Annotated in this window: 48 protein-coding genes (1 of these 48 running past the window's edge); 27 read left to right on the top strand and 21 right to left on the bottom strand. The window is 64.4% G+C overall.

Annotated features, from left to right (window positions below):
- A protein-coding gene (locus tag ACOEQ1_RS07910; protein ID WP_419758723.1) for a carbohydrate-binding domain-containing protein crosses the window boundary here: on the top strand, nt 1–1963 show its 3' portion. It extends 1247 nt beyond the left edge of the window; the window shows 1963 of its 3210 coding nt (coding positions 1248–3210); its start codon lies beyond the left edge, outside the window; its stop codon occupies nt 1961–1963.
- Between the two features lie 51 nt (nt 1964–2014).
- Here the strand turns inward: ACOEQ1_RS07910 and ACOEQ1_RS07905 are convergent, their stop codons facing one another.
- The 4 genes from ACOEQ1_RS07905 to ACOEQ1_RS07890 form a co-directional block, all read right to left on the bottom strand.
- The gene (locus ACOEQ1_RS07905) at nt 2015–4120 is read right to left on the bottom strand and encodes a GumC family protein (protein WP_419758722.1); all 2106 of its coding nucleotides are present in this window, start codon (nt 4118–4120) and stop codon (nt 2015–2017) included.
- Between the two features lie 14 nt (nt 4121–4134).
- Nucleotides 4135–5445 carry an ATP-binding protein gene (locus tag ACOEQ1_RS07900; protein WP_419758721.1) on the bottom strand — a complete coding sequence of 437 codons (1311 nt, stop codon included), beginning with the start codon at nt 5443–5445 and terminating at the stop codon, nt 4135–4137.
- A 423-nt stretch (nt 5446–5868) separates the two neighbouring features.
- Nucleotides 5869–7047 carry an acyltransferase family protein gene (locus ACOEQ1_RS07895; RefSeq protein ID WP_419758720.1) on the bottom strand — a complete coding sequence of 393 codons (1179 nt, stop codon included), beginning with the start codon at nt 7045–7047 and terminating at the stop codon, nt 5869–5871.
- Nucleotides 7048–7053: 6 nt separating this feature from the next.
- Nucleotides 7054–8253: a glycosyltransferase family 4 protein gene (locus ACOEQ1_RS07890; protein WP_419758719.1), complete on the bottom strand. Its 1200-nt coding sequence runs from the start codon at nt 8251–8253 to the stop codon at nt 7054–7056.
- 319 nt (nt 8254–8572) lie between these two features.
- On the opposite strand from ACOEQ1_RS07890, the gene ACOEQ1_RS07885 reads away from it, so the two are divergent.
- On the top strand, nt 8573–9496 hold the full coding sequence (locus ACOEQ1_RS07885; RefSeq protein WP_419758718.1) for a hypothetical protein: 924 nt from the start codon (nt 8573–8575) through the stop codon (nt 9494–9496).
- Here the strand turns inward: ACOEQ1_RS07885 and ACOEQ1_RS07880 are convergent.
- From ACOEQ1_RS07880 to ACOEQ1_RS07870, 3 genes are read right to left on the bottom strand one after another with little or no spacing between them, the layout of a single operon-like run.
- Nucleotides 9436–10446, bottom strand: coding sequence for a hypothetical protein (locus tag ACOEQ1_RS07880; RefSeq protein WP_419758717.1), 1011 nt, complete (start codon nt 10444–10446; stop codon nt 9436–9438). The two genes, ACOEQ1_RS07885 and ACOEQ1_RS07880, sit on opposite strands and share 61 nt — an antisense overlap.
- A gap of 22 nt (nt 10447–10468) precedes the next feature.
- Nucleotides 10469–11926 (bottom strand): lipopolysaccharide biosynthesis protein, encoded by a 1458-nt coding sequence (locus tag ACOEQ1_RS07875; protein ID WP_419758716.1) that lies wholly within the window; start codon nt 11924–11926, stop codon nt 10469–10471.
- A 43-nt stretch (nt 11927–11969) separates the two neighbouring features.
- The gene (locus ACOEQ1_RS07870) at nt 11970–13160 is read right to left on the bottom strand and encodes a glycosyltransferase family 2 protein (RefSeq protein WP_419758715.1); all 1191 of its coding nucleotides are present in this window, start codon (nt 13158–13160) and stop codon (nt 11970–11972) included.
- Nucleotides 13161–13553: 393 nt separating this feature from the next.
- Between ACOEQ1_RS07870 and ACOEQ1_RS07865 the strand changes: the two genes are divergently transcribed.
- Nucleotides 13554–14810, top strand: a complete 1257-nt coding sequence (locus ACOEQ1_RS07865) for a hypothetical protein (RefSeq protein ID WP_419758714.1) — start codon at nt 13554–13556, stop codon at nt 14808–14810.
- Nucleotides 14811–14917: 107 nt separating this feature from the next.
- On the opposite strand, the gene ACOEQ1_RS07860 is transcribed toward ACOEQ1_RS07865, so the two are convergent.
- Nucleotides 14918–16429, bottom strand: a complete 1512-nt coding sequence (locus ACOEQ1_RS07860) for an HAD family hydrolase (protein WP_419758713.1) — start codon at nt 16427–16429, stop codon at nt 14918–14920.
- A 445-nt stretch (nt 16430–16874) separates the two neighbouring features.
- On the opposite strand from ACOEQ1_RS07860, the gene ACOEQ1_RS07855 reads away from it, so the two are divergent.
- A complete protein-coding gene (locus ACOEQ1_RS07855; RefSeq protein ID WP_419758712.1) occupies nt 16875–18272 on the top strand; it encodes an FAD-dependent oxidoreductase in 1398 nt (465 codons plus the stop codon).
- Nucleotides 18273–18274: 2 nt separating this feature from the next.
- Nucleotides 18275–19531, top strand: coding sequence for a DegT/DnrJ/EryC1/StrS family aminotransferase (locus tag ACOEQ1_RS07850; protein ID WP_419758711.1), 1257 nt, complete (start codon nt 18275–18277; stop codon nt 19529–19531).
- A gap of 16 nt (nt 19532–19547) precedes the next feature.
- Here ACOEQ1_RS07850 and ACOEQ1_RS07845 read toward each other — a convergent pair whose 3' ends face one another.
- Together ACOEQ1_RS07845 and ACOEQ1_RS07840 are read right to left on the bottom strand one after the other, a co-directional pair.
- Complete coding sequence (locus ACOEQ1_RS07845) at nt 19548–19742, bottom strand: hypothetical protein (RefSeq protein ID WP_419758710.1); 195 nt, start codon at nt 19740–19742, stop codon at nt 19548–19550.
- 119 nt (nt 19743–19861) lie between these two features.
- Nucleotides 19862–20284, bottom strand: a complete 423-nt coding sequence (locus tag ACOEQ1_RS07840) for a cupin domain-containing protein (protein WP_419758709.1) — start codon at nt 20282–20284, stop codon at nt 19862–19864.
- A gap of 151 nt (nt 20285–20435) precedes the next feature.
- Between ACOEQ1_RS07840 and ACOEQ1_RS07835 the strand changes: the two genes are divergently transcribed.
- From ACOEQ1_RS07835 to ACOEQ1_RS07800, 8 genes are read left to right on the top strand one after another with little or no spacing between them, the layout of a single operon-like run.
- Nucleotides 20436–21143 (top strand): GntR family transcriptional regulator, encoded by a 708-nt coding sequence (locus tag ACOEQ1_RS07835; RefSeq protein ID WP_419758708.1) that lies wholly within the window; start codon nt 20436–20438, stop codon nt 21141–21143.
- Nucleotides 21140–22147, top strand: a complete 1008-nt coding sequence (locus ACOEQ1_RS07830; protein WP_419758706.1) for an ADP-ribosylglycohydrolase family protein — start codon at nt 21140–21142, stop codon at nt 22145–22147. Before ACOEQ1_RS07835 ends, ACOEQ1_RS07830 begins: the two co-directional genes overlap by 4 nt.
- On the top strand, nt 22147–23094 hold the full coding sequence (locus tag ACOEQ1_RS07825; protein WP_419758705.1) for a PfkB family carbohydrate kinase: 948 nt from the start codon (nt 22147–22149) through the stop codon (nt 23092–23094). The genes ACOEQ1_RS07830 and ACOEQ1_RS07825 overlap by 1 nt, the downstream gene beginning before the upstream one ends.
- A 44-nt stretch (nt 23095–23138) precedes the next feature.
- The gene (locus tag ACOEQ1_RS07820; protein ID WP_419758704.1) at nt 23139–24215 is read left to right on the top strand and encodes an ABC transporter substrate-binding protein; all 1077 of its coding nucleotides are present in this window, start codon (nt 23139–23141) and stop codon (nt 24213–24215) included.
- A 4-nt stretch (nt 24216–24219) separates the two neighbouring features.
- Entirely contained in the window at nt 24220–25104 is an 885-nt protein-coding gene (locus ACOEQ1_RS07815; RefSeq protein WP_419758703.1) for an ABC transporter permease, read from the top strand.
- The gene (locus tag ACOEQ1_RS07810) at nt 25088–25921 is read left to right on the top strand and encodes an ABC transporter permease (RefSeq protein ID WP_419758702.1); all 834 of its coding nucleotides are present in this window, start codon (nt 25088–25090) and stop codon (nt 25919–25921) included. Before ACOEQ1_RS07815 ends, ACOEQ1_RS07810 begins: the two co-directional genes overlap by 17 nt.
- A complete protein-coding gene (locus ACOEQ1_RS07805; RefSeq protein ID WP_419758701.1) occupies nt 25918–26994 on the top strand; it encodes an ABC transporter ATP-binding protein in 1077 nt (358 codons plus the stop codon). The genes ACOEQ1_RS07810 and ACOEQ1_RS07805 overlap by 4 nt, the downstream gene beginning before the upstream one ends.
- On the top strand, nt 26991–28913 hold the full coding sequence (locus ACOEQ1_RS07800) for an MGH1-like glycoside hydrolase domain-containing protein (RefSeq protein ID WP_419758700.1): 1923 nt from the start codon (nt 26991–26993) through the stop codon (nt 28911–28913). Before ACOEQ1_RS07805 ends, ACOEQ1_RS07800 begins: the two co-directional genes overlap by 4 nt.
- Here ACOEQ1_RS07800 and ACOEQ1_RS07795 read toward each other — a convergent pair.
- On the bottom strand, nt 28886–29164 hold the full coding sequence (locus tag ACOEQ1_RS07795) for a hypothetical protein (protein ID WP_419758699.1): 279 nt from the start codon (nt 29162–29164) through the stop codon (nt 28886–28888). The genes ACOEQ1_RS07800 and ACOEQ1_RS07795 overlap by 28 nt on opposite strands.
- A gap of 8 nt (nt 29165–29172) precedes the next feature.
- Here ACOEQ1_RS07795 and ACOEQ1_RS07790 point away from each other — a divergent pair, with 8 nt between their 5' ends.
- Nucleotides 29173–29466, top strand: coding sequence for a type II toxin-antitoxin system RelE/ParE family toxin (locus tag ACOEQ1_RS07790; RefSeq protein WP_419758698.1), 294 nt, complete (start codon nt 29173–29175; stop codon nt 29464–29466).
- A 146-nt stretch (nt 29467–29612) separates the two neighbouring features.
- Nucleotides 29613–30908, top strand: coding sequence for a hypothetical protein (locus tag ACOEQ1_RS07785; RefSeq protein WP_419758697.1), 1296 nt, complete (start codon nt 29613–29615; stop codon nt 30906–30908).
- A gap of 2 nt (nt 30909–30910) precedes the next feature.
- Here the strand turns inward: ACOEQ1_RS07785 and ACOEQ1_RS07780 are convergent, their stop codons facing one another.
- From ACOEQ1_RS07780 to ACOEQ1_RS07765, 4 genes are read right to left on the bottom strand one after another with little or no spacing between them, the layout of a single operon-like run.
- Entirely contained in the window at nt 30911–31705 is a 795-nt protein-coding gene (locus ACOEQ1_RS07780; RefSeq protein ID WP_419758696.1) for an ATP-binding cassette domain-containing protein, read from the bottom strand.
- Entirely contained in the window at nt 31705–33654 is a 1950-nt protein-coding gene (locus ACOEQ1_RS07775) for a dipeptide/oligopeptide/nickel ABC transporter permease/ATP-binding protein (RefSeq protein WP_419758695.1), read from the bottom strand. The genes ACOEQ1_RS07780 and ACOEQ1_RS07775 overlap by 1 nt, the downstream gene beginning before the upstream one ends.
- Nucleotides 33651–34601 (bottom strand): ABC transporter permease, encoded by a 951-nt coding sequence (locus tag ACOEQ1_RS07770; RefSeq protein WP_419758694.1) that lies wholly within the window; start codon nt 34599–34601, stop codon nt 33651–33653. Before ACOEQ1_RS07770 ends, ACOEQ1_RS07775 begins: the two co-directional genes overlap by 4 nt.
- Before the next feature lie 6 nt (nt 34602–34607).
- Nucleotides 34608–36173 (bottom strand): ABC transporter substrate-binding protein, encoded by a 1566-nt coding sequence (locus ACOEQ1_RS07765; protein ID WP_419758693.1) that lies wholly within the window; start codon nt 36171–36173, stop codon nt 34608–34610.
- 195 nt (nt 36174–36368) lie between these two features.
- Here ACOEQ1_RS07765 and ACOEQ1_RS07760 point away from each other — a divergent pair, with 195 nt between their 5' ends.
- The 12 genes from ACOEQ1_RS07760 (at nt 36369) to ACOEQ1_RS07705 (ending at nt 49472) form a co-directional block, all read left to right on the top strand.
- Entirely contained in the window at nt 36369–38024 is a 1656-nt protein-coding gene (locus ACOEQ1_RS07760) for an amidase (RefSeq protein ID WP_419758692.1), read from the top strand.
- A 70-nt stretch (nt 38025–38094) separates the two neighbouring features.
- Nucleotides 38095–38796, top strand: a complete 702-nt coding sequence (locus ACOEQ1_RS07755) for a creatininase family protein (RefSeq protein ID WP_419758691.1) — start codon at nt 38095–38097, stop codon at nt 38794–38796.
- A complete protein-coding gene (locus ACOEQ1_RS07750) occupies nt 38793–39821 on the top strand; it encodes a ketopantoate reductase family protein (protein ID WP_419758690.1) in 1029 nt (342 codons plus the stop codon). The genes ACOEQ1_RS07755 and ACOEQ1_RS07750 overlap by 4 nt, the downstream gene beginning before the upstream one ends.
- Nucleotides 39818–40561 (top strand): SDR family NAD(P)-dependent oxidoreductase, encoded by a 744-nt coding sequence (locus tag ACOEQ1_RS07745; RefSeq protein ID WP_419758689.1) that lies wholly within the window; start codon nt 39818–39820, stop codon nt 40559–40561. The genes ACOEQ1_RS07750 and ACOEQ1_RS07745 overlap by 4 nt, the downstream gene beginning before the upstream one ends.
- Nucleotides 40558–41940 (top strand): dipeptidase, encoded by a 1383-nt coding sequence (locus tag ACOEQ1_RS07740; protein ID WP_419758688.1) that lies wholly within the window; start codon nt 40558–40560, stop codon nt 41938–41940. The genes ACOEQ1_RS07745 and ACOEQ1_RS07740 overlap by 4 nt, the downstream gene beginning before the upstream one ends.
- A 172-nt stretch (nt 41941–42112) precedes the next feature.
- Nucleotides 42113–43702 carry an ABC transporter substrate-binding protein gene (locus ACOEQ1_RS07735; protein ID WP_419758687.1) on the top strand — a complete coding sequence of 530 codons (1590 nt, stop codon included), beginning with the start codon at nt 42113–42115 and terminating at the stop codon, nt 43700–43702.
- Between the two features lie 12 nt (nt 43703–43714).
- Nucleotides 43715–44647, top strand: a complete 933-nt coding sequence (locus ACOEQ1_RS07730) for an ABC transporter permease (RefSeq protein WP_419758686.1) — start codon at nt 43715–43717, stop codon at nt 44645–44647.
- Nucleotides 44644–45510 carry an ABC transporter permease gene (locus ACOEQ1_RS07725; RefSeq protein WP_419758685.1) on the top strand — a complete coding sequence of 289 codons (867 nt, stop codon included), beginning with the start codon at nt 44644–44646 and terminating at the stop codon, nt 45508–45510. The genes ACOEQ1_RS07730 and ACOEQ1_RS07725 overlap by 4 nt, the downstream gene beginning before the upstream one ends.
- Nucleotides 45507–46508 (top strand): ABC transporter ATP-binding protein, encoded by a 1002-nt coding sequence (locus tag ACOEQ1_RS07720; RefSeq protein ID WP_419758684.1) that lies wholly within the window; start codon nt 45507–45509, stop codon nt 46506–46508. Before ACOEQ1_RS07725 ends, ACOEQ1_RS07720 begins: the two co-directional genes overlap by 4 nt.
- The gene (locus tag ACOEQ1_RS07715; RefSeq protein ID WP_419758683.1) at nt 46496–47563 is read left to right on the top strand and encodes an ABC transporter ATP-binding protein; all 1068 of its coding nucleotides are present in this window, start codon (nt 46496–46498) and stop codon (nt 47561–47563) included. Before ACOEQ1_RS07720 ends, ACOEQ1_RS07715 begins: the two co-directional genes overlap by 13 nt.
- Before the next feature lie 63 nt (nt 47564–47626).
- On the top strand, nt 47627–48685 hold the full coding sequence (locus ACOEQ1_RS07710; RefSeq protein WP_419758682.1) for a tyrosine-type recombinase/integrase: 1059 nt from the start codon (nt 47627–47629) through the stop codon (nt 48683–48685).
- A gap of 10 nt (nt 48686–48695) precedes the next feature.
- The gene (locus ACOEQ1_RS07705; protein WP_419758681.1) at nt 48696–49472 is read left to right on the top strand and encodes an SDR family oxidoreductase; all 777 of its coding nucleotides are present in this window, start codon (nt 48696–48698) and stop codon (nt 49470–49472) included.
- An 8-nt stretch (nt 49473–49480) separates the two neighbouring features.
- On the opposite strand, the gene ACOEQ1_RS07700 is transcribed toward ACOEQ1_RS07705, so the two are convergent.
- From ACOEQ1_RS07700 to asnB, 6 genes are all read right to left on the bottom strand, one after another.
- A complete protein-coding gene (locus tag ACOEQ1_RS07700; protein WP_419758680.1) occupies nt 49481–50377 on the bottom strand; it encodes a fructose bisphosphate aldolase in 897 nt (298 codons plus the stop codon).
- A 69-nt stretch (nt 50378–50446) separates the two neighbouring features.
- Nucleotides 50447–51847: an inorganic phosphate transporter gene (locus ACOEQ1_RS07695; protein WP_419758679.1), complete on the bottom strand. Its 1401-nt coding sequence runs from the start codon at nt 51845–51847 to the stop codon at nt 50447–50449.
- 56 nt (nt 51848–51903) lie between these two features.
- The gene (locus ACOEQ1_RS07690) at nt 51904–53169 is read right to left on the bottom strand and encodes a DUF763 domain-containing protein (RefSeq protein WP_419758678.1); all 1266 of its coding nucleotides are present in this window, start codon (nt 53167–53169) and stop codon (nt 51904–51906) included.
- Nucleotides 53166–54254, bottom strand: coding sequence for a DNA polymerase IV (gene dinB, locus ACOEQ1_RS07685; protein WP_419758677.1), 1089 nt, complete (start codon nt 54252–54254; stop codon nt 53166–53168). Before dinB ends, ACOEQ1_RS07690 begins: the two co-directional genes overlap by 4 nt.
- A 40-nt stretch (nt 54255–54294) precedes the next feature.
- Entirely contained in the window at nt 54295–55605 is a 1311-nt protein-coding gene (locus ACOEQ1_RS07680; protein WP_419758676.1) for an MFS transporter, read from the bottom strand.
- A gap of 358 nt (nt 55606–55963) precedes the next feature.
- Nucleotides 55964–57671 (bottom strand): asparagine synthase (glutamine-hydrolyzing) (gene asnB, locus ACOEQ1_RS07675; RefSeq protein WP_419758675.1); only part of this gene is annotated, 1708 nt, incomplete at its 5' end.

Below are 57671 nucleotides of genomic sequence, written 5' to 3'. Positions count from 1 at the left end.
TGGAACGTTGGTGGACCCGAATGCGGCGACGGATGGAAGCACCGCCGCATCCGGCGTGTGGTCGATCTCCGGCTCGGCGACGACCGTCGCGGCCGCCCTCGACGCGCTGGAGTTCTCGCCCACGTCGGCGACCGTCGCCGCCACGACGACGGTAACCGCCGCCGTCACCGATACTGCCGGCGAGACCGCATCAATCACCTCCACGATAACGGACTCCCCGGCCGGACCGGCGCATGCCACAAGCGCCGCCAACACTCAGTTCAACGGCACCACCGGCACGATCTATGACACGTCCGGCAATGCCTGGACGATCAACAGCGGCCAGCAAATAGAGGAGAACGGCACCGTCGTTCCATCCTCGGCTGAAGTCGTGACGCTGTTCTGGACCGGGTCGGCACTGGACCAGCTGAACACGAGCGGCGACTGGTGGACCCAGCCGCTCAACGGAACCGCCGGCACTGAGCTGGCGGGTGCGCCCGCGGGTTACGCCGGCTCAAAAACACCGATCACCGTGTCGCCGGCAAGCGCATCGGTCGCGACCACCGATACGGCAAGCGCCAAACCGTTCACCGGCGTCGTGGTTACCGATGCCAATGCCGGGCAGACGGAGACGGCCAAGGTGACACTCAGCGCCACCGCAAACGGCACGCTGTCCGATCCCAACGCCGCCACAGACGGCAGCCAGGTCGTCAACGGCGTCCTGACCATATCCGGGTCGGCAACGGCGGTAGCGACCGCCCTCGATGGGCTGGTATTCAAGCCTACCGCCAATCAGGTGGCGCCCGGTGCTGTGGTCACCACGACGGTGACCGCCGCCATCACCGACACCGCCGGAGAGACAGCCTCGACCACGTCCACGATCAAGGCGACGGATGTGGCACAGGCCATTTCGATTACGCCCGCGACCGCAGCGGTCGCCACAACCGACGCTGCCAGCGCGAAGCCATTCACAGGCGTCACGATCGCCGATGCCAATGCTGGCCAGACTGAAACCGCCACGGTCACCCTAAGCGCCGCCGCGAACGGCACGCTCTCGGATCCCAATGCGGCGACCGACGGCAGCAAGATCGCAAACGGCGCGCTGACCGTCTCCGGATCGGCCACGTCCGTCGCGACGACGCTCAACGGGCTGGTGTTCACGCCCACCGCGAACCAGGTCGCAGCGGGCAAGGCTGTCACCACCACGGTCAGCGCGAGCATCAAGGATACCGCGGGCGAGACGGCTTCGGCTGCGTCCACAATCACGGCGACGCAGCCCGCCGCCGCGCCGCCTACCACTGACACTCTCGCGCTCCAGATATCGGAAGACGCCTGGAAAGGAGATGCGCAGTTCACTGTGTCGGTCGACGGCAAGCAGGTTGGGGGAGACTATACCGCGTCGACACTTCATTCGTCAGGCGATGCGGGGACGTTCCTGCTGACGGGCAATTGGGGTACGGCCGTCAACGATGTCCAGGTGAGCTTCATCAACGATGCGTATGGCGGAACGCCGGACACGGACCGCAATCTCTACGTCAACTCCATTGCCTATGACGGCACCACCTACGCCGGGACGAGCGCGACCATGCTCTCTAGCGGAACGGATACGTTTGCGGTCGGTGGCGCGACACACACTGCGGCGGCCCCTGCCGACACGGTAACGTTGAGCCTGTCGGAGGACGCCTGGCAGGGGAATGCCGACTTCGTTCTCTACATCGATGGGAAGGCTGTCACCACTCCGCAGCCGATCAGCGCTCTGCACAGTGCGAACGCGACCCAAGCGTTCTCCTTCACGGGGAACCTCGGTGCTGGTTCACACACGCTCGGCGTTGCCTTCGTCAACGACGCCTACGGCGGCTCGTCTTCCGAAGATCGCAACCTCTACGTCAACGGGGTGACGGTGAACGGATCGAGCATCTTCAGCGGTGTCAAAGCCCTGGATAGCAACGGCACGTCATCGTTCAGCTTCACGACGACGCACTAGCCACAATACTGGCGGGGCTCCCCCACTGGCGGTGGGAGAGCCCCGCGTCACTTATTTCGTGCTGACAAACACGACCGTCAGTCGGCGGCGCGATGCAAGAGCGAGACGCGAAGCCGCCTCCCGTACTTCCGCCCGGTTGGCTTTCTCCGCATCGATAATGAGCACCGTCGCATCGACTTCCGAGGCAAGCGCCAAAGTATCGGATCCGGCTGCGGCCGCGCCGTTGAACACCGTCAGGTTGTAGGCGTCATGGAGATCCAGCAGAAGGTTCTGGAAATGGGGACCGGTGAGCAGAGCCAGCGGAGCGCCCGCAGGACGCCGCGTGATCAGAACGTCCAGGTGAGTTGCCGCCTCACCCGTCTGCAGAACGTCCCGCCAATCTTCCTCACCGTCGAGCACTGTCAGCAGACCCGTCTGCTGGATGCCGAGGAGCCTTGCGAGACGGGGCTCGCGCAAACTTCCCTCGGTGAGGATAACCTTCTCACCGTCGGCTGACGCGACATGAGCGAAGGCAGAGGCGAGGTCCGCCGCTTCACGGCCGTCATCGAGCGAGACAAACAGAACGCTGCGCGGCGCGATCGGTAGCCCGTTGAAGCGAAGCCGCATCCGCAGAAGGCGCAGGGCCTCCGCCTCCTGGCCGCTTGGGTTTCCGAGGACGCGGGCGAGAAGCGTGCGGTTGCCGCCGCGGATCACGGCGCTCACCGGCAGGCCCGTCGTCGCGATGACATCGTCCGTCGTGCCGAGTGTGTCGGCCGTATGGCTGCGGATCAGGCAGAGCAGCAGGCCGAGGACGAGGCCCCCGATCCCGCCCATCATGGTCGCGAGCTTGGTGTTCGGGCTGGAAGGCACCGCGGGCGGCACCGCCGTGTTCAGCACCCGCACGTTGAGGTCGACGAGCGAGGATGTGGTCTGCCCCGCTGTCGATTGAACTGCCTGCAGAAGGTTCTGGTAGAGAGCCCGTTGCGCGGTCACCTCCTGCTGCAGGTCGTCAAGCTGCGATTGGGCATTCTCGGAGGTGACACTGGCCTCCTGAGCCTTCTGAAGCTGGCGCTCGGCGTCGGCTTCCTGGGCGCGCGCCACGCTGAGCTGCGTCGCGAGAGAGCTCACGATGCGCCGGCCTTCCGCCGCAACCTGACCTTCCGCACTCGCGGCGTCAGCCTCCGCGCTTCGCAGCTCAGGTGAATTCGGCCCGTCCTGCGTCCGCAACGCCGCGACCTGCTGGCTTTCGGCACTCGCCTGCTCGCGGAGCTTCGAGATGGTGGGGGACGAAAGCACGCTGCCGAGATCGTCCCAGGCGCCAGCCTTTATGAGCGCGTTGGCCTGCTCCCACTGCGCCTCGAGCTGCGCACGCTGGAGACTGTCGTTGGAGGCTTCCGTCGCGAGCATCTCCACCTGCTGCTGGGGGATGCTTCCCGCACGCAGTCCGACAAGGCCATCCTTGGTGCGAAGATCGCGCATCTGCTGCTCGAGGTTGTTCAGGTTTGCCCGAACCACATCGACACGCGCAAGCATCTCGGCGTTGGCCTTGCTATTGGCGCCGGCCCGGCTGTTCGCCCGCGTGCTCAGGTAGCTGTCTATCAGGTCATTCAGAAACGACGCGGATAGTTTCGGGTCCTGAGACGTGAACGCCAGGCCAATGACCAAGCTGCGGTTGTCCTGCGATACGACGAGAGATTTGTAGACGTTGGCAAGCACGCCCTGATTGCCGGTGTCCTTCGCAGGTGCCGGCGCCGGCATCATCGGGATGTACGTGCGAAGTTGCGTCATCAGGTTCTGCACCAGGCTCGGCGGTTGCAGTGCGGGGTTGAACTCGGGAAGGCGAGCAAGGCCGAGTTCGGAAACCACTCGTTCCACTACCGGGCGCGAAGAGAGCGCCTGCATCTCGGTCATCACGAGAGGCATCGGGTCCGGGAGACTGTCGTTGTGAATAGCGCCCGCGAGTTCAGATACGCCGATCGACTGAGACTCGATGGCGATCGCGGCGTTCGCGGTGTACAGCTTTGGCTGCAATTTCGAGAAGCCGAAGGCCGCACCCGCCGCGATGAGTGCACAGAGCAGGATGATCCAGAAGTTTCGGCGCATGGTCATCATTATCTGAGACAGCTGCATCTTGCCGCCGGAAGGTTCCGCGGAGCCGCTGAGCGGTATCACTGACATGTCCATTACTGCACCTATGAGGATCGCGTGAGGCTGGCCACGGTCGTGCCGCCGAATGCAATGGGCCGGACGGGGATGTCCATGCCCGTTTCGCGGGTAATTGCGGCGTGCCTCCGCAAAGCTTCCTGCAGCTGAACATGCTGCACCAGGGAACGGTGGATCACCACGACGCTCCCCGCATCACCGAAGACGCGTCTTACGACACCATGCTCGAGCAGTTTCACCCAGCCCGACCAGGACACACGCTGGCCGCCCAGGAGAGCCTTCTCGCCCGGAGTTTCAACGACGCGGATCATCCCCCAAGGGTCCTGAGGGCAGGTCGCAATGACGCGCAAAGCCCAGGCTGCGCCTTCGTCGCGGCCATGCGCCGTGATTTCGTCATAATTCCGAAGGACTTCGGACGGCGCCTGCCGGACCAGACGATCGAGAGCCGAACCGTAGTCGACCGGCTTGACCAGGGTCGTGTTCCGGCGCGCCGCCGCCTGCGCGACACGCAGACCCAGGACATGAGCAAGATAAGGCATCCCGCGCGAGACGGTGACGATCGCGGACACAAGATCGCCAGGGAAGTTCAGCCCGGCATCCTTCGCACCCTTCTCGACGATGTTGCTGATCTCCTCGTCGGAGAGGAGCGGCAGCGGAAGTGCGACCAGGGCACGCTGGATTGAAGGATGCTGGCCCAGCAACTGCTCGAGGTTGTCGGAGACGCCGATCAACATGAAGAGCAGCGGGATGCCCCGGTCCGAGAGCTGCTTGATTGTGTCGGCAAGCATCGTCCGCGTTTCGGGATCGACGATGCGATCCAGCTCATCTATGACGCAGATGAGTGACGTGAGCCTGAGCCTCGACAGCAGGGTGACGACATCGTCGGGGCGGAGCGGGCCCGCAGGCAAAGCGGCCTCGCAACCCTCTAGCGCTTCCATGCGCACGGGCGACGCCAGGAGCGACTCTGGCAACCTACGCACCAAACCGCGCATGAAGCTGTCGAACGTGGTGCTTGCCTCGCACTGGTAGCGAACGACGATAAGTCCCTTACGCTTCAGCCTGTCGACGACAACGTTCGAAAGGGAAGTCTTGCCGCGCCCGCGCTCTGAATAAAGCACGACGTGCGCCTTGTCTTCGAGGAGACCTTGCAGGATCGTCTCGATCTCCTGCTGGCGTCCGATCAGCCCGGCGCGGCCCGTCCGGGGCTGTGTCGGCGTGAATGCCTCGTTCGCAAGCACCGGCGCTGGTGGCCGTGCAGCGGGGATTACCGCGTCCGGCCGTCTGGCCGGCCGGCGTGGAGGACGGCCGTACAGCATGCGGCGCCAAAAATTCTTCATCATGATGCGTCTTGCCCCAAAAAGCCTGAGAAGGCCGGGTGCTGGTCCAATGAAAAAGCGGCTTGTCTCGAACAGGCCAAGACCACCGGGTGCCTCATATACAATGGATTATGTTCTCAATGTGAACGGTGGAGTTGAGCTCACGGCAGATAGTCAGGCGGCTGGTCTGGCCTGATATGGCCGGACTGGTTTCGTTGACCGACAGTGGCATCCGCTCGCTACCGAGCCTATACCACCAAATAGACAGTACATCCTAAGGCTTAAGGACTAGGTCGATCCTTGGCTGTTGTAGCTAAGGGCTTGTTCTGCTTGAGAATTACTGCTCGCGGGATAGCGCTTCCATTGTCAACCATGGCGCTGGAAGCATTGTGTCATGGCGGTAGGGGCAAGCCTGTGATTAACGTGGCCAACGAGCCAACCAGTTGATCAGGTCGGTTGATTGACCGCATGAGAAGGGCGTCTCGCAAGATTTCTGAGCCATCCGCAGACGCCTTGTTCGATCAATCGCTGGCTGATCCATGCCACGAAGACGGTGATAGGGAAAGCGAGGATGAAGAACGTCACCTGAGACCACACACCCAGGACCAGTGGAAGACCTGATGTCTCGATCACGCGCTTGACGACAGCCATCGTGATGAACTCCCACATGTAGAGGCTGTAGCTAATCAGCCCCAGAAACTGCATCACGCGCGATGTCAGCAACGCCCCGATCCAGCCGTCGCCGTCGACTATGCCTTTGAAGGCGATCGTCGCGGCAGCCAGAGCAATGAAAAGGAAAACGAAGCTCGACGCGCCCCATCCCGACATGGTCTGGTTCGTATCGAGACCGATCACCTCCCACCACGCTCCCAGAAACAGCGCCAGGAACGGTGCGGGATGCCGCGTGAACCGCCGTAGAAACGGGTGCGAGAGCAGGCCTGACGCCACCAGCACCCCTGGAACGAAGAACCACGCTCTGGGATGGAGGTAGAGAAACATCGCGATGGGAAACGCCAGAAGATAGGCCATCCAGCTGTGATAGCGCCGCCACCAGATCGAAACGGCTGCGAACAAGTAGAAGCTGAATTCGAAACTCAAAGACCAAGCTGCTTGATGAAGCAGCGGAAGCGGGACCACAGGGGGAAGGCAAAGGAGATTTGCCAGTAGTATCGGGAACAGGTCGAAAAGAGGTATGTCATTGACGCCAAATCGATGCCCGAGATACTCCAGCGTCAGCACGAACGGCATCGTTGCCCAAAGAACAGGCAGAATCCTGATCGCCCTATCGCGCAGAAACTTCCAGGGGCTGCTGGATTTGCGGATCACGCCGACGATCACGTAGCCGCTGATCAGGAAGAAAAGCTCAACTCCGTACTGCAACGACAGTAGAAAGTGATTGGCGACGCCAGCAGAGAGGAAGCCGAAACTCGGGAGGCCCGAATTGGCAACGTGAAAAACGAAGAGCAGCAGACAGAACGCTCCCCGCGCTCCCTGGACGTAAGGGTTGAATGCCGAGCGGGAGCCAGTCGGCGTCTGTGCTATCTTACCCTCGTTGGATACCGGTCGTGTCGACCCGCGGCAGGTTACCGCCGGGTCTATTACGCGCGCCTCAGGTGTGTTTGACATCGGCTCTTATCGAGAAGTGCTGGTCAGTGGATGTACTGTCAGAGCGGGCTTTTCGACAACGGACGCTGCGCGCGCGCGATCCGCATCGCGGTAGACGCCGACGGTGCGGTCGGCGATCGTATCCCAATCCGGGATGCTGCCAGCCAGTTCCTGCACCGAGGCCGCACAGGCTGCGGCAAACGCACGATCGCTGAGCATGTGCTGCAACGCCTTGGTCAAAGCGGGGACATCTTCGACAGGCACGAGTGCGCCGTGCTGGCCGTCCGTCAGCAACTCGCCAAAGGCGCCAAGGCGGGAGGCGATGATGGGGCGACCGTGCGCCAGAGCGAGGAACAGCACGCCGCTTGCCTCGATCTCCCGATACGGAAAAGTTGCGACCGTGCTGTGAGAGAAGAGGCTCGCAATCTCCTCATCCTCCACAAAGCCGGTTTCAATCTCGACAATCACACCAGCTGCCGCGGCTTGCGCCTGCAGGGCAGAGACATCCATGTAGGGTTTTCCCACGATTCGCACGCGGGCTTGCGCGCGCAGCGAAGGCGGCAGCCCCGCCAATGCCTTGATCAAGAGATCGGCGCCCTTATAGGGCTTGATTTTTCCGAAGAGCAGGAACGTCAGGCGTCCCTCCATGGCATCAGGGGCGGTAGGAACGGGGTCGACCAGCATTCCATGCGGAAGTACGGTTATACGCTCCTTCGGCATTCCAAGTTTCTGTAGCCGTTCCTCGCCCTGCTTCGTGTGCACGATGAGGCGGTCGAACTGGAACAGGCACGCGCCTACACCTTGGCGCTGGATCGCAGCAGAGGCCTCGCCATTGAATGGGTTTGTGTCGTGAACCGTGAGCACAATCGGCGCCACTTGGCGGAGTGCCTTCAGAAATGCCCGGTCAAGGAGAGGAAGCGGAAGCCATTGAAAATGGATGACGTCCGGAGCCTCACGCCTGAGCTGCTTGAGGAGCCGCCACATCGACCAGGCGTGATCGACCCCTTTGATGCCAAGACGCAGAGGCCCTGGGAGGCTCTGGCAAACCGGACCTTCCGAGATGGGATAAAATGACTTGTGGATGGCGATCGTTCCCGGAGACCCATCCCCCGACCGGAGCGCGCGCCCGTGCAGCGCCACCGTGTGGCCGATCCGGCCCAGGCCCGATGCCAAAGCACGATCATACGGCAATGAAAAAAGCGAGGGATCAATCAAAGCGATGCGCATGCGCCTGCCGTTTGAATGGTGCAAATCATGAAGTCCCTAAACTCTCACTGGAAGGCCAGGAGCGGCCCGGTGCGCATTAGATAACCGAGGCGGCTCGATTGCTTGAGGAACTCATACCACCGCTTCTTACCGCATCCGCCGGCTTAACCGACCATTGAACAATAGACTTAGCTTCGACCGCCACTTAGGAATGATGCCATCTCGGCGCTTGGGCGGAAGAAGGTATTCCACCGGCCGTGCTCACTGGCTAAGACCGCGCGAGAAGCCCAACATCTGCTGCATGATGCTTCGGGCGGTGTCGTTTTTGGAGCTAAACTGCGTGCTTCATATAATCAGTCGATCCTATGCCGGAGAGAACAAGAAGGGGCGACCTGACTACTACAGCAAGCGCCTTTCGCTCATCTCTCTGATCCAGGCTTTTCAGCAACTGAAGCCTGGAACGGCAGAGCTTATCTTCATGAATGACGGTCCCATCCCTGACAATCGCCTGGAACTTATGAAAGCCTCAGGCGAGGTGGTGATGCGGTCGCGCTTGGGTATGAGAGGATCGCTGAAGGCAATTCTGGAACTTCCGATCGTGCGATCCTGGCCGAAGGATGATTTGGTCTGGTTTGCGGAAGATGACTATCTTTACCAGCCGCACGCTTTCGTGGATCTTCTTGCTGCAACAGAAGCGTTTCCAGAAGCCGCTTATTTTGGTCTCTACGCCCTGATTGGAATGCGCGAGCCGAACGGAACCGCGTTCGAGGATGTTCACCGCAAACCGCGTGGATGGTCAGACTCCGAGGTGACGCTCATCAACGGTCATCCTTGGCGCCGTGCCCTGAGCACTACGTCGACTTTCGGCGTCCGCGTGCAGGCTCTCGTCGAAGACCACGCGATGATGATGCGTGCGATGTACACGGGTGGCGCCTACGACCACACGACGTGTCTCATGTATCAGGGGTTCACGCCCTATCCCATGAAATCGCTGGTTCAGACGCTGCTTAATAGCGAGACATCCGGCGGATTTGCTCGTCGGGCGGCGATCTGCGGCGTGCGAATGGGCATCAATCTGTACAGCCTGATGCGCATCCTGAAGCCCTCCAGGCATCGGATCCTTATGGCGCCGGAGCCGGCTCTGATCACGCATCTTGAAACAAAGCATATGGCGGTCGGTACGGATTGGGAGAAGGTGGCTTCTCAATGCTCCGTCGCGCCAGCAGGGATCGGGAGAATGGAACTCCAGAAGGTTCCGGCATAGGGGCGGTGTCCGAAGGCCTTGACATAGGCCTTCTGATTGGTTGGTAGGTCGAGCAGGCTTCCCGGCCTGCCCAGGTCGTCTCCACTGTCCCAGTAGGACTGTAGGACGACGTTATTTTGATCCATCCATTCCTGCATCTGCTTGATAAAGAAGCCGTCACCGAAGAGGTCGGCCCATTCCGGAATCGCGAGCGCCTTGTGATGTGTTAGCGCAAAGCTCGCAATGGCATTCAGATTGACCCCGTTTGCGTGGCCGAGGAAGTCCTTCCAGCAGGCGGCGGCCGATCCGTAGTGAGCGGGATTGCAGTAGACATCTGGACCGATGAGGTCGACGACATCGTCCCCGGGGTAATAGGGAAACGGGTCGTGCTGGCCGATGTTGGGATTCCAGATGATCTTGGCGTTTGGCAACTCCTGTCGCACGGCGAGCACCAGGCGCCTGAAGCCGGCGATCCAGGTTGACCTGGATACTGGAAACCAACCTGTGAATGGCGTGCTGACCGCCCAGGACCCGTTGAATTCACTGTCGATGCGGACCGCGTATATCTCGTGGGCATAGGGAGCTAGCGCCGCCGCCGTCTGGCGGTAGTAGGTGTCGTAGCGCCCCTCCGCCGCCGCTTTGAAATCCGGGTAGCTCGGCTGCACATGCTGTATGTCGATCACGACGGGGTAGCCGTGGAGATAGCTGAGGCCGGAAACGCCGCAGCCCGCGCAGGTGTCCTGGTAGGACCGGCCGATCGTGTAGTCCCAGCGATAGCCCATGAGCGTGGGCGTGCTGTCATCGGTAGGGCCGGCATATACCCCGCTGAGATAGTGCCGTGTTGATGCCGGCGGCATGTCGGGGGCAGGACCGGCGCTTCCCGCCGAACCGGCCAATGCGGGGATGGTCAAGGCGGTCGTCAGGCACAACGCAAGCACAATACCGCACAAGCCGGTTCTAATGCGGTTCATGGGCGAGTTCCTCCGAGAGCGGTCAGCCGCTGACTTTTAAGAACCCGGACCTGATGAAGTCAAAAAAGGTAGGAATGAGCTTACGGTTGAGCAACACAAGCGAGAGAAAGTAGGCCGCAACGCCAGCCAGGATGAGCATCGCCAGCCGAGGCTCCACGCCGAGGTCTGGGGGCAGCAGCCTGCGCAACGCCACCACGACGCAGGCCATGGCCATCGAGGCAAGCAGCGGCGTCACCGCACCGCCAAATTGATCAGCCAAGCTGAACCCGGTGGCGCGGCGAAGTATCCAGGTCGAAACCGGTATCTGCATGCATTCGCTGGCGATCCATAGCCCGGTCGCCCACATGAGGCTGTGGAGTCCGAACACGCCGATCATCGTCAGCATGAACACGAGTTCGATGGCCACGGCAAAGAGAGGATCTCGTGGGCGTCCCACGGCCGTCAGCACAGGGGTGGTGAACAGGCGCGGCGCTTGCACCAGCACCAATACCGCGAGCGCGGCAACACATGGTACAACCGGGGCCCAGTGCTTGCCAAAGATGATCGCGACCAGCTCCGGTGCCGTGACGGCGATGCCGACGAAACACGGGTAGAGCAGGAGACAAGCATATTCCACCGAGCGTCGGTATGCGCGCTTCAACCGGATGGAGTCTGTCTGCAGTCCCGCAAGCATCGGCAGAGACACCTGTCCCACGGCGGTCGCCGAAATCGACCAGAAGACGTCGACCACGCGAAACCCAAGATTAAGGTATCCCGCCGTGGCCACGCCAAGGAAAAGGCCTGCGAAGATCGTGAACAGTCGCTTGATGGAGAAAGCGACGAACAGTCCGCCGACCGCAAAAACTCCAAATGTAAGGAGCTGGCGGAACTCGACGCCACGGAACCGGAACCGCGGCAGGCGATCACAGGTCAACCATAGTGCGAGTGAACCGATGAGCGCCGTCACGACTTGCTGGAACACGAGACTCCAGACGCCGGCGCCCCACAAGGCTGCGGCAATGCCGATGACGCCGCCCAGAACGCGCCCGGCCAGCGAACGGATCGCAAGAGCCTTGAACCCGAACTCCCGGCGCTGCCTCGCCACGATCGTCGCGCTGACTGCAAGGCAGGGAAAGACAAATCCCATACAGCCCAGAACTTTGCCCGCACCGGGCATATGAACGAGGTGCTCGAACGGCACGGCAAAGCCCCAGCAGGCGACCAGCATGACGAGACTCATCGCGCAGCCCACCGTGAACGCGGTGTCGAAATGGTAGTCGTTGACCTCGACACGCTGCACCAGCGCGTCGTGGAACAGCATGGTCACCACCATCCCGAGCAACTCCGCGATCGCCGAGACGATCGAGAACAACCCGAAGTCCGACGCGGAAAGCAGCCGCGAAAAAACGATCAGAGAGCCGAAGGATATGATGGCAAGGCTGCCATTCTCGACGGCGCTCCAAAGCAGCGAATTCGCTGTCCGGCCGCTGGTTACTGGCATTGTGGGTCAATCGCTTTCCGCATCAGGCCAAGGGATCCACCTGTCACAGCGGCCGCCACGTGTCTGGCCCGGAGCCCGATGCTTCATGCCCGTGCGGAACGAGAGGCTGCTCAACTCGCGGCAAGGGCCGTAGCGTCAGCTCTGTCGGGGGTGGTCCCGGCTTCCGTCTGCCAAGAATGCTCGTCCAGTAGCCAAGCGACCACGCCGTTTGCATGATCATTGCCGCGGGCCCCGATAGCGCGGCGCAGACGCCACCCCGGACGCTCAAAGCAAGCCCAAAGCAGACGCAGATCGCCGCCCAGCCCAGAAACGGAAGAGCTGCGAGCGGGAAGAGAGGAGACAGAAGCAACAGGAACCATACCGGCGCTATGCCGAGAGGGAGGATCTGCCTCAGGCGTCTCCGTCCTCCGTGGCGAGCTACGGTCATCGCCCGGCCGAAACCATATTTGTAGTATTGGCGTGCAAGCAGCCGCGCAGTTTTGCGCGGGAAGTAAACGATCGACAGATCCGGCTCCAACCAGATGCGTCCCCCTGCGTCGAGGATACGGTGGTCAAGCTCGGCGTCCTCATTATGCGAAAACGTCTCGTCATAGCCGCCGGCGGCGACGAAACTGTCGAGCGCCACAAGGGCATGGTGACCGTGCTCAACCCAGGAGCCGGCCCCTCCCACCATCCGATGCGCCGAGCCGCCGGTCCCGAGATAGGAGTTCTGAGATGCCGCAGCGGCGCGCTGGAAGCACGTGCTGCCGCGACTCGTCATTGCCGTCACAACCGCGGTAGCACCCTGCGCTACCGCCACCTGAACCAGCCGGGAGGCGTAGTTGGGCGGATATTCCGCGTGTGCGTCGACACGCACGAGCCAGCGGTAGCCAGCCCCGAACTGCTTGACCGCGCGGTTGATGGACGCGCTGACACCGAGTCGGCTATGCGAGCCGAACGCCACGACACGGCGATCCAATCGTCCGATCTGTTCCACGATCGATTGAGTGGCGTCAGTGCTTCCGTCATCCGCGACGACGATTAGCGCCTCGGAGCAATCCAGATCGGACTGAAGCGAATAGATGACATCCCGAATATACTCCTGCTCGTTGTGAGCGGGAATGACGATGATTACGTCGCCACCTCTATGTGCCGTGCGAGCCGTCATCTTACCGATTTTCAGAAGGAACGTCGCCTCGTTCCAATCCGTGATGAGGGTGTAGACGGAAAGTGTGGTCGAACCGTGGGCGCGCATGCAGCCCCTGGCAGATTGAAGCACCCGACAAAGGTGCGAATCTGTCAAGAGAGTAGGCGCTACGCCCCATTTCGGAGGCCGCGCCAAGTCGTGCGTGATACATGTGGTCGGGGTCCTCTTTGATGAAAGAACTGACGGCTCCCCACGCCACAGTCAAATACGTCGTTTGGGCAATCTGACGATGGTCTACAGATGCAGTAATTAACTAGTGCTCAACCTGCTCGGACCGCGCCTGCACCTAGGTTTAATATCGCGTTTCGATTGTTTTCGAAGAGCCTTCTGAGGCTAGTGCACCGAGGCACCGTAACATATGAGGTTTAAAGTGCATCTACAATCGCGTTGTAGCACGCCAAGCTTCGTCGCCAGGCCTACACACCAGGCACGGCAGCCGTGATGATGTACGCGAACCCGACGGCCGCCGTTTCCTATCGCTCCGACAGCGCTGCGGGACAAGAGGCGTACGCCCTGCGTTTCACAGCGCTAGTCCTGATATCGGCGATCGTCCTGCAGCGCATCGGTATTTTCAGCGGCACGTCCTACCTGAGCGTGGTGGGACCTGTCGGGCTGCTCCTCGCGGCGTACGGCGTCATGCAGAGCGGCCTTGCGATCAGCCGCGGACGCATGATGATCTTCATCGCACTGCTGACCTGGATCATGATCGGCAGCGCCATTCAGGCTGCCTATCCGAACAGCTTCGGCACAGCCACGAGCTGGATGTCGCTCGTGGAATTCATCGCTCTGTCAAGTTTCGGTCTTCTGGTTTTTTCGGAACCGGTCGATGAGAGAAAGTTCTTTCGGCTCGTCAACGCCATCTTCATGGCCCTGGCGATCGCCGGCCTCGTGCAGTTCGTCGTTCAGTTTGCCGGTGTCAGCCTGTTCTCGTTCAAGAGCTTCGTCCCGGCAAACATGCTTCTCGAAGGCCCGTTCAACACCGTCATTCCGATCGGCACGAGCCACTACATGAAGTCAAACGGGTTGTTCCTCGTGGAGCCGTCTGTTTTTTCCCAGTTCATGGCGTTGGCAATCATCATCGAGATACTCATGTTCCGCCGGATCCTCTTCGTCGGCGCGTTCGCGGCGGCTCTCTTGTCCTCATTGTCGGGAACCGGCTGGCTGATGATCCTAGGCTTCGTTCTGACCGCGTCCTTCAGCCTGGGCATCCGCGGTCTGATCCTCTCTTTTGTCACTGCGGCAGTCGGGTTTCTGGCGATTGCGGCTCTGGCCGTGTTCTTTCCACCGTGGTTTCAATTCTTTCTCGATCGCACTGGCGAATTTTCGCAGATCGGGTCCAGCGGCCACTTTCGGTTTGTGACCCCCTGGTTGCTTGCGAATTACGTCCTCGCGCGGGAGCCTTGGGTCGCTCTGTATGGCCTGGGAGCCGGGGTGAGCGAGCATCTGGCAATGGCGCCGAACTGGGCCTACATCATCAACCCGCCGGTCAAAATCGCGCTCGAGTTCGGCATCCCCGGATTCGTGCTCTACCTTCTGTTTCTGCTCACCGCGCGACGCACGAGCACGCAGAAGGCCCTGCTCGTGCCGACCCTCGTGCTGCTGCTGCTCGATGGCGGCAACAGCATGTTCCCTCCGGTGCTCTTTCCAGCACTGCTCCTGATCATGATCGCCGACCTGCGCCCGAGCAACGCAGACTGACCAGTGCTCACAGTACGCAAAAACGGCCGCTAACATACCAGCGGCCGTCATATAAGGCTACTAAGCAACCCCGGCGAAATCACCCGGGGTTTTTCTTTGTCCTGTGGCTAGGCAGGGACCTCCGCCGGCGCTTTGCGCCGGATACCACGCACCAGCCTGAGGATCGGCGCCTTGGCCAGGCGAACGAGGCACCACACCGCCAGCAGGCCAAGCGCGAAGCGCCCGCCAAGCGCTGCGGTTGTGCTGGCGGTTGCCATGAAGCAGAGCGCGACCGCGAACATGGCGGTCCGGAACTGCTCCTTCTCGATGACACGGCGTTGTCCGGTCTGTCTGTAGACCAGGTAGATCAGCGACATCGTGGTTGCTTGGCAGAACGCCAGCACGGCGCCGGCAGGGGTCGCCGGGAACAAAAGGAAGAGAGGCAGATACTTCAACATCTGCAAAACCGGGTAGACGGCGATCCGCGCCGCCGGGCGCACCCTGTTGTAGGCGAAGAAGACGATGCGCAGCAGGATGAGGCTGCCGAGCCAGAGAAGCGCCGCCCGGGGCAGCTGTGCCGCGTGCATCACGCCTGTGAAACAAGCCAGCCAGGCGCCTGCCGCCGCCGCCGCCACAGCCCAGATCCATGCCGCCGGCTGCATGGGGTAGGACCGGAAGCGCCCGGAATGCTTGGTCAACGTCGGCGCATCTTCGCGCGCCGCTGCAACCATGTCGTTTTCAAAATAGCCGATTTCGTAGATGCACATGAGAGAGAGTGTGAAGAACGGCATGCAGGCAAGCTTGGACAGCAAGCCGTCAAAACTCGTCACCGTCGCGAAGACGGCCAGCAGACATTCGACGAACAGCACCTGGTCGAAGACGTAGCTTGCCGCGTATTTGGCGCGTGCCGTGTATCTCAGCGGAATGTACAGATGCTCGATGGCACGGCAGGTCTCGCCCTGAGGCTCGATCAGGATGCCATCCCCCGACGCCTCCAGAAGGTCTCGGTCGTCGAGCGAGTCTGTCAGAAAGGTGGAAGCGGCAATGTCGGCCGCGCCGAAGTATTTTCTAACGACCGGAAGCTTACCGCGGCCGAAATACTGTGGTGGCGGCAGCGAGGGGGTGGCGATCAGACGAACATCCTGCCAAGGACTGCCCTTGAGTAACGGCCTGATGATAGCATTCAGGCCGAACGAGACGATGACAATGCGATCGGCAGCGGCCTCGGAAAGCCGCGCTGCGATCTGTTTGCTCACGTGCCGCTCAAATAGCTTCGGCGCGCGCCGACGCCACATGAAAATGCTCCACGGGCAGAGCACGATTATGGCCATGCAGCAAACGAAGTCACGAAGCCGGAAATAGCCGCTAAACCCGGTCAAGCGCCAAGGGATACAGCGCCGTACGGCGAACTCGATGATCGCGACCAACAGCGATGGTCTGCACGAAGCGATGAACAACTCTGTGCTGTTCGACCCGAACAACGTGTAGTCGAAGTCGACGAACACAGGTCCGGCACCACGCATGCCTGTTGCGCCTGTTCCGCTCGCGTACGCGGCCGTTTCCACGGGCGTCCGATCAGCCCCTCCTTGTGCCATCCTCCGTTCAACAGGATCGGCCAGAGAGGCCGTGGCGTCGGTCATGATGTTTTCCTTGAGCAGTTTCGCCGAGCAGGCGGCTTCATGGAAAGAGCTATAAAGAGTCGCTCAGGCGCGAGGCACACCTCCCTAAGGAGGATGATCATCCGTTTGTATGATAGGTGGCCGCGGTTGACGTTTCAGTGAGGTGTGCGGTAAGCGGGTAGCGCCTGACGTGCCACGGTGCCTCCGACTTTGCACCGGCAACACAGGGAGGCGATGCATCGTCTCGGTGCGCTTCGATGCGAGCTCTTCGCAACGCGCTGTCCACGGGGCCGATCGGGCTCAGACCATAGGCGGAAGCAGCACCTTCAGCGTCGTGGATACGCTTTTCGGACTACTTGTTAGCCCTAAAATTCGGAGCATCCTGAGCCACACAAACATCATTGGTTTCTTGGGGTAAGCTCATCATGGACCGCGGCTTGGCCTTGAATGTTGTGGTACAGCAGTAATGGAACAATTCCATCTCCTGATTATTGGCGGCGGCCCCGGCGGGATGGCGCCGCTTCTTGCGGCTCATCGTTCGGGACAACTCACCGACCTGCTGAAGCGCGGTGTCGGCGTCATTGAAAAAGGGGAGAGGCTCGGCGGCGGGTCGATTGGCGGATATGCCATCAACTCGGACAGCAGCGGTCGCACGTTCACGGACTGCCTGCTAGGTGACGAGCCGAGCGAGGTCACGCGGCTCGTCACTCATCCGTTGACGCAGCGGATCGCCGCGGCCGGGGACGGAACCGTAACCCTACGCGACGCAGGCGCCTTCCTGGCGCTCGTCGGGGATGCGCTTTCGCGCATGATCGAGCGCGAGCCCGCGAGCACCGTCATCGCGCGACACACCGCCTTGAAGGCGACGCGCGTTCAAAATGCCTGGCAGGTCGAAGTTCGCGATGAGCGCACCGGACAGACGCGCCTGCTGCAGGCGCGCAACCTCGTGCTGGCGACCGGCGGTCACCAGCCGATTGAACGGCTCCAGGCAGAACAGATCGGCAATTTCTCGCTTGTCGAGGCAGCGGGCGACCGGCTCATGCAGTCCGGCGAAGTGCTGACCAATGGCGGGCTCGAGAAGGTGGCGGGCCTGCTCGCCGGCCGAGCCTCACCGAAGGTCGTCGTCGTTGGCGGGTCGACCAGTGCCGCGGCGGTGGCCCATGCACTGCTGAACCGGTTGCCGACGGTCGCTTTCGGGGAGGGTGGCGTCACACTGCTTCACCGCCGCGAACTCCGGATCTTCTATCCCGACCGCGAGACAGCCCTGAGCGAGGGCTATACCGAGTGGACCGAGGACGATGTCTGCCAGATCAGTGGCCGCGTGTTCAGGCTTGCGGGTTTCCGGCTAGACTCCCGTGAGCTGATCATGCAGGTGCGCGGCCTGGGCGGCCGGCCGCCTGAGACCCGGCTTCGCCTGCACCGCATTACAACAGACGATGCCGTCACAAGGCGCATCATCGAAGATGCTGACGTTGTTGTTGCCGCCCTCGGTTACCGGCCGCGCATGTTGCCGATCGTCGGGCGCGACGGCGCGCCCCTGCATCTCCTCCCGAGTACCGGGCCGCAGATGCCTCTGGTCGATAGGGAGTGCCGCGTCCTCAACGCCGATGGCCAGCCGGTGCCCCGGCTCTTCGGCATCGGGTTGGCCGCGGGCTTCGTCCCGAGTGGCCGGCTGGGGGGCGAGATCACCTTCCGCGGCCAGGCCAACGGCCTTTGGCTTTGGCAGCACGACGTTGGTTCGCTGATCGTAAGAGCGGTTCTGCGACAAACCCGTAAGCTGCGACCGGTCACGATCCTTCGCGCACCGCCGCCGATCATTCTGAAGGCACCAGCCGAGTTCACGACCAGCGCTGAAAGCTTCTGACCATGCGCATCCCTCTGATCAAACCCAACCCTCCGCGCCTCAGCGAAGCAGCCGACCAGCTTCGCGCTATCGAGGAGCGCGGCATCTTCAGTAACTTCGGTCCTGTTAACAGCGCGTTCGAGCGTGACATGCTCGAGCGGATGTTCGGCGGCGCCGGAGCTTGCATGACAGTCTGCAACGCGACCATCGGTCTCATGCTGGCGATCCAGCAGGCAATAGGGGATCGCCCGAAGCAGACGCGATACGCGTTGATGCCGTCCTTCACCTTCGCAGCAGCCGCGCATGCCGCGATGTGGTGCGGGTTGACCCCGCTGTATTGCGACATCGACCCGTTGACCTGGAGCTCCTCGGCGGTGGACGAGGAGAGGCTGCTGGCATTGTATGGCGACCAGATTGCGGTGGTCATGCCCTATGCCACATTCGGTTACGACATCGACCTGTCTCGCTACGAGAATATAACTAATCGCTACGGCATTCCTGTCGTGGTCGACGCCGCCGCCTCGCTCGGCACCATTGGCAGCGATGGTCGGGGTTTCGGCGCCGGGTTCAGCGGCTGGGTTGTGTTCTCCATGCACGCGACGAAAGCTTTCTCAACGGGAGAGGCTGGCATCGTCTACAGCGCGAACGTGGACCGCATCGCCGAGCTGCGCCAGATGTGCAACTTCGGCTTTGGTGCGCCAAGAAGCGCCACCATGGCCGGTCTCAACGGAAAGCTGAGCGAGATCGGTGCGCTGCTCTGCACCCTGCGGCTAGAGCATTATGAAGAGGGTATGGCTCATCGTGCGGAGATGGTTCACCTCTATCGGGACCTGATCCCGGGGCTCACTTTCCAGCCCGAGCGTCAGCATCGCCAGGCCCATCAATTCGCGGCTGCAGTGCTACCCGAAGATCTTGCGGCCTCCCGCTCCGACCTGGCGACTGCCTTGCGCGAGGCGGGCATCGGCAGCGCATCCTACTTCAGCCCGCATCTGGCCCAACAAAGCTACTTTGCCGAACACTCGGTCTGGGGCGATCTGTCGATCACGGACGATGTCGCCGGGCGCGCGATCAGCTTACCACTTTACGATGGCATTACGCCGGACGAAGTGGCCGAAGTAGCTTTGGTCATGAACCGCGAACTCGCCCGGCTTCCCCGCATGCCAATGCACCTTCCGCTCCAGCGGAGGATGCCCTGCATCATGCCGTCCCAGGAGCCAAGCTTGCTGGCGGCCGCAGGAGTTCTTGAGGGAGGAATGCTGGTGGCGGCAGTCGGGGACTGACGCCACCGTAAGGGTCCTAGCCGTGGCTGGCGGCGGAGGCACCTGGGCCGCCGCTGCCGGACGCGGGGCCATTGCTCCCGAGCCCGGTTGTCTGTTCGACGCCGCCGTTTGTCGGACTGCCGTTGCTCTGGGCGCCCATCATGCTGCATCCTCCGATGGTCAGGGGGAGGATGACACAAGCTGCCTGCAGGCAGCGGCTCAACAGGATCATGGAGTGGTTCCGTTCCGAGGTTTTAATGACCTAGGAAGTGGCCCGCGGGGGCGGCCCAGCAAAGGGCTATCACCCTGTCGTGACGGAGCAGCCAAAAGAATTTGAGCGTTGCCGCCGCCTCACGCGTTTCGCGCCATGAAGGTCGCCGGACTGCCGTCCTCCGGATTGACGAAGATAATGTCTCGAGGGTCGCGCCTCGGCGTATCAACAGACAGGAAGATGACGGGATCCTCAAGCAGGCTCGGGATCGCATGGACGATTCCACGCTCGAAAAATAGAAGCTCGCCGGGGCCGAAAGTCGACTCGGTCGATGCGTCCTCCATCCAGAACGTCCCCCGCCCGGACAGGACGAACAGGTATTCGTCGCATCCTGCATGGTAATGGGGTGGCGTCGGCCGATAGACGCGGAACACGCGAGAGCTGGCCGCTTCCCGATCGGTCAGATAGTGGTCGACGAGCAGCGTCGACGCGGCTTCAGGCAGGCTCTTCGCGATTGCCGTGACATCGAAGCGGGCAGATTTGCCGCCGGACGTTGAGGACATGAACACCTCCCCTGAATAATATCGAGACGATACACCAGATCGCAGGATGGCCGCCAACCGTTGAAGATAAGTTCCCAGGCGGCCGTGCGAGGCACTTGCAATCGTCGGCAAAGCTGCGCAGGCTCAGACAGGCCCGGACAGGTTCGTACAGATGGTCGCCAAATATCAACGTGTCGCGAAAAGCCTGACGCGCGGCATCCAAACCGGCACCTTTCAGCCGGGCGAGCGGCTGCCTGGAGAAATCGACCTCGCCCGCAGCTTTGACGTGAGCCGCAGCACAATCCGGCAGGCGCTATCGAGCTTGCAACATGCCGGCCTTATCGAGACCTGGAGCGGCGCCGGTTCCTTCGTCTGCTTCAATGGAGCGCGGCTCGATGATGGGCTTGGCTGGTCACGTGCCCTCGCCCGGCACGGGGTCGAGGCGGAGGCGCGGATCCTGCGGTTCGAACGTGTCGAGGACGTGCCGCTTGCCGAGGCGCTTGACCTGCCAAGGGCGAGCTTTCTGGCGCTCGACCGGGTGCGAAGCACGCAGGCGGGGAAACCGATCTCGCTGGAACGCAGCAGGCTCCCCTGGCGACAGGGTTTCGAGAGTGTGCTGAAGGACGGGCTGGTCGAAAAGTCGTTGCGCAGAACCCTCGAAGTCCTCGATGTGCGGCCCCTCGGCGGCACCGAGGCCATCGATCTCACACGCCTGTCGGCCGAGGATGCGCGGGAGCTTCAGCAGCCCGAAGGCGAGCCGTTTCTCGGCACCACGCGCGTTGTGCATGATGCGGCCGGGTCTATGGTGGAGCACGTTCGCAGCCTGCTGCACCCGGCACATTTCACGCTGCAGCTCAGCTTCGGCGAGCCTGTCGCATGAGCACCCAGGACCGCGCATACGGCGCCCTGCTCGGCCTCGCCATCGGAGACGCGCTCGGCATGCCGACGCAATATCAACCCCGTTCGTTGATTGCCGAACGCTACGGCATTCTCGATTGGTTCCAGCCCGGCCCGGACGACAACTTCATCAGTCGCGGGATGGCTGCCGGCCGGGTGACGGACGACACCGATCAGGCCGTGATCCTGGGCGAGATGCTGGTGGAGGGCGGCGGACGCATCGACCCCGAGCGGTTCGCGAAGGCACTGCTGGCGTGGGAGGCGCGGATGATCGCGGCGGGATCGCTCGATCTTCTCGGTCCATCGACGCGGCTCGCGCTGAAACTGGCGGCAGAGGGCACCTCCACGGAACTCACCGGCCGCTCAGGGTCCACCAACGGCGCCGCGATGCGGGTGGCGCCGGTCGGCATCGCATTCCCCACGGCACCGCTCGGCCGGCTCGTCGATGCCGTGTTCCAGACGGGCCATGTCACCCACAACACGACTGTCGCAGTAGCTGGCGCCTCCGCCGTCGCCGCCGCGGTCAGCGCCGGCATCGAGGGTGCATCCTTGAGTGAAGCTTTATCCCTCGCGGTCGAGGCGGCCCGGCTCGGGGCGCAGCGCGGCTTCTACTTCGCCGGCGGCGACGTGGCGGCGCGAACCGAATGGGCGCTCGGCCTTGTCCGCGGATGTTCGGAGGATGCAGCGCTCGACCTCATCTACCGGTTGGTCGGCACAGGGGTCGCCACCAACGAAGCCGTGCCGGCGGCCATCGCCATCTGCTCGGTCGCGCCCGAGGATCCGTGGCGGGTCTGTTGCCTCGCGGCCAGCCTAGGCGGCGACTGCGACACGGTGGCCGCCATTGCGGGCGCCATCATGGGGGCCTGTCACGGCGCTGCACGTTTTCCCGCCGATGCCGCCGCGGCACTGCTCGCAGCCAATCCGGAGTTACGCCTCGAAGCACTGGCCGCGAGCCTGGTGGCGTTGCGGGCGGGAGCCGCCGGCTGATGGAGTGCCGCGAGCGCCCCCGCCTCGTCTCCGTCGGCAGCATCGTCGCCGATATCCGTCTCGACGTGCCGCATCTCCCCGCGCGAGGCGGCGATGTCATTGGCTCGTCCGCCACCGTCGCCGCCGGCGGCGGGTTCAACATCCTCAGCGCGGCGGCGCGCCAGGGGATGCCGGCGCTCTTCGCGGGCTGGTACGGCACCGGCCCTTACGGAAAATGCATTAGTGCGGCGTTGGCGCGCGAAGGTATTGCCACGTTCCATCCCCCAGTGCCGGAGGGCGACAGCGGCTTCTGCCTGGTGATGGTCGAGCCTGACGGCGAGCGGACTTTCGTCTCCAGCCCAGGCGTGGAGGCTGCACTAGGGCCCCGCCGCCTGCCGGATGTGCCGCTCGCTGCCGGAGACACGGTCTTCGTTTCGGGTTACGATCTCTGCTACTCGACCCTCGGCGAGGCCATCGCTGGCTGGGCGGCCGAGATGCCACAGGCGATACGGCTGGTGGTCGATCCCGGTCCTCTGGCCGGAGCTATTCCTGATGCGATCCTGAGGGACGTGATGCCTCAGCTTTCCATCCTCACGATGAACCGGCGCGAGGCCGAGTTGCTGACCGGCGTTCGCGATCCCGCCGAGGTGTGGTCGAGGTGGCAGCCGCTCTTGCGTCCCGGCGCGCTGCTGATCCTGCGGGACGGTGCGGCCGGCGCCTTCCTCTGCATGGGCGACGAGGCCGTGCGGGTGCCGTCGCCTTCGGTCGTCATGATCGACTCCACGGGTGCGGGAGACACGCATACCGGCGTGCTGATCGCAGGCCTGATGGAGGGGCTCGACCCCGTCGCCGCTGTCCGGCGCGCCAATGCGGCGGCGGCGATTTCCGTCACCCGCCGCGGGCCGGCGACCGCCCCCGGTCGCGACGAACTCGACCGATTCCTGGCCGCCGAGGCTGCCGAAGACTGATTGAAGATCCGACTGCTCTCATTCTAACGAAGGGAACTTTGACGATGTGGATTTCTCGCCGCGCCGTCCTGGCCGCGGGTGCCGTGCTGGCGCTTCCCGCCGTCGCTCGCGCCCAGAGCCAGAGCTTTAAGGGCAAGACCCTCACCGTCGCCTCCTGGCAGGACTACGGCGCGGACGATCCGGCGACCCTCAAGATGTTCCAGGACATGACCGGCGCCACGGTCAAAGACGTCTACTTCACATCGGAAGACGATCTTCTGGAGATGCTGCGCGAAGGCGGCATCGGCAAAATCGACGTGGTGCTGCCAAACCTCGAATACGTGAAGCCCGCGGCGCAGCAGGGGTTGCTCGCCCCGATCGACACCGCCAAGGTCACGTCGTGGAGCGCGCTCGAACCCCGCTTCAGCGGCGACCCGTCGATCCGCCTCAACGGCGAGGTCTATGCCGTGCCCTGGGTGCAGGGTGCCACCTCGCTCGCCGTCAACCCGAGCGTCACGCCCACGCCGACGAGTTGGTCGGTCCTCTGGGATCCGGCGAACAAGGGGAAAGTCGCCTTTTTCGACGATCCCAGCACCGCCGTGATGACCGCCGCGCTTTATCTCGGCGAGGACCCGCAGAACCCGGACCTCACGAAGGTTCGCGGCGCGCTGCTCGATCTCAAGAAGAACGTGAAGCTGTTCTGGTCCTCGGGCGACGACTGGAACAAGGCCTACACCACGGGCGAGATCACCATGGGCAACCTGTGGTCGGGGCTTGCCGGAACGCTCAAGAAGAACGGCCACGCGCTCGACTACATCCTGCCGGCGGACGGCACCGTCGTCTGGGGCGATACCTGGGCGATCGTGAAGAAGACGCCCAATCCCGAATTGGCCTATGCCTGGATCAATTTCCTGACGAGCCCGGCCTACTTCACGCAGTGGATCACCAAGCCGGGGCCAAACCAGGAGCTGGCGGTGCCGGTGAACACCGCGGCTGTGAAGGCCCTGCCGCAGAGCGCGGCGAACGGTCTGCTGGCCGGTCCGCTGCTGGCATACAAGGGGAAGGTCGCGCTGCAGACGGGCATCGCGCCGAAGGAGCTCAAGAAATGGACCGAGCTCTGGGAAGACGTGAAGGCGTCCTGACCGGATGATGCGGCGGCGCATCCTCTCCAGCCTCACCACGCCTATGCTGCTGCTGCCGGCGGCCGGAGTGCTGGCGCTCATGGTGGTCATTCCGCTCGCGGTGCTGATCTGGTTCAGCTTCGCACCGGATGGCACAGACGCGCCGCTGTCGCTCGACAGCTACCAGCGGATGTTCGAGACGCCGCTCTACTTCCGCCTTGCCCTGAAGACGCTGCTCACCGCCGGCATCTCAGCGGTGGCTACGGCGGCGCTCGCCTGGTCGCCGGCCTGGGTGCTGTCGCGCTTGGCCGCGCGGACGCGGAACCTCATCCTGCTCGCGATCATCATCCCCTACCTCACTTCCTATCTGCTGCTGATCTACAGCATCTTTGTGGTGCTCGGGCCGGGGAGCCCGATCATGGCCCTGCTGCGGCTGCTGGGTCTGGCCGCACCCGGCGCCTCGATCCTCTATACCCAGGCGGCGACCGTCGTGATGCTGGTCTACGAGAACCTGCCGCTGATGATATTTGTCCTGTTCTCCGGAATGCAGAGGGTCGACGGCAACGTGCTGGCCGCGGCGGGATCTCTTGGCGCCGGACCATGGCGGCGGATGTGGTACATCGTGTTTCCGCTCGCCGCTCCGGCTCTCGTGTCAGGGCTCGTCATGGTCTTCGTGCCGATGGGCGGCGCTTTCGTGGAATCCGCGATCCTCGGCGGGCCGAATGGCCTGCTGCTCGGCAACGTCATCGCCGACCAGATGACGCGCGCCGATGATCCCTCGTTCGGTTCCGCATTGTCCATCCTGCTGCTGCTCGGCACCCTGCTTTTAACGGGGCTCCTTGCGGCGATAAGGCCTGCTCTCCAATGGCTCGGCACCGGCAGAAGGGCTCGTCATGCCGCAGCCGTTTAAACGGGGGCTGCGCGATGCCGAGGCCATAAGCCCGGCCATGGCGACGGTTCTGGGTGCGAGCCTCGTCATCCTGTTCGTGCCGCTCGTCATCATCATCCTGCTGTCCTTCAACACCTCGCCCTACGGCACCCTTCCCTTCGTCGGCACCCTCACCTGGTACGTGGCGCTGTTCACCTCGTCCGGGTTGCTCGGCCCGACATGGCTGTCGCTCGAACTCTCGTTCGTGGTGGCAATCAGCGCGGCCGTTTTCGGAACGATGGCGGCGATCTGGCTCGACCGGCGGGCCTCTCGCCTCGGCGGCACGATCTTGCGGGTGGCGCTCCTCGCCGCCATCACCGTGCCGTGGCTGATCCTGGGGCTCGCGATGCTGCTGGTGATGAACGCGATCGGGATCGGCCGCAGCCTGTTCGCGATCTACCTAGGGCTGCTGGCGACGACGCTGCCCTACGTTGTCTTCATCGTCGCCGCGCGTCTGCATACGCTGGACCCCGATCTGGACCATGCGGCCCGGTCGCTCGGTGCGAGCCCCCTCACAACCTTCCTCCGGATCAGCGTCCCGCTCATTCTGCCCGCCATCCTCAGCGGAACGCTCATCTCCTTCATGGTGTCCTTCAACAACTTCCTCATCCAGTATTTCCTGGCGCCGTTCGGCGTGCAGACCCTGCCGCTGAAAATCTACACTCTCATCCGTGTCGGATACCTGCCGGACCTCAACGCGCTCGCGACCATCATCGTGGCCGCAACCTGTATCCTCATTCTGCTGCTGCACCGTCTTGGGCTACGGAACGCCGGGTTGCCGGCAGGTGACGCGCTGTGAGCCCGAACGACGCCGGCCTTCTTGTCAGCATGGTCGCGAAAGGTTTCGGGACCGTGCAGGTGCTGCGCGATGTGAGCCTGCATGTGCCGCGGGGCGAGTTCCATACCCTCCTCGGCCCCTCCGGTTCGGGCAAGACGACGCTGCTCAAGATCGTTGCCGGTTTTACCCCGGCCGACCGGGGCGCCGTGATGATCTCGGGCAACGACATCACCGACAGCCTGCCCGAGCATCGCAACATCGGCGTGGTCTTTCAGAACTATGCCCTGTTTCCACACATGACGGTGGCGGAGAACATCGCCTTCGGCCTCAAGATGCGCGGCGTTGCCAAGCCCAAGCGCGAGCAGCGCGTGCAGGAGGTGCTGCGCCTCGTCCGAATGACCGGCTTCGGCCAACGGCGGCCATCGATGCTGTCGGGCGGCCAACAGCAGCGCGTCGCGCTCGCCCGCGCGCTGGTGATCGAGCCGGAATTGCTGTTGCTGGACGAGCCGCTTTCCGCGCTCGACCGCCGCGTTCGGCAGGAGGTGCGCGAGGAGCTCAAGCGCATCCAGGCGGAGACGGGCGTGACGACGGTTATGGTGACGCACGACCAGGAGGAGGCGCTGTTCCTCGCCGATCGCGTGCTTGTCCTGGAGGCCGGCGTGGTGCGGCAGGCCGGCGCGCCCGCCGACATCTATCGAAATCCGGTCGATGAATTCGTCGCTGGTTTCCTTGGTGCCATCAACCTGCTGAGCGTCACCTTCGAAGGCGCCGCCGCGCGGATCGGCGGCCAGGTCTTCCTGCCGCCCCCGGAACTCGCTGACACCATCGCCGCCGGGTGCAAGGGGCCACAGACTTTGGCCGTCCGGCCCGAGCAGATGACCGTCGTCCCGGCCGATGGCGAGAAGCCGCCGGACGCCATTGCCGCGTGGCTCATCGCGACGGAGTTCGGCGGCCCGGTTGTGACCATCCGGGTCGAGGTCGAAGGTCAGCCGGTCTCGGTGCTCGCGCTCTCGCCCGACATCCTGGCGGCGGGGCCGTGGACCGCTGGCAAGCCCGTGTGGCTTCGCATCCGCCAGGCGCGGCTGCTGCCGTGACCGTCGGACCCGACCGCCAATGGAACACGTGGGACGCGGGCGATCCGCTTGCGATGGTTCACCTGCCGAGCGGCCTCTGCCTCCGCTTCTCTGCGTTCAGCAGCGCCGACGGAACCTACCGGCTGCTCGGCGCGGGGCCCGGCGTGACGCTGCTGGAACATGCCTCGGACGGCCGCTTCATCCGGGCCCGGATCGCCTTCGCCGGCAGCGAGATGGAGGTGACCTACGTCAAGCCGAACCCGCACACGGTCCGCGCCCGTCTGCGTATCCTGAGACTGGGCGAATGGGGTTTGCGCTTCTGGCTGACGCTGGAGGTGGGTTTTCTCGACTTCGGCGGCGGCCCCGGGCCTTGGCGAGCCGGCGAGCCCTGGATCACCGTCGAGAACCCAGAGCCGATGCCGCCCACGGCGCCTCCGCGCCTGATGGGCCGGCACCGGTCGCTCTGGGCCTCGGTTGCCTCAGCCGATCCCGCGGTCTTCGGCGGCGCGTATGGGGCTATCGAAACCTTCCAGACCGACCTGCGCACGCGCGGCTACTACGCGCCGCCTCGCGCCGAGGCAGCCGCACGCTGGGGCGTGCTGCGTTTCAACGCGCAGATGCACCCCGAGATCGACGTTGCCGTCGCACTGGGCACCGACCGCCTCATGGCTGAGCGGGCGGCCAATGCAGCCCTTGCCGAGCCTGGGAAGTTCAGCCCGCCGCCGACCGACGTCGCGAGCAGCGCCGTGCGCGACATCATCGCCTGGAATACGATCTGGGACGTGGCGCACCATCGGCCCACCACAGTTCTCACCCGCAACTGGCTGGTTGGTAAATTTTCCGGCTGGGGCATCTGGCTCAACGACATGCTGTTCCACGCTCTGCTGGCGGCGCTGGCCGGGGACTTCCCGATGGCGCGCGCCAACCTCGAGGCGGCGCTGGAATATCAGTCGCCGGAGGGCAATCTCGCCTGCCTGCGCACCGCCTCGCAGGAGTGGATCGACCGCTCGCAATCCCCGATCGCCGCCTACGTGCTGTGGCGAATTTTCGAGATGACCGGCGACCGCGCCATGCTGGCGGAGCATTTCCCGACGCTGCTGCGGGCGCATCGCTGGTGGCACACGCACCGGGACGGGGATGGCAACGGGTTGATGGAATACGGCAGTTCGGCCACGGGGACGGGCGCCTTCGTCCATACCAAGCAGGGGGCGATGGACGAGTCCTTCATGGACAACGCGCCGATCTTCGACAGCGCTGGTTTCGACTTCGCCACCCATACGCTGACGATGGCCGAGCCCGGGCTCAACAGCCTCATCTCGCTCGACGCGCAGTGCCTCGCCCGGATCGCGACGGTGCTGGGTGACGAGGCTCTGGCCGCCGAACTGCGGGCCGCCGGGGCGCGGCTCAACGAGCGCATCTCGACGATGCTGTGGGACGCGGAACGCCAGGTGTTCGCCGGCCGGCATTGGTCGGGCGCCTTTGAGCCGTCGCTTTCCGTGACGTGCTTCTACCCGCTGCTGGCGGGTGCGGCGACCGAGGCGCAAACCGATGTCCTCATCGAGAAGTATCTGCTTGACCCTCAGAAGTTCTGGGGCGAGCGCGTGCTGCCCTCCTCGGCGCATGACGACCCGGCGAGCGCCGACAACGTCTACTGGCGCGGGCGGATCTGGCCGCCGCATCTGTTCCTGGTGTGGGAGGCCTTGCGCCGCCACGGCCGCCTCGACCTGGCACGCGAAGTGGCGAACCGCGCCTGGCGGATGTTCGAGCCCGGCTGGCGGGAGGCGCGCATCTGCCGCGAGAACTTCCACCGAGCGGACCCGGCCGGCGACGACAGCCCCGACAGCGACAGGTATTACAGCTGGGGTGCCTTGATCCCGGCGATGCGGATGCTCGACGAGGGCGATCCCGCGCACTATCCGGCTTTGCGCGGCCCGCTATAGGGGCGGCGTGTCGCTGTGTCGGCGTGCGGCGTTCGCAGGTGGAAATCCTGACGCCAATGCCGTATCAACAGGATATGGATGACGTGCGCCCCCTCCCCCCCCCTGTGGGATGGCTTGAAGCTCTCGACCGCGCCGAGGCGGACCTGGCTAGCGGTCGCGTGGCGGATGGTGCGGCCGTCCATGCGGAACTGACCGCCAGTATCGAGCGTATGCAGCGGCGCAAGGCCGAGGCCGAAACGGATAGCCGCCATCAGCCGCAATGATCTATGCCGCCGAGGCGCGGCAACAGATTGAGGCGCTTCGAGACCATTACGAACGGCTTGACCGCCTCGAGGCGGTGATCCGGCTGCAAGCGGCGCTCGCCGAAGCGGAGCAGCGGATCGAGACGGAACCACATGCCGGACTTCCTGCCCCGCGGCCCTATCCCGAACTCGCGCGCGGGGAGCGGGCCTGGATCAAGGCCGGACGCTACTGGATCGCCTACAGGCTTACGAAGCCGCCTGTGATCCTCGGCGTGTTCTACGAGACCGCGGATCTCCCGCGTCGCGTGTAGCTTGGCAGTTGCGAGAGCCGCACTAATTCTTGCCTGGAGCAGGTGGCGTGGGCGCCGCGCTCCCAACTGCTCCCCAGAAGAGCTATTGACCTTCCATCTCATGTGGTTAGATCGGCATTCTCATGTGAGAGCTGGAGTATCGGTGAATGAAGCGATACCTGTTTGCGGGTCTCTTCGCGGTTGCCGCTCCACCTCTCGCCGATGCGCACGCATCTCTCCCCGTGATCGGCTGGAGCGTAAGTCAAGGGCACTCGGCGACCGGAAGCAAAATCTGTACGCTGTTCGGTGGTTTCGGCGAGCATAGCGCGATCGCGTGGGTGGCGGACTCCGCAAGCCCGCCGCAGCACCTGACGTTGGTTTTCGATGATGGCGGTGTGCGGCCCCGATCGCAGACCGTCGAGTCACAGCTCATGATCGGGACGTACCGATCGTCGCCGCTGGCTATTCCGGGCACCATCAGATTTGGCCAGTTCAAAGCCAGTTTGACCAAGCAGACGTTGGAGCCTTTCCTCCACCTGTTTGCGCACAGAGGCAGCATGACGGTGGCGCTTGAGGGTGAAACACCGGTGTCGCTGAGCCTCAAGGGTTCTGCCGCAGCCGCCCAGGGTCTGCAGCGCTGTGAGATGGTGGAGAACATACCGCAGCAGTTCAAGGCTTCGGTTCGGGTGGCGACCGCCCGGCACCACCATTCGCACGTCCGACTGGCTCGTGCCGCGCCATCCGCATCTGTGTCATCCACTATCGTTTCCAAGCCTTTGCCCGATGCCACCACGCCTGTCGCGACGACGATGCCCCCGCCTGTGCCTGTGCCTGCGCCGGCCCCTGTGGTCGCGCCGGCTGCGCTTCAATCTTCGGTTGTTGCTCCGGCGCCTTTGCCCGCTTCGGTGCCCCCGCCCTTACCCACGCCCGCGCCTTCGCCCACTCCTGCTCCTGCTCCCGCTGCACAGATGGCGATGGATGACATGCTCATGATCGCCAAGGCCATCGAGGATCAGTTCGTCGATATTCTCCAGGATGGCAAAGCGAGTTACGAAAACTCCAACGATCAATCCCTGAGTGCCGGAGCGCGCGCAAATCGCGCGGGCGATCTCTGCGCGCTTCTCGGCAATGCTAAAGATGCCAATGATTGGACCGGTACAGTGTCAGACGTTTCCAGCGGCGATGAGGGACGCGCTGTGCTGGTGGTGAAACTGGCCGATGGTGTCACGGTCGGAACGATGAACGGTAGCTCGTCCGGCACCGCCGATGCAGCGTCGATCGAACCAGCCTCCGACCTGTTCAAGACCGTGTCCCAGTTGCACGTCGGCGAGCACGTCCTATTCTCAGGCCACTTCTTTCCGAGCGACGCCGACTGCATCAAGGTGACAAGCCCCACGGAAGACGGCGCGATGATCTCCCCGAACTTCATAATGAAATTCAACAGCGTTGCGGAACAGCATTAACGTCAAGCGCGCGCGCTACCCGGATGCGACGCCAGCAATTCGCGCGTGTACGCGTGGCTTGGCGTGGTGAAGATTCTGTCGGGCGTGCCGAACTCGACCACGCGGCCACGTTGCATGACAGCGACCTCGTCAGCCACCGCATCGACCACGGCGAGGTCATGCGAGATGAAGACATAGGACAGCCCTAGCCGGCGCTGTAGATCCTGCAACAGCGCCAGCACCTGAGCCTGCACGGAGACATCCAATGCGGAAACGGGCTCATCCAGCACAAGGATTTCCGCCTCGGCCGCCAGTGCCCGCGCAATGCCGATGCGCTGGCTTTGCCCGCCCGAGAACTCGTGCGGGTAGCGATCGGCAAAATCCGCCCTGAGGCCCACGAGCCCCATCAACTCCTCGATCCGTTGCGCCCGCGCCCGTTGATCGAGCCCGCGCAAGGCGGCAAGCGGCGCCTCTAGAGTGCGACGGACGGTGCGGCGAGGGTTGAGCGAGCCGGTGGGGTCCTGGAACACCATCTGGATACGGCGGGACAAAGCACGGCGGTCATAGCCGCCGATGGGCTTGCCGCCGATCAGGATTTCGCCCGTGGTCGGCGGCAGCAACCCCACCATCATCCGTGCGAGAGTGGACTTGCCGCAGCCCGACTCTCCCACGATGCCCAGCGTACGCCCGCGCGGCACGTCGAGCGACACATCATCGACCGCCCGCAAGCGGGACCGCGTGCCGAAGAGCGACGGCCGGCGGCCGTCATAGACGCGGACGAGGTTGCGGATGGAGATGAGGGGGCCGGTGTCGGTCATCATGCAACTCCCTCCGCGAGCACCAAGGCGCTGCGCAGACAACGGGCGGCGTGTTCGGTGCCGACCGCCGCAAGAGCGATGTCGCCCGACCGGCAGGCGTCGATGGCGAGGTTGCAGCGTGGTGCGAAGGCGCAGCCGGGCGGGAGGGCGTTGGTCGGCGGGGGCAGGCCGGGGATGGGCTGGATCGAGTGGCGCCCCTGCCCGATCCTCGGCACGCAGGCGAGCAGTCGCGCAGTGTAGGGATGCGCGGGCCGTTGCAGCACATCACGCACCGGGCCGCTCTCGACGACGCGCCCGCCATACATGACATAGACGCGGTCGCAGAGGTCGGCAACGACACCGAAATCGTGGCTGATGAAGATCATGGCGGCGTCGTTCTTGCGCCGAAGCTCGGCCAGCAGCTTCAGCACGCGCGCCTGTGTGGTCACATCCAGCGCCGTTGTCGGTTCATCCGCGACGACGAGGTCCGGCTGATTGGCGAGCGCCATCGCGATCCCGATGCGCTGCCGCTGGCCGCCCGACAACTCATGCGGATAGGCGCGCGCCTTCTGCTCAGGCTCAGGAATGCCGACGGCCTCCAGCAGCGCCACCGCACGTCCCCAGGCGTCCCTGCGGCCAAGCCGTTGATGCGTGGTGATGGCCTCCATCACCTGAACGCCTACCGGCTGCAACGGGTTGAGAGTCGTCAACGGGTCCTGGAAGACGTAGGCGATGCGGTCGCCTCGGATGGCGCGCAGCCGTTCGGCGGGGAGACCGAGAAGGTCCTCGCCGTTGAAGAGGATCTCTCCGCCATCGATCCGCCCGGGCGGGCTCGCGACAAGCCCGAGGATGGAGAGCGCCGTCACCGTCTTGCCCGAACCTGATTCACCGACGATGCCAATGGCCTCGCCGGGACGGATGACCATGTCGACCTGGTTGACCGCGTTCCACACCGAACGCCCAACGCGAAACCGTGTGTCCAGACCTCGCAACTGCAGCAGCGCACCCTGCTCGTGGCCCTCCGGTGGGAGACGCGCGAGGCGATCGGCACGCGGGGCGACCTCGGTCGCGGCACGAATGCGGGCGAGGCCACCAGATTTCAGGCGCGGGTCGAGGATGTCGCGCACGCCGTCGCCCAGCAGGTTCACGCCGACGGCGATCAGCAGGATCGCGATGCCGGGAATTGTCGCCACATGCGGCGCGACTTCGAGCAGGTTGCGGCCGTCGCCCAGCATGCCGCCGAGATCGGCCATCGGCGGTTGCGCGCCCAATCCCAGGAAGCTGAGGCCGGCGGTTTCCAGGATCATCCAGCCGATCGAGGTGGATGCCGTGACAACGACCACCGGCAGCACGTTGGGGAAAAGCTCGAAGGCGATGATCTGCGCGCTCGACTGGCCGCTGAGGCGGGCGGCGGCCATGAAGTCCGCCCGGCGCAGGCCGACCGTGGTGCCGCGCACGGTGCGGGCGAAGAAGGGCACGTTCACGATGACGATTGCGATCATCGCGTGCGTGAGGCTGGGGCCGAGCACCGCCACGATGGCGAGCGCGAGCAGCAGGTATGGAAACGCCATCAGCATGTCGATGCCGCGCATGAGGGCGGTGTCAACGAAGCGTCCGTAGTAGGCGGCGAGAATGCCGATGGTGGAGCCGATGGTGGCGGCGATGAAGGCCGCCACGACGCCGACGACCAGACTCACTCGCGTGCCCCAGACGAGGCGCGAGAGCATATCGCGGCCGAGATCGTCGGTGCCGAGTAGCGCGTGGTGCGAGAAGGGCGGCGCCATCCGGCGGGCGAGATCGGTGGTGTCGGGATTGGCGAGCGGGAGGATGGGCGCCGCCAACGCGATCACCGCGATCACGCCGATCAGCACGGCGCCGAACACGGCGACGCGGTTGCGCCCGAACTGGCCGAGCGCGCCGGGGCGGCTGTCGACGCGCGCGGGCGAGACCTCTGCGGTGACGCCGCTCACGAGGTTTGAATCCGGCGGTCGAGCATCGCCTGCGCGATATCCGTGAGCAGGTTGATGACGATATAGGCAGTGGCGACCACCAGCACGCCTCCTTGAACGAGCAGGATGTCCCGCGTTGAGATGGCGTTGACCAGCATCTGGCCGATGCCCGGCCATTGGAACACGGTCTCCACATAGACCGCGCCGCCGAGCACGTAGCCGGCTTCGATGCCGAGGATGGGAATGACGCCGACGAGCGCGTTGCCGAAGACGTGCCGCAGGATCACACGCGATTCCTTCACGCCCTTGGCGCGGGCGGTACGCACGTAGTCCTGCCGCATGACCTCCAGCATCGCCGTGCGGGTGAGCCGCACCAGAACCGCGGCCGGCACCGCCGCGAGCGTGATGGCGGGAAGTGCGAGATGCGTCAGCACATCCATGACGCCTCCGTCGCCGAACAGGTCGTACATCCCGCCGTCGGGCAGCCATTGCAGCCGCACCGCGAACCAGAGGATGAGCAGCATGCCGAGCCAGAACGAGGGCGTGGAAACGCCCACCAGAACGGTCACTGTGATGAGCTTGTCTTCCCAGGCGTTCTGACGAACGGCCGCGATGATGCCGAGCGGAATGCCGATGATCGCGCAGAGAACGAGGGACGCGCCGGCGAGCAGCATGGTTGGGCCGAGACGCGACATGACCTCGTCCAGCACCGGCTTGTGCAGGATGTAGGACCAGCCGAGGTTTCCGTGCAGCAGGGCGCTCAGCCAGAACAGATAGCGGATGGGCAGCGCGTGGTTGAGACCAAGCTCCACCCGCACCTGGGCGAGATTGGCCGGCGTCGCATACGTGCCGAGGATCGCCAAGGCGGGATCGCCCGGGATCAGCGCCATCACGAGAAACACGATGACGGTGACGCCGAGCAAAACGGGCGGCAGCATCAGCAGCCGTTTGACGAGATAAGCGCCCATTGACGTTCAGGCCTTATAGACGCTGTCCAGACGAAGCATGAAGCTCGGCTGAAGCTCGAAGCCGTGCACAGTGTCGGTCATTACCGCGTTCTGCTCCCAGTTCACGATAAAGCCCCAGGGCGCATCCTTGTAGACGACCTGCTGAAGCTGCTTGTAGATCGCCTCGCGCTTCACCGGGTCGGTTTCCGCGCGGCCCTCGTCGATGAGCTTGTCAACGACGGGATCGCTGAAATAGCCGGAGTTGACGGCGGCCCCGGTGCGTAGCGCCAAGGCGGGCAGCATGTCGGGATCCGACGTCATGAAGGACATCTCGGCGATATCGTCCTTGCCCATCACGGGGATGAGCTTCGCGAGGTAGGTGTTCCACTCGTAGGTCTGAATCTTCGCGCGGATGCCGACCGCCGCGAGATCCGCCTGAATGGCCGTGCCCATCAGCACCGGAGACAACATGCCGGAGCCGTTCTGCGTGACATCGAAGACGACGTCGACGCCGTTCGGATAGCCGGCCTCCGTCATCAGCTGCTTCGCCTTGGCCGGATCATACGGATAGGGCTGCAGACTGTCGTCATGGAAACCGCCGAAGGCCGGCGGCGTCACGCTGTCCGCGACAGTGGCCGTGCCCTTGAGAACCTGATCTGCGATCGCCTGCTTGTTGATTGCATAATTCAGCGCCTGCCGGACGCGCACGTCGCTGAACGGCTTCTGACGGCAGTTGAGCATCAAATACCAGAGATGCGGCCCCGGCTGCTGAACGAACTCGAAACGCGAGTTGGCTTTGAACAACGGCACGTCGTCGGCGGGAACCTCGACCATGAGATCGGTGCCGCCGGAGAGCATTTCACTGACGCGCGCTGAGGAGTCCGCAATGGGACGGAAGACAAGCCCCTTGAGCTTTGCCGGGCCGCGGAAATAGGACGGGTTCGCCTCCAGCACGATGCGTACGTTCGGCTCCCACAGGCGAAGCTTGAACGGACCCGCGCCGCCGCCGTGACGGCTGAAGTTCTTGCCGTTCTGCTGAACCGCCGCCGGGGAAATGCCGAGCAGTAATCCGACGCCGCTTGCCAACATATTGAGCATCGGCGCATGCGGGCGCGCCAGATGGATGGCGACAGTCGTCGGGTCGATCACCTCGGTCGAGACGATCGGACCGAGGATGAAGACGAACGGGAACGGACCAGTGTCGGAATAAGGGGCACCTTTGACAAGCACCCGGTCGAGGTTGAATTTAACCGCGTGGGCGTCGAACTTCGTGCCGTCGTGGAACATCACGTCGTCGCGCAGTTTGAAGGTGTAGGTCTTGCCGTCGGGGCTGACCGTCCACGACTGAGCAAGCGCGGGCTCAACCTCGAGAGTGCCCGACTTGAACCGCACCAACCCCTCGTAAATGCTGGACAGAATGCGGAAATCGCTGATCGTCGTCGCCTGCGCGGGATCGAGTGTTTCCAGCTCTGCGAGATGACCGAGCACGAGTGCGTTTCGCGGCGTCTCGGCAACCGCCGCGCGCACGCCGGTGAGACCGAGCAGCCCCGCCGCACCGATAGACAATCCAAGCGTCCGGCGACCAATCGACATCATCGCGTCCTTCAAAATTGACTCTGCGCATTTTCGAAATCCATTGGTCTGGTCACAGATTAGTGAGCCGCCGTCCAAGGAAGTCGCGCCGCATGGTCGCGTTACCAAGCAACTCACATGCCATGCGGCGCATCGCTTGCGCATATTGCGTAGATGCCGTTAGCCTCACGCGATAGCGACCTCAAGGACATCACCGTGACTGAAACTTCCGCCATCCGGTTGAGCGATTTAGAGGCGGCCGAGCATATGGCCCTGGTTGCCTACACGCCGCAGGAACGCGCGCTCATGCTGGACACCGTCGACGCGCAGTTGCGGCATGCGGTCGCGCGGCGGCAGGTCTCGCTGCCTTGGGATCTCGGCCCCGCAAGCCGGTTCGATCCGCGTCTTCCCGGCTTCGTCATGCCAGAGGCAGGCGATCTGGTTGTGCCGGACGTCGCGACCGCACTACCCAAGCGGGATGAGGACATCGCCTTCGCGCCCATCGCGGATCTGTCTGCCTGGATCAAGTCGGGAGTGTTGTCATGCGTCCGTCTCACCGGGATCTACCTGGAGCGCATCGCGCGCATCGGTCCGCGCCTGCTTTGCTTCGCCGTCGTCGACGAGGCGGGCGCCCGGGCGCGCGCCATCGAGCTTGACCGTCTGCTGGCCGATGGAACCTGGCTCGGCGCGTTGCACGGCATCCCGTATGGGGCCAAGGACATCCTCGATACGCAGGGCATCGAGACGGCCTGGGGCGCCGAGCCCTACCGAGGCCGCGTGCCCGAGACGAACGCGACCGTGGTGCAGCGGCTGCACCACGCGGGTGCCGTCATGCTCGGCAAGACGACGGTCGGCGCCCTCGCCTATGGCGACATCTGGTATGGCGGCACCACCCGCAACCCTTGGAATCTGGAGGAAGGGGCCAGCGGGTCGAGCGCAGGTTCGGGCTCGGCGACCGGCGCCGGTCTGGTTGCCTTCGCCATCGGCACCGAGACGCTCGGCTCCATCGTCTACCCATCCACACGCTGCGGCGTGACCGGCCTGCGCCCCACATTCGGGCGCGTGCCGCGGACGGGTGCGATGCCACTGTGCTGGACACTCGACAAGATCGGGCCGATGTGCCGGTCAGTGGCGGACACGGCGCTGGTGCTGGCGGCGATCAACGGGGCCGACCCCGCCGACCCCTTCAGCATCGAGGCGGAGTTCGGCGCCGACCTCACCGCGCCTGCCAGCGGCCTGACGCTCGGGTATTTCCCCGAGGATCTCGCCGATCCGGATGCCCATGACCTCGACCGTGCCGCGCTGGAGACGGCGCGCGGGCTGGGCTTCCGGCTGGTGCCGCTGACGCGTCCGGATCTGCCCTACACCGCGCTGATGAACATGGTGTTCGCGGAGGCCGCCGCCTCGTTCGAGGAATTGACGCTCAGCAACCGCGACGACCTGCTGACCTGGCAGACGGCCGCCGCCTGGCCGAACACCTTCCGGCGCGCGCGCTTCCTGAGCGCGGTCGACCACATCCAGCTCGACCGCCTGCGCCGGCGGGTCATGCAGGTGATGGACGAACTCATGCAGAGCGTCGACGCGATCATCGGGCCCAGCCTGACCGGCCCGATGACGACGATCACCAACTTCACCGGGCATCCCTGCATCTGCCTGCCGAGCGGCTTCCGCATGTCCCCGCCACGCGGCGCCTCATCGCTCGGGCGAGGACGGCTGGAGATCGAGCCCGCTCCGGAGACGCAGGAATACGAAATCCCACACAGCTTCAGCGTCTGGGGCCGGCTGTTCGAGGAAGGCCCGATCCTGAGGGTCGCTTTGGCGTTGGAGAAGGCGTTCGCGCTGAGCGGACGACGCCCTGCCAGCGCGCGCTGATAAACGGCCGGAGAGCCGGGCACGGTCCTTGCTATGAGAGCCCCAACGACTTGGCTTAGGAGGAAGTTGCATGCGTGTAACAGAAATGAACTGGATGCAGGTCGAAGCATACCTGCAGCATGACGACCGCTGCGTCTTGCCCCTCGGCAGCACGGAGCAACACGCCTACCTCAGCCTCTCGGTCGACAGCATTCTCAGCGAACACGTGGCCGCGGAGGCGGCGGAGCCCCTCGGCGTGCCGGTGTTTCCGGTGCTCGCCTATGGCCTCACGCCGTACTTTCAGGCATTTCCCGGCACGATCTCGTTGCGGATGGAGACTTATGTCCATCTCGTGCGGGATATCCTGGACGGGCTCTATCGCAGCGGCTTCCGCCGCATCCTGCTGTGCAACGGCCACGGCGGGAACGCGCCCGCCGGCAATCTCGCGACCGAGTGGATGGCCGATCATCCCGATGCGCGCGTGCGCTTCCATAGCTGGTGGAACTCACCGAAGACGTGGGAGGCCGTGCAGCAGACCGACCCCGTCGCCTCCCACGCCTCCTGGATGGAGAACTTCCCCTGGACGCGGCTGGCGAACATTCGCGGCCCCGAGACGCAGAAGCCAATGACGGACACGGACCGGCTGCGCCTGCTCGACCCCGCGGGCGTGCGGCGCCAGTTGGGTGACGGCAATTACGGCGGCCTCTATCAGCGCCCGGACGCCGACATGCTGGCGATCTGGGCTACCGCGGTCGAAGAAACCCGGGCCTTCATCGAGAGCGGTTGGGAGTGAATACGGGTCTAAACGGGCCGATCCTCATCTGGGGCGCGGGCGCCATCGGCGGCACGATCGGCGCCTACCTCGCACGGTCCGGCGAGGATGTGCTGTTCGTCGACAATGCCGCCGACCACGTCGCCGCCATGCAGAGCGCGGGCCTTGCGATCGAAGGGCCGATCGAGCAGTTCGCACTCCCTGTCCGCGCGGTGATGCCGGAGCAGGTGGAAGGCCGCTTCTCCCGCATCTTCCTCTGCGTGAAGGCGCATCATACCGAGGCGGCGGCGCAGGCGTTGCGGCCCCATCTGGCGGACGGCGGCTACGTCGCCTCGTTCCAGAACGGCCTGAACGAGTTCGTCATCGGGGAGGCCATCGGCATCGAGCGCGTCATCGGCGCCTTCATCAACTTCGGCGCGGACTACATGTCGCCCGGCCGCATCCTCTATGGCGGCCGAGGCGCGTGCGTGCTCGGCGAGTTGGACGGCCAGCACACCGAGCGGCTGGAGGCGCTGCACCGCCTGCTGCTGAAGTTCGAGCCCAATGCCATCATGACCGACGACATCCTCGGCTATCTCTGGGGCAAGCTCGGCTACGGCGCGCTGTTGTTCGCCACCGCCGTCACAGATGATTCCATCGCCGATGTGCTGGCCATGGAGGACCACCGCGCGGTGCTGGTGGCGACTGCGCGCGAGGCGATGGCGGTCGCGGCGGCCAAAGGGCTGCGGCCGCGCGGGTTCAATGGCTTCGACCCTCTGGCCTTCGCGCCGGGCGGCGACAGCCACGCGATCGATGCCTCCATGGACGAGATGGTCGCCTTCAACCGCCGCTCGGCGAAGTCCCATAGCGGGATCTGGCGCGACCTCGCGGTGCGTCGGCGCAAGACCGAGGTGGATGCGCAACTTGGGCCGATCGTCGCCGATGGCCGGGCCGCCGGAGTGCAGACACCGGTCACGCAGCGGCTCATCGCGATGATCCATGAAATCGAGGATGGGGCGCGTCCGCTCGACCGGGCGAACCTCGCCGATCTCGGAGCGGCACTGTGACCGCGAGCTTCGAGGGCCAGCGCGCGCTCGTCACCGGCGCCGGACATGGCATCGGGCGCGGTATCGCCCGGGAGTTCGCCCGGCTCGGCGCGACGGTGCTGGGTGTCGACGTCAACGCTGCCGGGCTTGAGGAAACAGCGGCCGGTCAGGATGGTCTCGCGACGGCCACTCTGGATGTGACGGACGCCGTCGCGGTGCAGGCGGTGGTGGCGGATTTCGGTGCGGCCGACATTCTCGTGCATAGCGCGGGCGGCGTCTGCGGGCAGGCGGGCAAGCCGGCCGAGACGGTCACGCTGCCCGAATGGCAGGCGATCCTGGCGGTGAACCTCACCGGCGCGTTCCTCATGGCGCAGGCCGTCATCCCGGCCATGAAGGCGGCCCGGTATGGCCGCATCGTCAATATCTCCAGCGGCGCCGGCATCGGCGTGAGCCTCACCGGCATCCAGGCCTATGCGGCGGCGAAGGCGGGCGAGATCGGCCTGACGCGGCAACTCGCCCATGAACTGGGGCAATTCGGCATCACGGTGAACAGCGTCGCGCCGGGCTTCGTCCGCTCCAACCCGACGACCGAGCGGCAATGGGAAGCTTACGGCGCAGAGGGGCAGCGCCGCCTCGTGGAGGGGATCGCGACCCGGAGGCTGGGCACCGTCGCAGACATCGTCAACGCCGTGCTGTTCTTCGCGAGCGACCGGTCGGGCTGGATCAGCGGACAGACCCTCAGCGTGGACGGCGGCAAATGAGCGGGCAAACGCCGGAGCAATGGGGCGCGGAGCGGCAGGACGAGATCCTCGGCACCTTGCGGGAGTTCGTGGCGATCCCGAGTGTCAGCACCGACCCTGCCTATGCCGCGGATATGCGACGAGGCGCGGAGTTCCTGGCCGCCCACATGCGCGCCTGTGGGCTGGAGAACGTCGCGGTGCGCACGACCGCCGGACACCCCGTGGTGATGGCCGACTGGCTGCACGCGCCGGAACGCCCCACCATTCTCATCTACGGCCACTACGACGTGCAGCCGCCGGAGCCCCTCGCGAAGTGGCGGACGTCGCCCTTCGAACCGACATTGCGCGATGGCCGCCTCTACGGGCGAGGCGCATCGGACGACAAGGGCCCGGTGATCGTGGCGCTCGCCGCCATCGCCGCATTCCTCCAGACCGAGGGACGGTTGCCGATCAACATCAAGCTGCTCATCGAGGGCGAAGAGGAAATCGGCAGCGCCCACCTCGATGATTTCGTGGCCGAGCATGCGATGGCGCTCGCCGCGGACTTCGTGCTCTCGGCGGATGGCGCGACGTGGCGTGCGGACCTTCCAACCATTGCAGTCGCGAGCCGCGGCATCTGCGCGCTGGAGGTGACGGTCACGGGAGCGGAGAAGGACCTGCATTCGGGGCGGCATGGCGGCTCCGTTGCCAACCCTCTGCAGGCGTTGAGCCGGTTGCTCGCAAGCCTGCATGACGAGACGGGAGCGGTCGCGGTCTCGGGCTTCTACGACAGCGTGAGGCTGCCTTCGGCCGATGAGCGGCAGGCGCTGGGCGACATTCCCTTCGACGAGGCAGCATACCTGCGCTCCGTGGGCGCGCCCGAGGGTGCGGGCGAGGCCGGCTGGACGATGCTGGAACGCAACTGGCTGCGCCCGACGTTGGAGCTCAACGGCATCTGGGGCGGCTATAGCGGGCCTGGGTCTAAGACCGTCATCCCGTCCGAGGCCCATGCCAAGATCACCTGCCGCCTGGTGCCGGATCAGACGCCCGAGGCGACCCTTGACTGCATCGAGCAGCATCTGCAACGGAACTGCCCACCCGGCGTGACGCTGTCGGTGACGCGCGAGCCCGGTGGCGCTTTTCCGGTGGCGGTGCCGCCCGATCATCCGGGGCTTCGCCTCGCGATGCAGGTTCTGGAAGAGACCTATGGCCAGAAGACGCTTCTGGTGCGGATGGGGGCGACGGTTCCCATCGGCGGAATTTTCAGGCAGCGGCTTGGCATCGAGACGGTGTTCTTTTCGTTCGCCACGTCGGACGAGGATTATCACGCGCCCAATGAGTTCTTCCGGCTGGAACGCCTGCGCGATGGCGTACAGGCGTGGATCCGATATCTTTCGTTGCTTGGGCAACAGGCCGGGTGACGGGATGTGCCTGTTTTGTGGACGTGTGCATCGCTTGCGAGCACCGTCCGCAAGTTTCCGCAAGGATCTTCATACCAGCCTCGCGCTAATCGTTTGACCCGCTTCCGTCGTCCTCCTACCGTTCGGGCTGAATGCGGGTCGCTCGCCCGCCATGATCAACCGGGGAACTTTCATGAAGTCGTTGCTGTTACGAACCGCCGTGGCGTTGGGCACGCTGTTTGCCGTTCATGCTGCCGCCTATGCCGACCCGGTGATGGGCGGCACGCTCCGCTTCGCACGCAACACGGACAGCGAAATCCTCGATCCCGTGCTCAACAACGCGAACGCCGACATCTGGATTCTGACCAATCTCTACAGCACGCTCATCCTTCCGGCGCCGGACGGCAAAGGGCTGTTGCCCGGCCTCGCCACCAAGTGGAGCACCTCCGCGGACGGCAAGACCTATACGCTGACGCTACGTCCCGGCGCGAAGTTTGCCGATGGCAGCACGGTGACGACGGATGACGTGCTCTGGTCCCTGAACCGCGCCCGCAACCCCAACATCGGCATCTGGAACTTTCTGCTCGTCTCCATCGCGAACGTCGCGGCGCCGGATGACCATACCATCGTCATCACGCTGAAGAACCCCGACCCCTCGATTCCGGCGGCGCTCGCCACCTTCAACTCCGCCATCATGCCGCATAAGCTGTTCGAAGCGGCGAAGGGCGCCAACGACACCGACAAGGCGAACAACTTCGCGCTGCATCCGATCGGCAGCGGACCCTTCGTGCTGAGTTCGTGGGAACGCGGCAGCAAGATGGTGCTCAAAAAGAACCCGTACTATTTCGGCACAGACTCTGCAGGGCGGCATCTGCCCTATCTCGATGAGGTCGATCTCACCATCGTGCCGGATGACGCAACGCGGATCTTGCAGCTGCAGGCGGGGCAGATCGACGCGACTGAGTTCATTCCCTATGAGCGCGTCAAAGAATTGCAGAAAGACCCCAACCTGACGATGGACCTGTTCCCATCGACGCAGGTGACGTATCTGCAGTTGTCGGCCTACCCGAAGCTGAAGGACGGCACGCCTAATCCGCTGTCCAACCTGAAGGTACGGCAGGCCCTCAACTACGCCATCAGCAAGGAAGCGATCATCAAGGTCGTGACCCATGGCCTTGGCACGCCGATGCATTCCTACCTGTCCTCGGCCACGCCGGACTATTACGGTGGCGACGGTCCCGCCTATCGCTTCAACATGGGCAAGGCGCATGAGCTTCTGAAAGAGGCCGGCTACGACAAGGCCATGACGCTGACGGCGCTCGCACAGGCCGGCAAGGCGAATGACACCGCGACGCTGACGCTCATCCAGCAGATGTGGTCGACGCTTGGCGTCACGCTGAAGATCCAGCAGATGGACGAGACGACGCTGGACAATCGCCGCAACAGCAGCGACTTCCAGATACTCTCAGGCTATTGGACGAACGACATCGCCGATCCGAACGAGCTGACGGACTACGCCGCTTATTATCCGAACATCAAGAGCCAGTACAGCGGCTGGAAAAACGACACGGTCGACCAGCTTTTCGTCGAGAGCCAAACACAGACCGATCCCGCCAAGCGCGCCGCCGAATACAAGCAGATCCAGCAGATCTACGTCTCTCAGGCGCCGATCTTCTTCCTGTATGAAACGCCGTTTGCGGCCGCCACGCGGAAGAACGTCATCGGGTTCATGCAAAGCCCGCTCGGGAACGACCATTTCGAATTGGCCTATATCGCGAAGTAAGGGAGTGTCCTGATGCTGGCGAGGCTTCCCGGCCGTCTGTTGCAGATGATCCCGACCTTCATCCTGATCGGGGTCGTCGTCTTCGTGCTGATCCGCCTGCTGCCGGGTAACCCGGCGGCGGCACTCCTCGGCGTGCATGCGACACCGGAAGCGCTCGCCCGCATCGACGCCCAACTCGGCTTCAACCGGCCGGTCTGGGTGCAGTTCCTGCTCTTCCTCGGCCGGCTGGCGCACGGCGATCTCGGCATCTCGGTCAGCGAGCGTATTCCCGTCACCGCAGTGATCGCGCAACGGCTGCCGGTGACGCTCGCCCTCGTCGCCATGGCTGCACTCATGGCGCTCGTGCTGGCGCTCCCGCTCGCCTTCCTTGCGGCGGTGCGTCAGAACCGGCCGACGGATATCGCGTTGCGCGGGGTCTTCCAGGTCGGGCTGTCGACCCCGATCTTCTATATCGGGCTGCTCATGCTGGGCTTTCTCGGGGCGCAGCTGCACTGGTTCCCGGTCGGCGGCATCGGCAGCGGGCTTTGGGGCGTGCTCTATCACCTGTTCCTGCCTGCACTGACCCTGGGCGTCGGCCTCGCCGCCATTCTCATGCGCAGCCTGCGGAGCACCGTGATCGGCGTGCTGCGCGCGGAGTATGTGGAGTTCGCGCGCGCCAAGGGCATCTCGCCGTGGCGGGTGATGACGGGTCACGTGCTGCGCAACTCGCTAATCACCACACTCGCTTTGTTCGGGCTCAACATCGGGACGCTGCTCGGCAATACCGTGATCGTGGAGAACGTCTTCGCCGTGCCGGGCATCGGCGGCCTGCTGGTGGATGCGATCTTCGGCCGCGACTACCCCGTCGTGCAGGGCGTGACGCTGGTGCTCGCGGTCATGGTCTCGATCGTGTTCCTGCTCACCGACATCGCCGAAAGCTGGCTGGACCCCAGGCTTAACACATGAGCGGCGCCGCCCCCACCCTTTCCGATCTGCCGGAGGAAACGATCCCCCGCCGGCGGCGCTTCAAAATCTCGGTGCCGCTGACGCTCGGGATCGTCATCACGCTGTTCTTCCTGACTTGCGCGGTGGCGCCGCGTCTCGTCGCGCCGTATGACCCGTTGTCGTTCGACTACGACAACCTCCAGGTCGGGCCGAGTTGGACCCACCTGTTGGGCACCGACAACTTCGGCCGGGATGTCCTGTCCCGCATCATCTGGGCGGCGCAGGTCGACATCCAGATCGCGCTGTTCTGCACTATCCCGTCGCTCATCATCGGCACCATCGCGGGCTCCATCGTCGGCTATTACGGCGGCATCATCGACGCGGTCTTCGGGCGCGTCGTCGACCTCGTCATCACCTTTCCCTTCATGGTGCTGGTGATCGCCATCGTCGCCGTGCTCGGCCCGGGCCTCAACAACGTCTATATCGCCGTCACCGCCGTCAGCTGGGTGTTCTACGCGCGCCTCGTGCGGTCCGAGGTGATGGTGCTGCGGCAAGCGGATTTCGCAGCCGCCGGACGCGTCATGGGCTACAGCGACCTCCGCATCATCTTCCGCCACCTGCTGCCCAACGCGATGATCGCCGTCGTCGTCTACTGGATGACGGACATGGCGCTCGACATCCTGCTCGGATCGAGCCTCGGCTACCTCGGCCTCGGCGCGCAACCGCCGACCGCCGAATGGGGCGTGCTCGTCTCCGACGGCAAGAACTTCATGGACACGGCATGGTGGATGTCGGTGTTCCCCGGCATCGCCATCGTGCTCTGCGGCACCGGGCTCAGCCTGCTCGGCGATGGGGTCGCCGATCTCCTGGCGGTAAAGCGATGATCGATCCTCAAAGGGGCGCGCTGCTCTCCATCCGTGGGTTGCGGACGACGCTTGCCACCGACCGTGGGCGCGTCACGGTCGTCGACGGAGTCGATCTCGACGTGCAGCCGGGCGAGATCCTCGGGCTTGTGGGCGAGTCCGGCTCCGGCAAGAGCATGACGCTGCGCTCGATCCTCAGGCTCATCCGACCGCCCGGACAGGTCACCGGCCAGATCCTGTGGCGTGGCCGCGATCTGGTGCCGCTAGGCGAACCGGCGATGCGCGCCATCCGGGGGCGGGAGATCGGCATGATCTTCCAGGAGCCGATGACGGCGCTCAATCCGGTGCTGAGCGTGGGCGCGCAGATCCTCGAGAACCTCAAGGCGCACACCGAGCTCGGGCGAGCGGCGCGGCGGGCGCGGGCGGTCGAACTGCTCGACCTTGTCGGCATCCCGGCCCCCGCGCAACGCGTCGGCGACTTTCCGCACCAGTTCTCCGGCGGGATGCGGCAGCGCGCGATGATCGCGATTGCCCTCGCCTCGAACCCGACCCTGCTGCTGGCCGACGAGCCGACGACGGCGCTCGACGTCACCATCCAGGACCAGATCCTCAAACTGCTGCAACACCTGCGGGAGACACTGGGGATGGCCGTGATCCTCGTCACCCATGACCTCGGCGTGGTCGCCCAAAGCTGCGACCGCGTCGCCGTGCTCTATGCGGGCCGAGTGGCGGAGTATGGTGCCGTCGGCGCGGTCTTCGCGAACCCGCGTCACGCATACACTCTAGGCCTGCTGCGCTCGGTGCCGGATGCCCGGCATGTGCGCCAGCCGTTGCGGCCCATCGCCGGCGCGCCGCCGCCGCCGGACACTGTGGGCGAGGCCTGCGCCTTCATCCCACGCTGCGTATTCTCAACGGCTGCCTGCGCCGCCGGGCGTCCCCCGCTCGTGCCGATGGGCGAGGGCCGGCTTTCGGCCTGCATCCACTGGGACCAGCTGGAGCCCGTCGAATGGGCAGCATGACCGTGGATACGCCCGTGATGGCATTGGCTGAGCCGCCTCCCACGAGGTCGGCGCCAGGCGAGCCCCTGCTGACCGTGCAGGCGCTCACCAAGACCTTCGCCCTCAGCCGCAGCCTGCCTGAAATTCTGCGGCGCGAGCCGCCCCGTCGCGTCCATGCGCTTACCGAAATCGATCTTTCGGTACGGCGTGGGGAGACGCTCGGCATCGTCGGCGAGAGCGGCTGCGGCAAGTCCACCCTCGCCCGCTGCCTGGTGCGGCTGCACCGGATGGATAGCGGCCGCATCACCTATGACGGGATGGATGTCGGATCGCTCCGAGGCACGGCCCTTCGACAGTTCAACCGCCGGGTGCAGATGGTCTTCCAGGACCCCTACGGCTCGCTCAACCCGAGGATGACGGTCCGGGCGACGCTCGCCGAGGCGCTCTCGGTGCATCGGATCTGCCCGCGCCGCGAGATGCCAGCGCAGATCGCCGCGCTGATGGACCTTGTGCACCTGCCCCGCAGCGCCGCCGGACGCCGGCCGCACGAGTTCAGCGGCGGGCAGCGCCAGCGCATCGGCATCGCCCGCGCCCTCGCGCTGGAGCCCGATTGCCTGATCGCCGACGAATTGGTGTCCGCGCTCGACGTCTCCGTGCAGGCGCAGATGGTGAACCTGCTGCTGGAGCTGCAGGAGCGGCTGCACCTCACGGTGCTGTTCATCGCCCATGACTTGCGGCTGGTGCGGCACCTCTCGCACCGGGTCGCGGTGATGTATCTCGGCCGTGTCGTTGAATTGGCCGAGACCGAGGCGTTGTTCGCGCACCCCCGGCACCCCTATACGCGCGCCCTGCTGGAGGCGGCGCCGGAGCTCGACCCGACGCGCCGGGGCCGCGCGGAGGCCGCCGTGAAGGGCGAGTTGCCGAGCCCGGTCAACCCGCCATCGGGCTGCGCCTTCCATCCCCGCTGCCCGGCGGCGATCGCGCTATGCCGGACGGAGCGGCCGAAGCTCGCGCCGCTGCGGGACGGGCGGCTTGCCGCCTGCCATGTCGCGGCGGCGGAGGACGGCCTGGGTTAAACGCGCTTATTGCGGGGCCACGATCACGATCCTATGCCTTGGCCGCGAGAAGGAGCGCCGAGGATGACCGAGTCGCCCAAGTTCGAGACGTCGAAGGCAGTTGCCGTCATCGCCCGGCTGGCCCGCATCGATCCGTCGTCAGATACCCTCCGCCACCTGTCGGAGGGCCTCCTGGGTGTGGCAGTGGAAGCCGCCGCAGGCTATGCGCGCGATGCAATCTCGCCGGCGACGCAAGTCAACTACCGGCGTGATTGGATCGCCTTCGCAGCCTGGTGCGAGGAACGGCAGGTCGATGCTGGGGACCTTCCGGTGGACCCTGTCGTGGTCGCCGGCTACCTCGCGAGCCTCGCCAAGACCCACGGCACGAGCGCGCTGCGCGGGCGGGTGGCCGCCATCGGCTACCATCACCGGCGGCGCGGCTTTGCCTTCGCGACGACCCACCCCGTCATCCGCGAGACCCTCAGCGGCATCGGACGCGCGCACGGCAAACCGGTCCGCCCCGCCGCGGCTCTAACCTCGGTGGAGGTCAAGCGGCTCATCGAAACCTGCACCGAGGACCTTCGAGGAATGCGGGACCGGGCGCTGCTTCTGGTCGGCTTCGCCGGCGCGTTCCGGCGTTCGGAACTCGTGGGGATCGACTTCCACCATCTGCGGTTCGAGACGGATGCCGTGGTCATCCACCTGCCGCGCAGCAAGGCGGACCAGGAGGGCAAGGGCGTCGACGTCACGCTGCCGCGCATGCGGGTAGCCACCACGGGTGCCGCGAGCGAAACCTGCCCGGTGCGGGCATTGGAAGCTTGGCTGCGCAAGGCGAAAATCCGGCGCGGGCCGGTGTTCCGGGCGATCACCGCTCACGGCCATCTGGAGGCCAGCCTGACGCCACGGGGTGTCCACACGATCCTGCGGCACCGCGCCACGCTCGCGAAACTCACCGTCCATGCAAGCGAACGCCTGTCGCCACATGGTTTGCGAGCCGGGCTGATTACTGAAGCCTACTTGGCCGGGGCGCCGGACGAACAGGTCGCGGCCCATACGCGGCATGGCGATCTTGGCACCATGCGCGGCTATCGCCGCCGTGCGCGCATCACGAGCGATAATCCGGCGCGCCTGGTGGATTTGTGAGGAGAAAACGATGGATCTTGGTCTGACAGGCAAAATCGTATTGGTGACGGGTGGATCGAAGGGCATCGGCCTCGCCTGCGCCGCAGGCTTCATCGCGGAAGGCGCGAGGGTCGCCATCGCCTCGCGGTCGCCCGACAACATCGACCGCGCACGCCAGGAACTCGGCGACGTGTTGGGCTTTGCCGCCGACCTCGCCGACCCCGCGCAAGCGGCGAGGCTCGTGAAGACGGTCGAACGCGATCTCGGCCCGATTGATGTGCTGGTGAACTCCGCGGGCGCCGCGAAACGCACGCCGCCGGACGATCTGACGCCAGAGGCCTGGCACGCGGCGATGCAGGCCAAATACTTCACCTACATCAACGTCATCGACCCGGTGGTGAAACTCATGGCGCAGCGCGGCACAGGCGTGATCGTCAATGTCATCGGCAATGGCGGTAAAATCGCCTCGCCCGTGCATCTGGCCGGAGGTTCGGCGAACGCGGCGCTGATGCTGGCGACGGCCGGTCTCGCCACGGCCTATGCACCCCGCGGGGTGCGGGTGGTCGGCGTCAATCCGGGCCTGACCGATACCGACCGTGTGGCGGAGGGGCTCGGAGCCGACGCTCGCCTCTCAGGGATTTCGGCCGAGGAAGCGCGAGCCCGGGCGGTTGCCCGCATACCGCTCGGGCGGATGGCCGAGGCCCGCGAAATAGCAGACGCCATTGTCTTCCTGGCGTCCGCTCGAGCAAGCTATGTGACCGGGGTCAACATATCGATGGACGGCGCCACGGTAGCGTCGGTGGTCTGAGAAGCCGCTCAGACCTTGACCGTCGACGCGGTGTAGATCTCGTCGATGGCCTCCTTCAACGCCGCATTGAACTCCTCGTCGGACATCGAGACCTTCAGTTCCTCGAGCAAAGCGCGCGAGAAGCTTGCGATCATGCCGTGGTTGCGGGCGAGGCGCTGGCAGGCGTCATGCCGCGGATAGCCGCCCGAGAGCGCAACAACCCGGAGAACCCGGTCATGGGCGATAAGGTCCTTGTAGAGGTCGGGGACGTCGGGGATCGTCAGCTTCAGCATGACCGGCTGGTCGGCAGGCAAATTGTCGAGACCGCGCGCCAGTGCATCCCGCAGCAGAGCCTCGGCCTTCGGCTTGTCGGGGCTCTTGATCGAGACCTCGGGCTCGAGAATGGGGATCAGCCCATGCCTCGAAATCTGCGCGCCGATCTCGAACTGCTGGCGGGCGATGGCGGCAATGCCGCTTTCGGACGGGAGGTTGATCGTCGACCGCATCTTGGTGCCGAAGACACCGAGCTTGACCGCCCGCTCGAGAAGCGTGTCGAGGCCGGGGATCGGCTTCATCAGGCTGACACCATCGGCCTCCGCCTCAAGCCCCTTGTCGACCTTGAGAAACGGGACGCAGCCCTTGTCTTCCCAGAGGAAGGAGGGAACCGGCTTGCCGTGGGCCTCGCCGTCCATCGTGCGCTCAAAGAGGATCGCGCCGATCACCTTGTCGCCCGTAAAGGCGGGGGCCGTCATGACACGCACCCGCATCTCGTGCATGAGCGCGTACATCTCCGCCTCGCCGCTGTAGGCGCTCTCGGGAATGCCATAGAGGCGTAGTGCACCGGGGGTCGATCCGCCGCTCTGGTCGAGCGCGGCAAGAAAGCCGCCCGCTTCCGTGATGTGCGCCTTCATGCTCTGTTGGGCCATGACATCTTCCTCAGCAGGTAAAGTGATACGGCAATATAGGTCAGCCGGGCGGCGGGGCCAATTGCGCGGCTAAAGGTTGGGATTGGCGAGGACGTAAAACAGCGCGCCCGCGATCAGCATCGTGGCCGGCAAGGTGAAAATCCAGGCCGCGACGATACGCACGACCATTCCGCGCTGCACGCCCTGACCTCCCGCGATCATGGTGCCGGCAATGCCGGCGGTGATGACGTGGGTGGTGCTGACTGGCAGCCCCGTGGCACCTGCCAGACCGATCAGGACTGAACCCACCAGCTCGGCGCTGGCACCCTGGCCCGGCGTCATGTGCGATTTCCCGAGCCGCTCGCCCAGCGTGCGGACCACGCGCTTGTAGCCGACCATGGTGCCGACGCCGAGACAGAGAGCGCTCAGCACGCGCACCCAGATCGGGGCGAACTGCACCGGCGGCCCCATCTTTTTGCGCAACGCCGTGGCCTTGGCCTTGTCGGCTTTGCTGGCAGCGGGATTTTCCCCGACATGCCGCAACTGCGAGATCACGGCATAGACGTTGCCCCGGCTCTCCGTGCGCTGCTTCACCGCATCGGGCGCTTGCTGCAGCGTCCATGTCGCCTCGGAGGGCTTGAAGCTCTCGAGCGCCGTCGCGGCCGCCACGCCATCCTGCTTCTTGTCGTCGCCGTATTGCTGGATCAAGGGGATAGCCGCGCGGGCCTCGGCAGGGAGTTGCTGCAGCGCCTGCCCGGAATGGGGGTTCAGCGCGAAGGTCGCGGGCAGAAGCCCGATGATCGTGAGCATGATGAGGCCGATGCTCTTCTGGCCGTCATTGGTGCCATGGGAGAAGCTTACCCCGGTGCATGTCAGCACGAGGAGCCCCCGAAGCCACCATACAGGCGGCTTGTCCTTCTCCGGCGGCTCGAACAGATGGCCACGGCGGACGACGAGCCTCAGTATCCCATAGAGGCCCCCGGCCAGAACTAGTCCGAGCACAGGCGACAGCGCCAGGCCCTCCAGCACGGTCACGATCTGATGCCAGTCGACCCCCAGAGCCAGCGAGCGATGCCGCAAGATCGCATCGCCGCAGGCCACCCCGATCAGCGCGCCGATAATGCAGTGGGACGAGGAGTTCGGAATGCCGAAGCCCCAGGTCAGCACGTTCCAGAACAGGGCGGAGACGAACAGCGAGATGAGCATGGGCAAGGCGGGCGCGCCGTCCGGCGGGGTCAACACGTCCGGGGGGAGGATCTCGACGAGGGCGTAGGCGACGGCAATGCCGCCGACCAGTACGCCGATGAAGTTCATGATGCCCGACCAGATGACGGCGGGCACCGGCTTCAGCGTGTTGGTGTAGATGACCGTCGCCACGGCGTTCGCCGTGTCGTGGAAGCCGTTTGTCGCCTCGAAGGCGAGCACAAGAACGAAGCAGCCGACGAGGAGCGCGATCACGGCAAAGGACGAAGGCAAAATATGAGCGAGCATCGTTCCAGAGGAGGTTGTTTAGGCACACATGGCCTGCCTCCTCGCGACGCCGGATGTCAGTTTTGCGACATTCGATTCCCGGCGTCGCCGGGCGGAGGTTCGGGCCCGAAGACGCTGTGCCCCCCATACTCGTGCGAGCGCGAACGCTCTTCGGCGAAAACGGCCTCGACCGAAGGCCCTGAGACGAGCCGTTCCAGCCGGCGACTTTGCTGATCGAGGCGCTTGATCGCGGCCAGCTCATCGGAATGGCCGAGACCGGCCTTCCGCACCGCAGCCTTGATGACGGTTATGGTGCGATCGTACACCTTCAGCGGGACCGGAAACGGGTGGCGGTCCTTGCCGCCATGAGCGACCGCGAAACGCGCCGGATCGCTGAACCGGTAGGGCGTGCCGTGGACGACCTCGGCGACCTGAGCCAGCGCGCGAACCGTCCTCGCACCGATGCCGGGAACCAGAAGCAGCTCCGAGAAGTCCTTCGGCCCGGCCTCTGCCGCAGCCTTCAGGTTTCCATGCAGGCGATGGGCGACGATGTCCTCGGGTCTCACGTCATGATGGCCGGGCATGATGAGGTGCGGCAAAGCCAGTTGGGACGCAGGAGGCTTGGCCGCGGGCGGTTCGAGCCTGCCAAGCTCCCGCCCGATGCCATCGGGACCGAGATCCGCCAGAAGATCGAGTTGCCGTCGTCGCGAACGCTCAGCGCGTCGATCTGTGAGGTTGACGATCATCCCCTGATCGACGCCGTCGATGGCCGCATGCGGTGCGTCGACAAAACTCTGCAGGCCCTCGGAGAGCCAATGGTAACGACGCGCCTGCCCGCGTTCGCCGTTCATTCCCTGCTGAACCACGACCCAATGGCCGTCATCCGTCACGATGAAGCCGTGGAGGTAGAGGTCGAAGCCGTCCTGCAAGGCCGCACTATCGACCTTCGCCACCAACCGGCTTGCCGTTGCGAGCGCAGCGCCGTCGATGCCGACCCGCTCGCCGATGGCGACAAGCTCGTCAGGCGTCCGCCGCGACTGCTTGCCTCGTCCACCGCAGACGTGGATGCCGATTTCTGGCGATAGCGGCGTCAACCCGCGCTTGAGCGCGCCGATGACGCTCGTCGTGATGCCGGAGGAGTGCCAGTCCATCCCCATCACGGCACCGAATGACTGGAACCAGAAGGGATGGGCGAGCCGGCGCAGCACCTCGTCGCGGCCATACTCGATGAGGATCGCCTGGATGATGACAGCGCCAAGGCGCGTCATACGCTCTCCAAGCCACGCCGGAACGCGACCTCCATGAAGCGGCAGGTCGGCGCTTCCTGCGCGTCGTCCTGTCAAAGCAGGGCCGCCATCTGCGTCGCTCGAAAGAGCGGCAGAGCCGGACGGGCCTCGGGCTGACCGAAGTTCGAAACGGTGACGCCCACGAGCCGCACACCTCGGGGCGTCGGCAGCAGCCCACGCACCAGCTCGATGCTCGCTACTTGGAGAGCTTGATGACGCATGATCGGCGCCGGAAAGCTGCGGCTTCGCGTGACCTGCCGGAAGTCGGCAAACTTCACCTTGACCGTTACGGTCCGGCCAAAGGCCTGCGCCTTCTCGCACCAGTTCCAGACATCCTCGGCCATCGCCAGAACGCCGGCCTCAATGTCGGCGGCAGCGGTGAGGTCGCGGTCGAACGTCGTCTCGGAGCCGGAGGATTTCCGCGGACGGTCCGGGACGACCGGGCGATGGTCCTCGCCATTCGCGATGCCTGCATACCAGCCCGCGACCTTGCCGAAATGCTGCTGGAGGAAGCTCAGCGGTTGCGCCCGCAGATCCGCGCCCGTGAGGATGCCGAGCCGCTGCATGCGGGCGGCTGTCGCGGGCCCGACGCCGTGAAACTTCGATACCGGCAGCGATGCGATGAAGTCGACGCCGGAGCCGGGCGGAATGACGAACTGGCCGTTCGGCTTGCGCTGCCCGGACGCGAGCTTGGCCAGGAACTTGTTGTAGGAGACGCCCGCCGAGGCAGTCAGGCCAGTCTCGCGCAGGATCGAGGTGCGGATCTCCTTGGCGGTCGCGGACGCCGTCGGTAAATTGCGCCGGTTCTCCGTCACGTCGAGGTAGGCCTCGTCGAGCGACAGCGGCTCGATCAGCGCCGTGTAGTCGGCAAAAATGGCATGGATCTGGCGCGAGGCGGCCCGATAGACATCGAAGCGCGGCGGCACGAACACGAGGTCCGGGCACTGCCGCTTGGCGGTAACAGAGGGCATGGCCGAATGAACGCCGAAGCGCCGCGCCTCGTAGCTTGCCGCCGCAACGACGCCACGCTGCGCGCCATGACCGACGGCGACCGGACGCCCGCGAAGCTCCGGGTTATCCCGCTGCTCCACCGAGGCGTAGAAGGCGTCCATGTCAACGTGGATGATCTTGCGCATCGACATGGGCAAGCCATAGCATCGCCAGAACAGAAAGAGAACCGGGTCAGCCCGGCAGCCTCCGAGGGGACGAACCGGCGACATCCGCCTCGGTGATCGGCCGGTCTGGCAGGACCAACAGATAGACCAAGGCCGAGGCCAAACCGATCGCTGCGCCCAGAAGCAGCGCCGGGGTGAAGCTTTTCGTCGCCTGGACTATAAAGCCGGTTATCAAGGGCGCGAGAGCCCCACCGAGGTAGCCGCCGAAGTTCATGATGCTGCCCAGCGATCCGGTGTTGTTCTCCGGCGCGGCGACGCTCACCAGGGCCCACCCCATGGCGCTCGACGAGCCCGCGAACAGCATGACCACCGAGATGCAAGCCACCGCGAGGCCCGCACTCGGCGTGACGGCCGCGAGGTAGGTGAACAGCGCCATGCCGACGAGCGCCAGCATAGCCGGATAGCGCCGGCTGTTGATGGGCGAGAGCCCTCGCGCCATCAGCCGGTCCGCGACGTATCCGCAACCGATGCTGCCGATGACGCCGAACGCGTAGGGCACCGCCGCCACCCAGCCGGTGCGTTGCAGGCTCATGTGGCGTTGCATCTCCAGGTAGCCGGGCAGCCAGGCCTGGAACAGCCAGAGCAAATAGACGATGCCGAAAAACCCCAGCATCAGGCCCCATGTGACGCGGAAGGAGAACAACCGCCGCCACTCGGCGAAGGTGATCGGCGTCGCCACCCGTCTCTCCTTCCCGTCGCCGAGATAGGCCTCCTCGGTGTCCGTGACGCCCACTTCATAGGGCTCGCGATAGACAACGCCCCAGATCACCGCGAGCAGTATCCCGGCAACACCCATGATGATGAACATCCAACGCCAGCTGAAGGTGAGCATCAACGCGGTCAGCAACGGTGGCGCGATCATCGGCCCGAGCGTCGAGGTGCAGTTGAAAATGCCCGTCGGCAGGCCGCGGGCGCGTAAGCTCCACCAATCCTTCACCACGCGGGCGTTGGAGGAGAACATCGGCCCCTCGCCTGCGCCGAGGCAAATGCGCGCCAGCACAAATTGCGAGAAGCTGCCGACGAGGCCGCCCGCGACCTGCGCCACCGACCAGATCAGCAAGCCCGCCGAGAGCAGCTTGCGCGGCCCGTAGCGGTCGATCAGGACGCCGCCGGGCAACTGAGCGAAGGCATAGGCCCAGAGAAACGCCGAAAGCAGGAGCCCCATCTCCGCAAGCGACAGATGCAGATCGCGGCGGATCAGCCCGTTGCCGACCGCGAGCGTCGCGCGATCCACATAGTTGAGTGTGCCCGCGAAGGTGACGAGGATCAGCGCAGTCCGCTGGATGCGGGCGATGCGCGGCGGAGGCATGTTTTGCATTCTGGGCTGATCAGGTCGGGCTGGCGCTTCTGGCGACCGAACCGGCCCCGGGAGCATTGGCCTTGTGAAGCATGAAGATCGTTGCATCGCTCCACATCAGATGCCCCTCGATAAGCTCGGGCAACGTGAGCGCCTTCCGCTGGTTCAACGACATCGGTATGGAGCGGGCCGCGGTCTTAGCAGGCGGTATCCTGCGACGTGAAAGTAAAGTCATAGTCCGTCCTCACCTGTGGTGAGGCAGTGTGCGGCGCCCGCACTCTCAGCTAAATGGCCCGAAGCTTCACAATTGCATGAAAATCGGCGGTTGTCGGGTCAAAGCGGCGAAAACCTGCAAGGCTTATCAACACCGGCAGAGGGACTAAGCGGTGATGCCCGACTCCCAGGATATGCCCATGGCCTCCTGCCAAAGACACAAATTGAGCAATGGCCAGATGAATACGCCGAAAGCCGGTTCTTCCAGCTTGGTCAAGAGAAACTCGACAGATTGAGTCTGAAGCCATGCCCTAGCCCAAGGGCTCTCTCGCAGAAGGCTCTCGACGCGGTCGCGCAAGGGACCGGCAAACCACTGTCGGAATGGGACCGCAAAACTCATTTTACGCCGCGCTAAGATATTTGCGGGGACGGCATCTGCAAAAGCCGCACGCAATAGCAGTTTTCCGATTCCAGGGTCGCCGCCATCTTCCGAGAAGACTACCTTGTATTGATCTGGAAGCGAAAAAAGCAAATCAACCAAACGCGGGTCGGTGAAAGGTACGCGGCCTTCCACGGAGGCCGCCATCGTGCTCGAGTCCAGACGGAAGAGCAAGCTCTGCAGGTTCTTTTCCAGGAGCAAATGCGAGTATGCACCGAAAGCGGTCAGACCCTTCATTGCGTCGAAGCACTCATTATAGTGCGTAAGTAGAGCCTCGTCTCCCTTCAGAACTTCCTTCCATTCAGGTCGAAGAAGACCGAATTTCACCTGCGAGCTCATTATACTGAACACCCGCAGGTAATGATCCGACAGCGATGTAAAGTGGCCGACTCCGTATTTTGCCGTTAACGCGGCAGAGTCCGCTTCCCTGGCGCTGAAGGACATCCGACCTCGCTGCTGCGAGCGCTCGAAATCGGTGACCGATGCAAGTACTTGAGTGTAGCCGCCGAATATTTCATCGGCACCTTCGCCACTCAATGCTACAGTACAGTCTTCCCGGAGACCCGACGCCAATCTGAAGATCCCAATTTCGTTAGGCGTGCTTAACGGTTGACCTTTTTCCGCAATAAGAAATTTCCAGTCGTCGTAGAAGTCCGAACCCTTCAGGATGATCTCTTTGCATCTCATGCCGTACATGGCAGTAGCCTCGCGGACGTACGACCACTCATTGTAAGTCTCGCCAGCAAACGTGTCGTCTTCATAGCCTGCGCTATATGTCCCAAACCCACGTCCACACAGTTTAGTGGCTCCGGACGCGATGATTGTCGAGTCAATCCCTCCGCTGAGAAACCCGCCGACCGGCACGTCGCTAACGAGCTGCTGCCGAAGCGCATCACTCACGAGTTGACGCGTCTGCTCAGCCGCAGTTTCAAAACTTATTCCGTCCGTCACCTGATTGGGAGGACGCCAATAACGCACCGGGCTTGGCGGAGTATCCGCGAACCCTCGCTTCACCTCAATCCATGTCCCCGGCTCAAGAGAACATACGCCCTTTACCAAAGTGCGAGCGCCCATCACGACATGGGTCGTCGAAAGGTAATGAGAGACGCCTACGGGGTCTGCTACCGCAGGGATTTCTTCAAACGCTAACAAGGCCGCCATGGACGATGCAAAATAGAATTCATGCTCGCCCGCATAATAAAAGAGCGGCTTTATCCCCAGAGGGTCTCGTGCGAGAAAGACGGTGTCTCGAAAGGGATCGAAGATGGCAATTGCAAACATGCCATTGAACCGCTCGAGGCAGTTTGGTCCCCAAGCGACCCAGGCTTTTAAAACCACTTCCGTATCCGACCTGGTCGCAAAAACGTGGCCCGCTGCGCGCAACTCTTCTCTCAGCTCGGCGTGATTATAAAGCTCGCCGTTGTAGGTGATCACA

The organism is Acidisoma sp., from assembly GCF_965199065.1.
Taxonomy (GTDB): domain Bacteria; phylum Pseudomonadota; class Alphaproteobacteria; order Acetobacterales; family Acetobacteraceae; genus Acidisoma.
This window is presented reverse-complemented; position numbering and strand designations above follow the sequence as displayed.

Coding starts and splice junctions, on each gene's coding strand:
- ACOEQ1_RS07905 (WP_419758722.1), bottom strand. CDS start 4,120: ATGTCAGTGATACCGCTCAGCGGCTCCGCGGAACCTTCCGGCGGCAAG.
- ACOEQ1_RS07900 (WP_419758721.1), bottom strand. CDS start 5,445: ATGATGAAGAATTTTTGGCGCCGCATGCTGTACGGCCGTCCTCCACGC.
- ACOEQ1_RS07895 (WP_419758720.1), bottom strand. CDS start 7,047: ATGTCAAACACACCTGAGGCGCGCGTAATAGACCCGGCGGTAACCTGC.
- ACOEQ1_RS07890 (WP_419758719.1), bottom strand. CDS start 8,253: ATGCGCATCGCTTTGATTGATCCCTCGCTTTTTTCATTGCCGTATGAT.
- ACOEQ1_RS07880 (WP_419758717.1), bottom strand. CDS start 10,446: ATGAACCGCATTAGAACCGGCTTGTGCGGTATTGTGCTTGCGTTGTGC.
- ACOEQ1_RS07875 (WP_419758716.1), bottom strand. CDS start 11,926: ATGCCAGTAACCAGCGGCCGGACAGCGAATTCGCTGCTTTGGAGCGCC.
- ACOEQ1_RS07870 (WP_419758715.1), bottom strand. CDS start 13,160: ATGCGCGCCCACGGTTCGACCACACTTTCCGTCTACACCCTCATCACG.
- ACOEQ1_RS07865 (WP_419758714.1), top strand. CDS start 13,554: ATGATGTACGCGAACCCGACGGCCGCCGTTTCCTATCGCTCCGACAGC.
- ACOEQ1_RS07860 (WP_419758713.1), bottom strand. CDS start 16,429: ATGACCGACGCCACGGCCTCTCTGGCCGATCCTGTTGAACGGAGGATG.
- ACOEQ1_RS07855 (WP_419758712.1), top strand. CDS start 16,875: ATGGAACAATTCCATCTCCTGATTATTGGCGGCGGCCCCGGCGGGATG.
- ACOEQ1_RS07850 (WP_419758711.1), top strand. CDS start 18,275: ATGCGCATCCCTCTGATCAAACCCAACCCTCCGCGCCTCAGCGAAGCA.
- ACOEQ1_RS07845 (WP_419758710.1), bottom strand. CDS start 19,742: ATGATCCTGTTGAGCCGCTGCCTGCAGGCAGCTTGTGTCATCCTCCCC.
- ACOEQ1_RS07840 (WP_419758709.1), bottom strand. CDS start 20,284: ATGTCCTCAACGTCCGGCGGCAAATCTGCCCGCTTCGATGTCACGGCA.
- ACOEQ1_RS07835 (WP_419758708.1), top strand. CDS start 20,436: ATGGTCGCCAAATATCAACGTGTCGCGAAAAGCCTGACGCGCGGCATC.
- ACOEQ1_RS07830 (WP_419758706.1), top strand. CDS start 21,140: ATGAGCACCCAGGACCGCGCATACGGCGCCCTGCTCGGCCTCGCCATC.
- ACOEQ1_RS07825 (WP_419758705.1), top strand. CDS start 22,147: ATGGAGTGCCGCGAGCGCCCCCGCCTCGTCTCCGTCGGCAGCATCGTC.
- ACOEQ1_RS07820 (WP_419758704.1), top strand. CDS start 23,139: ATGTGGATTTCTCGCCGCGCCGTCCTGGCCGCGGGTGCCGTGCTGGCG.
- ACOEQ1_RS07815 (WP_419758703.1), top strand. CDS start 24,220: ATGATGCGGCGGCGCATCCTCTCCAGCCTCACCACGCCTATGCTGCTG.
- ACOEQ1_RS07810 (WP_419758702.1), top strand. CDS start 25,088: ATGCCGCAGCCGTTTAAACGGGGGCTGCGCGATGCCGAGGCCATAAGC.
- ACOEQ1_RS07795 (WP_419758699.1), bottom strand. CDS start 29,164: ATGGCGGCTATCCGTTTCGGCCTCGGCCTTGCGCCGCTGCATACGCTC.
- ACOEQ1_RS07790 (WP_419758698.1), top strand. CDS start 29,173: ATGATCTATGCCGCCGAGGCGCGGCAACAGATTGAGGCGCTTCGAGAC.
- ACOEQ1_RS07785 (WP_419758697.1), top strand. CDS start 29,613: ATGAAGCGATACCTGTTTGCGGGTCTCTTCGCGGTTGCCGCTCCACCT.
- ACOEQ1_RS07780 (WP_419758696.1), bottom strand. CDS start 31,705: ATGACCGACACCGGCCCCCTCATCTCCATCCGCAACCTCGTCCGCGTC.
- ACOEQ1_RS07770 (WP_419758694.1), bottom strand. CDS start 34,601: ATGGGCGCTTATCTCGTCAAACGGCTGCTGATGCTGCCGCCCGTTTTG.
- ACOEQ1_RS07765 (WP_419758693.1), bottom strand. CDS start 36,173: ATGTCGATTGGTCGCCGGACGCTTGGATTGTCTATCGGTGCGGCGGGG.
- ACOEQ1_RS07755 (WP_419758691.1), top strand. CDS start 38,095: ATGCGTGTAACAGAAATGAACTGGATGCAGGTCGAAGCATACCTGCAG.
- ACOEQ1_RS07740 (WP_419758688.1), top strand. CDS start 40,558: ATGAGCGGGCAAACGCCGGAGCAATGGGGCGCGGAGCGGCAGGACGAG.
- ACOEQ1_RS07735 (WP_419758687.1), top strand. CDS start 42,113: ATGAAGTCGTTGCTGTTACGAACCGCCGTGGCGTTGGGCACGCTGTTT.
- ACOEQ1_RS07730 (WP_419758686.1), top strand. CDS start 43,715: ATGCTGGCGAGGCTTCCCGGCCGTCTGTTGCAGATGATCCCGACCTTC.
- ACOEQ1_RS07725 (WP_419758685.1), top strand. CDS start 44,644: ATGAGCGGCGCCGCCCCCACCCTTTCCGATCTGCCGGAGGAAACGATC.
- ACOEQ1_RS07720 (WP_419758684.1), top strand. CDS start 45,507: ATGATCGATCCTCAAAGGGGCGCGCTGCTCTCCATCCGTGGGTTGCGG.
- ACOEQ1_RS07715 (WP_419758683.1), top strand. CDS start 46,496: ATGGGCAGCATGACCGTGGATACGCCCGTGATGGCATTGGCTGAGCCG.
- ACOEQ1_RS07710 (WP_419758682.1), top strand. CDS start 47,627: ATGACCGAGTCGCCCAAGTTCGAGACGTCGAAGGCAGTTGCCGTCATC.
- ACOEQ1_RS07705 (WP_419758681.1), top strand. CDS start 48,696: ATGGATCTTGGTCTGACAGGCAAAATCGTATTGGTGACGGGTGGATCG.
- ACOEQ1_RS07700 (WP_419758680.1), bottom strand. CDS start 50,377: ATGGCCCAACAGAGCATGAAGGCGCACATCACGGAAGCGGGCGGCTTT.
- ACOEQ1_RS07695 (WP_419758679.1), bottom strand. CDS start 51,847: ATGCTCGCTCATATTTTGCCTTCGTCCTTTGCCGTGATCGCGCTCCTC.
- dinB (WP_419758677.1), bottom strand. CDS start 54,254: ATGTCGATGCGCAAGATCATCCACGTTGACATGGACGCCTTCTACGCC.
- ACOEQ1_RS07680 (WP_419758676.1), bottom strand. CDS start 55,605: ATGCAAAACATGCCTCCGCCGCGCATCGCCCGCATCCAGCGGACTGCG.